The sequence below is a fragment of the Mesorhizobium sp. P2_E10 genome, from assembly GCF_056404235.1.
This window is the reverse complement of the sequence record NZ_JBFUEK010000017.1, coordinates 1-57671: the sequence shown is the minus strand read 5'-3', so window position 1 is coordinate 57671 and position 57671 is coordinate 1. Positions and strand designations below refer to the sequence as shown.

Annotated in this window: 48 protein-coding genes and 3 pseudogenes (1 of these 51 running past the window's edge); 32 read left to right on the top strand and 19 right to left on the bottom strand. The window is 60.7% G+C overall.

Annotated features, from left to right (window positions below):
• From AC1D0N_RS27760 to AC1D0N_RS27740, 5 genes are all read right to left on the bottom strand, one after another.
• Nucleotides 1–2766 carry the 5' portion of a helicase-related protein gene (locus tag AC1D0N_RS27760; protein WP_477249336.1) on the bottom strand. The gene continues 2325 nt to the left of window position 1, outside the view, so only the first 2766 of its 5091 coding nucleotides appear in the window; its start codon is at nucleotides 2764–2766; its stop codon lies off the left edge, out of view.
• 85 nt (nucleotides 2767–2851) lie between these two features.
• Nucleotides 2852–3250, bottom strand: a complete 399-nt coding sequence (locus AC1D0N_RS27755; RefSeq protein WP_477249334.1) for a DUF3085 domain-containing protein — start codon at nucleotides 3248–3250, stop codon at nucleotides 2852–2854.
• Nucleotides 3251–3260: 10 nt separating this feature from the next.
• Nucleotides 3261–3866, bottom strand: coding sequence for a DUF1419 domain-containing protein (locus AC1D0N_RS27750; RefSeq protein WP_258598196.1), 606 nt, complete (start codon nucleotides 3864–3866; stop codon nucleotides 3261–3263).
• Nucleotides 3867–4199: 333 nt separating this feature from the next.
• Nucleotides 4200–5099, bottom strand: a complete 900-nt coding sequence (locus tag AC1D0N_RS27745) for a DUF3991 and toprim domain-containing protein (protein ID WP_477249332.1) — start codon at nucleotides 5097–5099, stop codon at nucleotides 4200–4202.
• Between the two features lie 181 nt (nucleotides 5100–5280).
• Complete coding sequence (locus tag AC1D0N_RS27740) at nucleotides 5281–5469, bottom strand: hypothetical protein (protein ID WP_006205770.1); 189 nt, start codon at nucleotides 5467–5469, stop codon at nucleotides 5281–5283.
• 1025 nt (nucleotides 5470–6494) lie between these two features.
• On the opposite strand from AC1D0N_RS27740, the gene AC1D0N_RS27735 reads away from it, so the two are divergent.
• A complete protein-coding gene (locus AC1D0N_RS27735; RefSeq protein WP_477249330.1) occupies nucleotides 6495–6812 on the top strand; it encodes a hypothetical protein in 318 nt (105 codons plus the stop codon).
• A gap of 130 nt (nucleotides 6813–6942) precedes the next feature.
• Here AC1D0N_RS27735 and AC1D0N_RS27730 read toward each other — a convergent pair whose 3' ends face one another.
• Nucleotides 6943–8889, bottom strand: coding sequence for a putative bifunctional diguanylate cyclase/phosphodiesterase (locus AC1D0N_RS27730; RefSeq protein ID WP_477249328.1), 1947 nt, complete (start codon nucleotides 8887–8889; stop codon nucleotides 6943–6945).
• Between the two features lie 327 nt (nucleotides 8890–9216).
• On the opposite strand from AC1D0N_RS27730, the pseudogene AC1D0N_RS27725 reads away from it, so the two are divergent.
• The 4 genes and pseudogenes from AC1D0N_RS27725 to AC1D0N_RS27710 form a co-directional block, all read left to right on the top strand.
• Nucleotides 9217–9863 (top strand): annotated as a pseudogene (locus AC1D0N_RS27725) (MFS transporter); the annotation flags it as partial.
• Nucleotides 9864–10135: 272 nt separating this feature from the next.
• Nucleotides 10136–11979, top strand: a pseudogene (locus AC1D0N_RS27720) (sensor domain-containing phosphodiesterase).
• Nucleotides 11980–12066: 87 nt separating this feature from the next.
• A complete protein-coding gene (locus tag AC1D0N_RS27715) occupies nucleotides 12067–13101 on the top strand; it encodes a sensor domain-containing diguanylate cyclase (RefSeq protein WP_477249326.1) in 1035 nt (344 codons plus the stop codon).
• Nucleotides 13102–13544: 443 nt separating this feature from the next.
• Nucleotides 13545–13772 (top strand): hypothetical protein, encoded by a 228-nt coding sequence (locus AC1D0N_RS27710; RefSeq protein ID WP_477249324.1) that lies wholly within the window; start codon nucleotides 13545–13547, stop codon nucleotides 13770–13772.
• Nucleotides 13773–14006: 234 nt separating this feature from the next.
• On the opposite strand, the gene AC1D0N_RS27705 is transcribed toward AC1D0N_RS27710, so the two are convergent.
• Nucleotides 14007–14606: a cold-shock protein gene (locus tag AC1D0N_RS27705; RefSeq protein WP_477249322.1), complete on the bottom strand. Its 600-nt coding sequence runs from the start codon at nucleotides 14604–14606 to the stop codon at nucleotides 14007–14009.
• A 507-nt stretch (nucleotides 14607–15113) separates the two neighbouring features.
• On the opposite strand from AC1D0N_RS27705, the gene AC1D0N_RS27700 reads away from it, so the two are divergent.
• The 10 genes from AC1D0N_RS27700 to panD all read left to right on the top strand — a co-directional run bounded on the left by AC1D0N_RS27700 (nucleotide 15114) and on the right by panD (nucleotide 25136).
• Complete coding sequence (locus AC1D0N_RS27700) at nucleotides 15114–16076, top strand: NUDIX hydrolase (RefSeq protein ID WP_477249320.1); 963 nt, start codon at nucleotides 15114–15116, stop codon at nucleotides 16074–16076.
• Between the two features lie 64 nt (nucleotides 16077–16140).
• Nucleotides 16141–17115 (top strand): quinolinate synthase NadA, encoded by a 975-nt coding sequence (gene nadA / locus AC1D0N_RS27695; protein WP_477249318.1) that lies wholly within the window; start codon nucleotides 16141–16143, stop codon nucleotides 17113–17115.
• Nucleotides 17112–18656: an L-aspartate oxidase gene (locus AC1D0N_RS27690; RefSeq protein ID WP_477249316.1), complete on the top strand. Its 1545-nt coding sequence runs from the start codon at nucleotides 17112–17114 to the stop codon at nucleotides 18654–18656. Before nadA ends, AC1D0N_RS27690 begins: the two co-directional genes overlap by 4 nt.
• Nucleotides 18653–19507, top strand: a complete 855-nt coding sequence (gene nadC, locus AC1D0N_RS27685) for a carboxylating nicotinate-nucleotide diphosphorylase (RefSeq protein WP_477249314.1) — start codon at nucleotides 18653–18655, stop codon at nucleotides 19505–19507. The genes AC1D0N_RS27690 and nadC overlap by 4 nt, the downstream gene beginning before the upstream one ends.
• 102 nt (nucleotides 19508–19609) lie before the next feature.
• On the top strand, nucleotides 19610–20608 hold the full coding sequence (gene bioB / locus AC1D0N_RS27680) for a biotin synthase BioB (protein WP_477249312.1): 999 nt from the start codon (nucleotides 19610–19612) through the stop codon (nucleotides 20606–20608).
• Complete coding sequence (locus tag AC1D0N_RS27675) at nucleotides 20605–21744, top strand: 8-amino-7-oxononanoate synthase (protein ID WP_477249310.1); 1140 nt, start codon at nucleotides 20605–20607, stop codon at nucleotides 21742–21744. The genes bioB and AC1D0N_RS27675 overlap by 4 nt, the downstream gene beginning before the upstream one ends.
• Nucleotides 21745–21755: 11 nt before the next feature.
• Complete coding sequence (gene bioD, locus AC1D0N_RS27670; RefSeq protein WP_477249308.1) at nucleotides 21756–22391, top strand: dethiobiotin synthase; 636 nt, start codon at nucleotides 21756–21758, stop codon at nucleotides 22389–22391.
• On the top strand, nucleotides 22391–23650 hold the full coding sequence (locus AC1D0N_RS27665) for an adenosylmethionine--8-amino-7-oxononanoate transaminase (RefSeq protein WP_477249306.1): 1260 nt from the start codon (nucleotides 22391–22393) through the stop codon (nucleotides 23648–23650). The genes bioD and AC1D0N_RS27665 overlap by 1 nt, the downstream gene beginning before the upstream one ends.
• Nucleotides 23647–24630: a beta-ketoacyl-ACP synthase III gene (locus tag AC1D0N_RS27660; RefSeq protein WP_477249304.1), complete on the top strand. Its 984-nt coding sequence runs from the start codon at nucleotides 23647–23649 to the stop codon at nucleotides 24628–24630. Before AC1D0N_RS27665 ends, AC1D0N_RS27660 begins: the two co-directional genes overlap by 4 nt.
• A 53-nt stretch (nucleotides 24631–24683) precedes the next feature.
• A complete protein-coding gene (gene panD / locus AC1D0N_RS27655; protein ID WP_477249302.1) occupies nucleotides 24684–25136 on the top strand; it encodes an aspartate 1-decarboxylase in 453 nt (150 codons plus the stop codon).
• A 222-nt stretch (nucleotides 25137–25358) separates the two neighbouring features.
• On the opposite strand, the gene AC1D0N_RS27650 is transcribed toward panD, so the two are convergent.
• Both AC1D0N_RS27650 and AC1D0N_RS27645 read right to left on the bottom strand, forming a co-directional pair.
• Complete coding sequence (locus tag AC1D0N_RS27650; protein WP_477249300.1) at nucleotides 25359–25514, bottom strand: hypothetical protein; 156 nt, start codon at nucleotides 25512–25514, stop codon at nucleotides 25359–25361.
• A gap of 122 nt (nucleotides 25515–25636) precedes the next feature.
• Nucleotides 25637–25822 carry a hypothetical protein gene (locus AC1D0N_RS27645; protein WP_258597415.1) on the bottom strand — a complete coding sequence of 62 codons (186 nt, stop codon included), beginning with the start codon at nucleotides 25820–25822 and terminating at the stop codon, nucleotides 25637–25639.
• A gap of 350 nt (nucleotides 25823–26172) precedes the next feature.
• Between AC1D0N_RS27645 and AC1D0N_RS27640 the strand changes: the two genes are divergently transcribed.
• The 3 genes from AC1D0N_RS27640 (at nucleotide 26173) to AC1D0N_RS27630 (ending at nucleotide 28828) form a co-directional block, all read left to right on the top strand.
• Nucleotides 26173–26433: a hypothetical protein gene (locus AC1D0N_RS27640; protein ID WP_477249298.1), complete on the top strand. Its 261-nt coding sequence runs from the start codon at nucleotides 26173–26175 to the stop codon at nucleotides 26431–26433.
• A gap of 149 nt (nucleotides 26434–26582) precedes the next feature.
• A complete protein-coding gene (ald, locus tag AC1D0N_RS27635; RefSeq protein WP_477249296.1) occupies nucleotides 26583–27698 on the top strand; it encodes an alanine dehydrogenase in 1116 nt (371 codons plus the stop codon).
• A gap of 665 nt (nucleotides 27699–28363) precedes the next feature.
• Complete coding sequence (locus AC1D0N_RS27630) at nucleotides 28364–28828, top strand: Ros/MucR family transcriptional regulator (protein WP_477249370.1); 465 nt, start codon at nucleotides 28364–28366, stop codon at nucleotides 28826–28828.
• Nucleotides 28829–29078: 250 nt separating this feature from the next.
• Here AC1D0N_RS27630 and AC1D0N_RS27625 read toward each other — a convergent pair whose 3' ends face one another.
• Nucleotides 29079–29291 (bottom strand): cold-shock protein, encoded by a 213-nt coding sequence (locus AC1D0N_RS27625; protein WP_023749661.1) that lies wholly within the window; start codon nucleotides 29289–29291, stop codon nucleotides 29079–29081.
• A 479-nt stretch (nucleotides 29292–29770) separates the two neighbouring features.
• Here AC1D0N_RS27625 and AC1D0N_RS27620 point away from each other — a divergent pair, with 479 nt between their 5' ends.
• Entirely contained in the window at nucleotides 29771–31246 is a 1476-nt protein-coding gene (locus AC1D0N_RS27620; RefSeq protein WP_477249294.1) for an NAD-dependent succinate-semialdehyde dehydrogenase, read from the top strand.
• A gap of 188 nt (nucleotides 31247–31434) precedes the next feature.
• On the opposite strand, the gene AC1D0N_RS27615 is transcribed toward AC1D0N_RS27620, so the two are convergent.
• From AC1D0N_RS27615 to AC1D0N_RS27605, 3 genes are read right to left on the bottom strand one after another with little or no spacing between them, the layout of a single operon-like run.
• A complete protein-coding gene (locus tag AC1D0N_RS27615) occupies nucleotides 31435–32109 on the bottom strand; it encodes an FMN-binding negative transcriptional regulator (RefSeq protein WP_477249292.1) in 675 nt (224 codons plus the stop codon).
• Complete coding sequence (locus tag AC1D0N_RS27610) at nucleotides 32106–33014, bottom strand: dihydrodipicolinate synthase family protein (RefSeq protein ID WP_477249290.1); 909 nt, start codon at nucleotides 33012–33014, stop codon at nucleotides 32106–32108. Before AC1D0N_RS27610 ends, AC1D0N_RS27615 begins: the two co-directional genes overlap by 4 nt.
• A gap of 60 nt (nucleotides 33015–33074) precedes the next feature.
• A complete protein-coding gene (locus AC1D0N_RS27605) occupies nucleotides 33075–34310 on the bottom strand; it encodes a trans-sulfuration enzyme family protein (RefSeq protein WP_477249288.1) in 1236 nt (411 codons plus the stop codon).
• A 72-nt stretch (nucleotides 34311–34382) separates the two neighbouring features.
• Between AC1D0N_RS27605 and pdxR the strand changes: the two genes are divergently transcribed.
• The 4 genes from pdxR (at nucleotide 34383) to AC1D0N_RS27585 (ending at nucleotide 40052) form a co-directional block, all read left to right on the top strand.
• Nucleotides 34383–35867 (top strand): MocR-like pyridoxine biosynthesis transcription factor PdxR, encoded by a 1485-nt coding sequence (gene pdxR / locus AC1D0N_RS27600; RefSeq protein WP_477249368.1) that lies wholly within the window; start codon nucleotides 34383–34385, stop codon nucleotides 35865–35867.
• 286 nt (nucleotides 35868–36153) lie between these two features.
• Nucleotides 36154–36645 (top strand): MOSC domain-containing protein, encoded by a 492-nt coding sequence (locus AC1D0N_RS27595; RefSeq protein WP_477249286.1) that lies wholly within the window; start codon nucleotides 36154–36156, stop codon nucleotides 36643–36645.
• 6 nt (nucleotides 36646–36651) lie between these two features.
• Nucleotides 36652–37602, top strand: coding sequence for a PDR/VanB family oxidoreductase (locus tag AC1D0N_RS27590; RefSeq protein WP_477249284.1), 951 nt, complete (start codon nucleotides 36652–36654; stop codon nucleotides 37600–37602).
• Nucleotides 37603–37655: 53 nt separating this feature from the next.
• Nucleotides 37656–40052 carry a transketolase gene (locus tag AC1D0N_RS27585; protein WP_477249282.1) on the top strand — a complete coding sequence of 799 codons (2397 nt, stop codon included), beginning with the start codon at nucleotides 37656–37658 and terminating at the stop codon, nucleotides 40050–40052.
• Nucleotides 40053–40136: 84 nt separating this feature from the next.
• Here the strand turns inward: AC1D0N_RS27585 and AC1D0N_RS27580 are convergent, their stop codons facing one another.
• Nucleotides 40137–40883, bottom strand: coding sequence for a helix-turn-helix domain-containing protein (locus AC1D0N_RS27580; RefSeq protein WP_477249280.1), 747 nt, complete (start codon nucleotides 40881–40883; stop codon nucleotides 40137–40139).
• Between AC1D0N_RS27580 and AC1D0N_RS27575 the strand changes: the two genes are divergently transcribed.
• From AC1D0N_RS27575 to AC1D0N_RS27565, 3 genes are all read left to right on the top strand, one after another.
• Entirely contained in the window at nucleotides 40882–42015 is a 1134-nt protein-coding gene (locus tag AC1D0N_RS27575; protein WP_477249278.1) for a trans-sulfuration enzyme family protein, read from the top strand. The genes AC1D0N_RS27580 and AC1D0N_RS27575 overlap by 2 nt on opposite strands.
• A 127-nt stretch (nucleotides 42016–42142) precedes the next feature.
• Entirely contained in the window at nucleotides 42143–42865 is a 723-nt protein-coding gene (locus tag AC1D0N_RS27570; RefSeq protein ID WP_477249276.1) for a B3/B4 domain-containing protein, read from the top strand.
• Nucleotides 42866–43489, top strand: coding sequence for an FMN-binding negative transcriptional regulator (locus tag AC1D0N_RS27565; RefSeq protein ID WP_477249274.1), 624 nt, complete (start codon nucleotides 42866–42868; stop codon nucleotides 43487–43489).
• Between the two features lie 4 nt (nucleotides 43490–43493).
• On the opposite strand, the pseudogene AC1D0N_RS27560 reads toward AC1D0N_RS27565, so the two are convergent.
• Nucleotides 43494–43816, bottom strand: a pseudogene (locus AC1D0N_RS27560) (acetate--CoA ligase); the annotation flags it as partial.
• Between the two features lie 294 nt (nucleotides 43817–44110).
• Here AC1D0N_RS27560 and AC1D0N_RS27555 point away from each other — a divergent pair.
• A complete protein-coding gene (locus tag AC1D0N_RS27555; protein WP_477249272.1) occupies nucleotides 44111–45760 on the top strand; it encodes an MFS transporter in 1650 nt (549 codons plus the stop codon).
• A 371-nt stretch (nucleotides 45761–46131) separates the two neighbouring features.
• Entirely contained in the window at nucleotides 46132–46332 is a 201-nt protein-coding gene (locus tag AC1D0N_RS27550) for a hypothetical protein (RefSeq protein WP_477249270.1), read from the top strand.
• 65 nt (nucleotides 46333–46397) lie between these two features.
• On the opposite strand, the gene AC1D0N_RS27545 is transcribed toward AC1D0N_RS27550, so the two are convergent.
• The 4 genes from AC1D0N_RS27545 to panB form a co-directional block, all read right to left on the bottom strand.
• Nucleotides 46398–46601 (bottom strand): hypothetical protein, encoded by a 204-nt coding sequence (locus AC1D0N_RS27545; RefSeq protein WP_258597400.1) that lies wholly within the window; start codon nucleotides 46599–46601, stop codon nucleotides 46398–46400.
• Nucleotides 46602–47413: 812 nt separating this feature from the next.
• Complete coding sequence (pmtA, locus tag AC1D0N_RS27540) at nucleotides 47414–48007, bottom strand: phospholipid N-methyltransferase PmtA (protein ID WP_477249267.1); 594 nt, start codon at nucleotides 48005–48007, stop codon at nucleotides 47414–47416.
• A 75-nt stretch (nucleotides 48008–48082) separates the two neighbouring features.
• The gene (gene panC, locus AC1D0N_RS27535) at nucleotides 48083–48973 is read right to left on the bottom strand and encodes a pantoate--beta-alanine ligase (protein WP_477249265.1); all 891 of its coding nucleotides are present in this window, start codon (nucleotides 48971–48973) and stop codon (nucleotides 48083–48085) included.
• Entirely contained in the window at nucleotides 48970–49815 is an 846-nt protein-coding gene (gene panB / locus AC1D0N_RS27530) for a 3-methyl-2-oxobutanoate hydroxymethyltransferase (protein ID WP_477249263.1), read from the bottom strand. The genes panC and panB overlap by 4 nt, the downstream gene beginning before the upstream one ends.
• Nucleotides 49816–50458: 643 nt before the next feature.
• On the opposite strand from panB, the gene AC1D0N_RS27525 reads away from it, so the two are divergent.
• The 4 genes from AC1D0N_RS27525 (at nucleotide 50459) to AC1D0N_RS27510 (ending at nucleotide 57233) form a co-directional block, all read left to right on the top strand.
• Nucleotides 50459–52141: a hypothetical protein gene (locus AC1D0N_RS27525; RefSeq protein WP_477249261.1), complete on the top strand. Its 1683-nt coding sequence runs from the start codon at nucleotides 50459–50461 to the stop codon at nucleotides 52139–52141.
• A 248-nt stretch (nucleotides 52142–52389) separates the two neighbouring features.
• The gene (locus AC1D0N_RS27520) at nucleotides 52390–54795 is read left to right on the top strand and encodes a DUF4238 domain-containing protein (RefSeq protein WP_477249259.1); all 2406 of its coding nucleotides are present in this window, start codon (nucleotides 52390–52392) and stop codon (nucleotides 54793–54795) included.
• Between the two features lie 369 nt (nucleotides 54796–55164).
• Nucleotides 55165–56238 carry a nucleoid-associated protein gene (locus AC1D0N_RS27515; protein ID WP_477249257.1) on the top strand — a complete coding sequence of 358 codons (1074 nt, stop codon included), beginning with the start codon at nucleotides 55165–55167 and terminating at the stop codon, nucleotides 56236–56238.
• Nucleotides 56235–57233, top strand: coding sequence for a GTP pyrophosphokinase (locus AC1D0N_RS27510; protein WP_477249256.1), 999 nt, complete (start codon nucleotides 56235–56237; stop codon nucleotides 57231–57233). Before AC1D0N_RS27515 ends, AC1D0N_RS27510 begins: the two co-directional genes overlap by 4 nt.
• Nucleotides 57234–57671 lie beyond the last annotated feature (438 nt).

The following is a 57671-nucleotide window of genomic DNA, read 5'->3' as shown; positions in this document are numbered from 1 at the left end:
GCCGGGAACGACCAACATGGCCTTGGCGATCAGGCCAAGCCGGCGCTGCTCCATGACGGCCGCGGCAATCGTCATGGTCTTGCCAGCGCCGACGGCATGGGCGAGATATGTCGACCCTGCCGAGACAATGCGCCAGATGCCGCGCTTCTGGTGCCCATAAAGAGAAAAGGCGCCGGTGGCGCCTGGAAGTTCCAGGTGATCCCCGTTGAATCTTCGGGGGGCGATGTTGTTGAAGCGGTCATTATAGACCCGCGCCAGCCGGTCGGTGCGGTCGGGATCGGACCAGATCCACCTCTGGAAAGCGGTCTTGATCTTCTGCAGCTTTTCCTTGGCGGCTTCCGTATCCACAACATTGAGCACGCGCTTTTCAGCAGGGCCGTCCTTCACCGTATCGAAGATCTGCGGCACCCGGCTGTTCAGCGCGTCGGCTATGAGCTCGCCGGCATGACGGCGATCGGTGCCCCATTCGGACGTGCCGGCCGCCATCCATCCCAATTGCCGCGCCTCGACGGTCCACGATGCCAGCTCCGGCATATGATGGATCGTGATCTCGGCACCCATCGTCTCCTTGACGAAGGCGGCAACATCGGCAGCGGGAATCCATGGGCTCCCAAGACGCGCGGTAATATCGGAAGGCCGAAGATCGGCCGGCTGAACCACGACCAGGGCACGCACATTGCGCTCGAAGACGGGGTCGAGTGCGGCAGCGGCTTTTGCGGCTTTGAGCTTGTCGCGGACCTGACCGGAGAGATAGGCGTCGGCCGTTTGCCAGGAACCGGTCTCGGGATCCCGGTAAATGGCGTCGCCGAGTTCGGTGATGACTGCTTCGGCATCGGCGTGCAGCAGCTCAGCGATGTGATCGACGTCGACATGGCCGCGTTCGTTGAGCACGACGGCAAGCGCATCGGCAGCACTTGTGATGATGGGTGCCGCGGGCGGCGCGACGACGCGCTCGGTGAAAATCGGACCCGGCCGGGCGGTGTTGGTTTCGAGATCGTAGTCCTCGATGGAGGCGACCAGCCAGCAATCGGGATCGTCGAGGAAGGGCTGCAGGTTCGGCCGGCGATGCACTTCGCGGACCTCGCCCGTCTCGGCGTCCTCGCTGGTGGAAACGACGGTCGTGTTGATGGGGCCGAAGGCGCGCACAAAATTCGACCAGGCGATGCGCAGCCTGACCTGGGCCGGCTTCCAGGGCCGGTCGAACTCCTGGGCCTTCAGGACTTCACGCACGGCATCACGGATCGGGATCAATTTGCGGATTATCCGCGCGTGCTTTTCCGGCACGCCTTCGCTCGCGCCGCCCTTGCGCACGGTGATGGTCACAGCAGCGCCATCGATCATCTGGACGAGGGCGGTATTTTTCGCGACGAAGAAACTGCCCTCGCGCACGCCGGTGCCTTCCGGCAGGGCGTCGACGACATCGGCACTGTCCTCGGCGTCATGATCGATCTCGTCCGGCTCGCCGTCATAAATGGCTTCCGGAAGCAGGGAGATCGCTGCGGTGAGCGCCCGCTCCAGATCGACACCGGGATGGGGCAGGCAGGAATAGGCCTCGCCGTAAGGCCCCGAAATAGTGGCATGCGTGCCGAGCACGAAATCCGGGTGGCGCGCGAACCAGCGGTTCACGCGGATCGCGCCTTCATCCTGCGTCGCCTGGCGGACTTCCTCGATGTCGAGCCAGGACAGATCACCTTCGGGCTCGGCGACCTTGCGCTTGCGGAAAAAGAGGATGTCGACCACGACGTCCGTGCCGGCGTCAGTTCGGAAACTGCCCTCGGGCAAGCGCATCGCGGCAATCAGGTCGGCCGACTTCGCAATGTGCTTGCGCGCGGTGCTGTCTGCCTTATCAAAAGTGCCGCAGCTGGTGACGAAGGCGGCAAGAGCCCCCGGCTTCAGCAGGTCGACGGAGCGCGCGATAAAATAGTCATGCAGCCGCAATGCCATCGACCGATACGCCCGATCAGAGCGCACGGTTCGATCGGAAAACGGCGGATTGCCGATGGCGAGGTCGAAGCTCGCCGGCAGGTCGGTGCGGGCGAAATCGCCGGCTATGATCCGCGCTTGCGGCTGCAACAGCCGCGCGATGCGCGCGGTGACGGGATCGAGTTCGATCCCGGTGACATGGGAAACATCGCGCAGGGACTGGGGCATCAGTGCCGGAAACAGGCCGGTACCGACGCCTGGTTCAAGAACCCGACCGCCGCGCCATCCGAGACGCTGGAGGCCCGCCCAGATTGCCCGGACGATGAACTCCGGGGTGAAATGGGCATATTGGGTGCAGCGTGCGAGCGAGGCATAGTCGATCTCGCCGACGGCATCTTCCAGGTCCGAGCCGATCTCGGCCCAGCCTTTGCGAAAATCGATCTCGCCGGGGCGGCGGAAGACACCCTTGGCAAGGTCGGACGCGCCGAAGCCGGTGAACCGGATCAGCCACTCCTGCTCCTCGCGCGTGGCAGGGCGCTCATCGGCCTCGATCTCGGCGGCGAGCCGGATCGAAGCGATGTTGTCGCGGGCCCGATCCTTCCAGCCACGGGCCAGCCCACGATCGCCGGCAAGATGAAAGTTCAGTCCATTAACCCGACGAGGCTTCGGCGTCGGTTGCATGGCTGCAACCGCCGCTGTGACCGGCGAAGGCGCCGAAGAATCGGGATCATCGTCATCGCCCGGCCCGAAGTCAGCCGCGAAGGCCGTGACGCCAAGGCCAAGTCCGGACGAAATGGCCGTGCTGCCGAACAGATCGATGGTAAAGGGGTCGTCATCAGCCATGGAAAATCTCCTTGGATTTGAGGGCGAGCACGATGGCGCGGACGGCGTTGGCGTCCGCGTGAAAGGGCTGGCAGGTTTGCTGGGGTTAGCGGGCGATCAGCGAGAGCGAGACTTCGGTCTCGGTGAGTTGCACGCGCAGATGCGTGCAGCGCAGGTTGCGATCGAACAGCGGGATCAGTTGCTCGGCGTCGATTAATTCGATGCCGTCGTCACCACCGAAATGGCGCTGCTTGTAGTGAAACCAGTCGGGGTTGCCGATCGGGTGGCATTCTTCGGAATAGCAAAGGAGCGCCTTCTGGCCCTCGGCGAGCTTGCCATTCGAAAGCACATACACGCCCTCGTCTCCGACCAACCACAGGCCGGGGATCTCGCCCTGGCCGGGCTTGAGGCCATAGTAGGGATTGCGAAAACCGCCGTTGTTGGCGGCATCGGTTTTTCCGCGCTCGATGACCTTGCGAACTGCAAGAATGGGAAAAGTGAACATCGCATCCCCCTCACGCGGCAACGGCCAGGGGAAGGTGGCGCAGATGCACCGGCAGCTTCGCCGCGATTTCATCATCGGTGAGCTCGTCGAGCAGCTTCAGCATGGCGCCCTGCCGACCGCCATAACAGAGCACCGTGCGCTTGCCGTGATGCTCCGGCAGCCAGCGGTCCCCGGCATAGCCACGGTACTCGTCGTGGGTGGCGCTCCAGATATGCTCCAGCCGCTCTTCGCGCGTCATCGCCTTCACCGGCCAGGACTCGCGCTCGACGATGGCATCGCGCATTTCGGCAGGCGATCGCGCCACATTCAGATCGCAATAGGCATGGAAGTAGCGCGTTTTGCCGTCGATGCGCAGCGTGTAGAAGACGCTGGTGATGCTGTCGGTAAGCAACTCGCGCAACGCGAACATCTCGCCCCGCATCCAGAGCGGTGGCAGGATCTCCAGCATGTAGTCGTGCTCGACGCGGCCGACTCCAAACCACTCGCCGCTATAAAGAGATCCGGCATCGACGTGATCCCGGTTCGGGCGCTGCGCATGGCGGTCGAACAAACGGAACATCTGCCGGCGGTCGGCAATGCCCTGGTAGACTTTACGGATGGGAGAAAAAGGGTTCATCGGCGGGCTCCTTCGGCCTCGTCGGGCTGAGCGCGCAGCATCCTCGTGGATGCCCATCATCTTCAGCCCTTCATGACCCCTTCCCCGCGGCCGCCTCTCCGTCCGGGCGGGTCAAGGGCCGGCGCAGCCGGGCGAAGCTTCACCCTTGCACGCGACCGGCGGGCATGCGGCAGCCGGGTTTCCTTTTCTTTTCTCCCTTCTTGCCCTCCCCAATTTGACGGTGCGAACCGGCTGTCATGGCCGCGTGACGCACCCTTTCAAGTTGACATGACCATGGCAAAGCGCGGGGCGGCGATCTTCAATTCTGCAGCGGCAGTTGAGTGATCGGCACCGTCAGGGGGATGCCGCGTCCTGCAGCATCGCGTTCCAGTCTTCGGCGAGCGGCTTTAACCGCTCAAAGTCGCAGGCGAGCTCGCCGGCAAGCTCACGCAGCCTCGATACGAATGTCTCACCCTGCGGGTTGGCGTCGGTGGCCGCTACAAGCCGCGTGTTCGGCCTTCCTGCCAACAGGCGAAGAGCCGTGTCCGTCGCCGGCGACCAACCGCCGCCGGTGCTGGCATACAGCGTGTCGCGCTGGTTCCGTTCGATCGCGGCCAGGCTCATGGCGTCGATCGCCGCTTCAGTGACGCAGATGCGAGCGGCTGTCACCGTCCCCAACCGGAACAACACCTTGCCGCCTCCGGCCGCAAAACCACGCCATTGCGGGCCGCGCTCCTCCCAGCCAGTGACGATACCAGCCGCGTCGCTGTGGGCAGCCCACATGCTGCCGCGCGGGCCTTCCCTCAGAACGTCCTGAGCGATCGCTGTCGCGATGACCTGTTCGGGAATGTGCCGCTCATCGCGCAGATAGCGCCAGGTCGCCGACCCGCGCCACGGCTTGCGTCGCGCCGCCCATCGTTCCGTGACGGAATAGTCGGGTTCGGTCTCCCGGGACTGCCGTTTCCATTCGGGCTCGCTTGGCACGAATCCCACAAGCGACGCTACCTGCACCAAGGCATCCAGGAAATCGCCGCCATCCAGATGCTGCACCAGCAAATAGACATCGCCCTTTGAATCCGACAACGGGTCGAACCATCCCTTGCCGTCGTGGATGACAATGATGATATCGTCGCCACGACGGTATTTGACCGCTTTGCGCGAGCTTTCCTTGAGGTCGACCGTGAAGCCGCTCGTCTCCAGCACCGCCGCACAGCCGACCCGGCCGCGCAGCGCTTCTATATCCGTCTTTTCCATTTTTTCTCTCCCGGCAGCCTTCCGGTCCGCCTTTCTCCAAGTCTATTTCTTCCACACAATTCGCGGAACACTCCGCGACCGCCGCGAAGAGCAAAGGGCGCAAGGGCGCGGCTTCCGCCGCGGCGCAGCCTCCCTTGCGGCCTGCCGCTCGCAAGCGGCACGCCGTGGCATAGATGCCGGTTCAATGAACCGGCCGGCCTCCTGTGTATGGACAGTATTCGGCGATCGCCTCGACCTCGTCGCCGTCGAGGTCTTCGGCAGGGAGAACGCCGTACTCGTTGTCATTGACCTTGAAGAGGATGACCGGCGTCATCAGGGTGCGAGCGAGGTTCCAGGCGTGGCTCTGAGCGAGGCTGAGTTCGTGCGACATTTGTTTGGCTCCCGTGTTCGCGGGGACCATTCCCCGCTCGACAGGCGCCCGTCGGGTCCAGCCGGGACCGCGATCATCGCGATGGCGAAGCCTTGAGCGACGGCACGCTTGCGTAGTCCGACCCCGAAGCGGGTTGATCGGCAAGGTCCGGGCTGGAACAAGGGAATTAAGCCGAAAGAGCGGGAAATGGGCTCTGCACAGGAACCAAGTCACTCGCCGCGAAACCTCGCGGATTCATGCCTGCAGCACTTGCGGCTGACTCATGCCGGCTTCATCAAGGTTTAGGCGAAAAAACCGTTCTTCCTGTTCCGACGATGCCGCCACGATAGTGGCGTCCGCACAAAGAACTCCATCCGGGCACACCATGGCCGACGAGAATACGAGAGGCACATCAGCCTGATCGGGCTGACCGCCGATAAGTTGTCGCCTGGGATTGGCAGTGAAGGAACTTCAGATGCTGCGTATCCAGGTCGCTGTATCCCGATCAAATCACGCTTCGCTCGGTAGCTGCCCCTCGAGGAGCGCGGAGGCTATCTCGTCCTTAGTCCAGCCGGATTCCGCCGCGTGCTGAACCAATTGCGGAAGGGCCGGCTCCAAGGCGAACTGGCATTGAAGGCCGCGGTCCGGATAGTCGACCGGGCAGCTTGGTTGCACGATAGCAATGTTTGATCGCTTCATTGCAGGCCATGGGCTCTCGCTCCTCTCCTCTAGCCAAACCAGGCGCGCCAGCTCACGCGTTCTTCGTGCGCGGCTCGGCAACCGCCTCATCTTGTCGACCAGCTCCTCCAGCGATCCCGCGCGTTCCAACTCCTTAAAGAAATGACGCGGCGTGATGCTGCCCAGCCCGTGGGAGCCGACAGGCCGGTGCCGTCCGACCTCACGATCACGGTGCCGAGATGTTTTGTCAGTTCCGTCACGTGGCCGCTGCTGTGGTCGCGCACGAAGGATGGAATCACGTCGTGCAATTGTCATTCGTTGCCGCGGCTGGTTATATGGTTGCCGCCGATAGTCAAAAGGGAGCTTCCATGAATCCGATCAGACAGGTTCTCAACGTCCTGCTCCCCATCCGCCGAATTTCCGGCAAGAGCCCGGTCCGCTACAGGACAACCGCCCAAGCTCTTTCGTCGGCAATCCGGATCACACGCCGCCGCAAAGCTGTCGATCTTGCTGCATCATTCGCCACTGGATCTGTAATCGAGCAGATCGAAAACAGTTCTTTGCCTTGGGACTGCCTGAAGGACAGATCCCACGATGCTGCCCCGGAACCGACGCCTGCCATGGCCAAGAAAACTGTCGGAAATTCCGATGAGTTCGCGGAGTGGCATCGTCTGCTATCAAGATGAAAGCAGACCGCATTGCCTCACGAAAAATGTTGCCGGGTGGCGTCCGTTGCCTCACCTCGTCACCGTTGGCATACGAGAAAAAACCAGACCATCGCCGGCAAAGTGCGGGTCGTGCCATTCTTGTATTTAGCTACTGACCAAACGGCTTCGCAGCAATGCAAAGAATGTCGTCTATCCGGACAGGTTTCCCGATTAAATAGCCTTGAGCTTCGTCACATCTGACGCGGCGAAGATAGTCGAGCTGTTCGGGAGTTTCGACGCCTTCGGCCGTTACCTCGATTCGAAGCTCGTGCGCCAGTTCAATCAGTGATCTCACAATCGCGGCGCAGTCCACATCGGTGAGCATATCCTGGACAAAAGATCGGTCGATCTTGAGCCGCGAAAGAGGCAATTTACGAAGATACGTGAGTGATGAAAAGCCAGTGCCAAAATCGTCAAGCGCAACTGTGATGGATAGAAAACTCAACGATTTTAATAATGAAATAGCGTCTTCAAAATCGGAAATCAGCACCGATTCCGTGATCTCGACCTCCAGTCTTTGGGGCTCCAAACCGGCTTCAGCCAAGGCCATTACAATTCCATCCAGCAAGGCCTTGTCCTTAAGCTRCACTGCCGACAAATTGACGGAAACCCGCAAGTCGCGCGGCCATTGTGCCGCGGCCAAGCAAGCCGTCTTGGCGGCCCAATGTCCGATGCCGTGAATCAATCCGGTTTCTTCTGCGATAGGAATGAACTCCGATGGAGGAATCGCGCCGAGGGTCGGATGCTGCCAGCGCAGAAGCGCTTCAAAACCGCGGATGCGATCGCTCCCGAGGTCGAGAAAGGGTTGAAATGCAAGCCAGAGCTGGTCATTGGCGAGCGCAGATGCCAGATCGCGCTCAAGGGCATGGCGCCTTGCAGCAGCTTCATCGTCATTTGCGCTGAAAAACTGGATGGAGCCCGCCCCCCGCGTCTTGGCCCTGTATAGCGCGGTATCGACGCACCGCAGGAGCTGGTTGGCATCCAAACCGTCAGTGGGCGCCAAAGCGATGCCGATAGAGGCCTTACAATATATTTCGCGGCCTTCGATCAATAACGGCGCGCGCATGACATCTATGATCTGTTTAGCCAGGGACCTGATTTGATCTGGCCTGATATCGCGTGGAGCGATTATTGCAAATTCGCCGCCCTCCAACCTAGCAATGTCGTCGCTCTCCCGCGTTGATTTGCGAAGTCTCGCAGCCACTTCGACCAAAAGGGCATCCGCCATTGCTCGACCAAAGTGATCATTCACCTCGTCGAAATTATTCAGATCGAACAACAGTAACGCAAAGTGTCGGTCAAACTGCTTTGCGTCCAGCAACGCGCTCTCGAGCCGCTCATTGAAGCTGAACCGGTTTGGCAGACTCGTTAGAACATCCCTGCGAATGGCATTTTCACTTTCCGCTTGTAGAATGAAGCGTTGGGTAAATTCGGACGCGTGAGCAAGCACTGCACGAAACAGCGTGATGGCGTAGCTCACTATCAGGATTGCGACGGGCAGATTGACGGCGTCTCCCACCCGCACAATGGCAACCGCCGAACCGACGAAGATCGGTAGCGTATACGCGATGGCCGCAATAGGAATCGTGTAAAAGGAAGCGGCACCGCCTGCGATCATCCCTGCGCTCAGGCAGGTGATGACGACCTGGGCGGCACTTGTTGCCCCACTGAAGAACAGAATGGGAAGTGCGCCCCACCAAGTACCGAACAGGAAGGCGTTCCGCACCAGGTTTTGCGTAGTCCGGCGAGACACCGACCTTGGTTTGACTGACCGAAACGATGATCTCGCTCTCAAGCCCACGAAACCAGCGCCGACGATGATCCCACTCGCCCAGACGATGGCTTTCGTCTGGTCGGGCGAGCCCCAAACCGCCATAACAAGAGTGGCTGCATTGAGTATATTCGCAACCATGCCAAGAAGGGTATTGCGAAGCACGATACTGACCTGCTCCGCTCTAATGCGGCCGGCAAGTGGTTCGATCGTCGAGGGCCCGCCAAAAGCCCGCAGGTCGCCCGCCAGAAGGTCACCGAGCCTTGCGGCAGACAGACGCTGCATCACTCTTTCACCCCCCGCGCTAGAGTAGTCGCTGCGTGTTGATCCCCTACCGAACAATTCGGTAAAAGTAAATTTCAACCGCAAATTTTGACAACCCAGTTCGAAAGCCCCGAACGCCCGCCGAACCTTTCGCACCGGCCCGTCCGCGCGCCATCGGGGACCCAAGGCTCCGCCTGCTCCGGCGGTCAAGCCAACCTGGCCTTCGAATTGTATGGTCGAGGCGAGGCTGAATGAGGAGCGAGCCTCGGATGAATTCCCCGGTGATTTTCACGAGCCGCATTCCTCGTGCCTGCCGAGACGGCAGATTACGGATTTTCCAAAGGATATATAAATGCCGCTCAAATTGCGCTCGCCTTAGGCGGCGCGGGCTGGGTCACCGCCTGGTCGGGGGTTGGCGTGAGCGTACAGCTGGCGAGCCCGCGCTGGGTCGTGGGGCGGACCATCTCGATCTATTATGCATTGATAGACGGCGGCATCGCTGCCGGCAGCTGGGTATGGGGCACGGCTTCCCAGAACTATTCCCTGACCTTGGCGCTGGAGGGTTCCGCTGGAGCCCTGTTGCTGGTCGCCGCAGCCGGCGTGCTGTTTCCTCTTCGCGAGAGCCACGAGTCCGAGCCCGATTCTTTGGAGGAATTCGACGCCCCAGCTGTCACTCTCAATCTGAAGCCAAGAAGCGGCCCGATCGTGGTCAAGGTCGAATATCTGATAGCCGAAAGAAATGTCGAGGCCTTCCTCGACCTCATGCGGCAGCGCAGGCATGTCCACAGCCGCGTCGGCGCTCGGAACTGGACGCTCCAGCGTAACCTTCAGAAGCCTATGCAATGGACAGAAACGTTCCGCACGCCGACCTGGACGAGCGTGTCTTCCAGTTGCATGGGGGAGAGGAAGTGCCTCAAATGACGCTTGCGATTGAGCGTCCGACAAGCTCGGCCCGCAAACCCTATCAGTCAATCCTTCACCTTCCCCGTCATTGAAGCCCGACCGGCCCAAATCACCCGTGATCGCTAACGTATGGCGCTCAACCGAAATGGGCTGGATCACATCGCCGTGCCGGTGGTCCCGGAACTAGAGGCCCGGGCTGGCCTCAAGGAAATCACCCCCCGCTCAACGCGGATCCTCACCGAAACGGGTTCGTCCAACTTATAAAGAATTACCCGACATTATCATCTCGTACACTGCATCTGCTCAAAGGGATTTCACCAGGAATGCCAGCAGGGTATTTAGGAACGCGGATTGGCGGGTTAACATGCTGCATCTCCAGAACACTATTCTCGAAATGATCGCCAGGGGCGAGACGCTCGAAGCGACGACGGACCGTCTTTGCCACCGGATCGAGAAACTGTTGCCGGGCGTCAGATGTTCCGTTCTGCGCGTTGACGGTAACGGGTTGTTGCATCCCCTCCCAGGTTCCAGCTTGCCGAATGAATATATGGCTCTTCTCGAAGGCCTGATGATCGGCCCGCTGGTGGGCTCCTGCGGCAGTGCGGCCTATCTCGGAAAAGCCGTGGCTGTGAAGGACATCGCGACCGACCCGCGCTGGATCGGCTTCAAGGAGCCGGTCCTGGCGCTGGGCCTGAAGGCCTGCTGGTCGAGCCCGATCTGCGATGCAGAGGGCGCTGTGCTCGGCACCTTTGCCCTGTACTTTCCGGAGAAACGCGGCCCCACCCCTCGCGAGGAGAAGGTTGTCGCCTCTTGTACCTCTCTGTGCGCCATCGCGCTTGAGCGTCACCGGCGGGTCGTCGAGCGAGAGCACGGCGCCTATATCGATGCCCTCACCAACCTGCCGAACCGGGCGAGTTTGGACGTCGCCCTGGAGCGGCTGTCCTTTGGCCAACCGAGCGCCTGGGCGGTCCTGATCATCGACCTCGACAACCTGAAGACCATCAACGACACCTTCGGCCATGCCGCCGGCGATGCTTTGCTACAGGCGGTGGGGTCACGTCTCGCCGAAAGCGTAGCGCCTGACCGTGTGTTTCGCATGGGCGGCGACGAGTTCGTCGTAATCCTTCAGCGAGCTGGCGCGCGCTCCGGCATCGAGAGCACGGCGCGTCATATTCTCGACACTCTGGCTGTGCCCGCCGATTGCGACGGGCACATGATCCTGGCACAGGCTACCATCGGCGGCGCAGTGCTGTCGGCGGGGGACATCGATGCGAAAAGCGTGCGCCAAAACGCCGATTTCGCGCTCTACCACGCCAAGGAAACTTCGCGAGGTGGCTTCGTGCTGTACTCGCCGGGAATCGGCAGCGCAATCAAGACCCGGATCGAGGTGATCCGCGATGTTGACGTGGCTTTGCGCGAAGGCCGGATCGACGCGTTCTACCAGCCGATCCTGCGGCTCGACACCCGCGCGATCGTCGGCATGGAGGCCCTCTGCCGCCTTCGCAAGCCGGATGGCGAGGTCGTTTCCGCCGCTGCGTTTCACCAGGCGACGTCCGATGTCAGCGTCGCTTCGAATCTGACGGAACGCATGATAGCGATCGTCGCAGCCGACGCGCGCTCGTGGCTGGATCAAGGTATTCCGTTGCAGCATGTCGGCATCAACATTACCTCAGCCGATTTTCATAGCGGCACGCTTTACGCGCGTCTCGAAGCCGCCTTCGGCCGCGAGAACGTTCCGTTGAAGCACATCATTTTGGAGGTCACGGAGTCGGTCTATCTCGGCCAGCGCGATCCGGTCGTCGCTCGGGAGATCAAGGCGTTGCGGGCCCATGGCCTGCGCGTCGCGCTCGATGATTTCGGAACCGGCTTCGCTTCGCTCACGCATTTGCTGACGGTGCCGGTCGATATCGTCAAGATCGACAAATCCTTCATTGATCGCCTTGTCCAGGGAGATCCGAGCCTGGCCATCGTCGAGGGCTTGGTTGGCATCGCTCGCAAGCTCGACATCCAATCGCCGAAGGCATCGAGAACGAAGCCCAGGCCGTTTTACTTGCAGAGATCGGGTGTCAGCTCGGTCAGGGATATCTGTTTTCGCAAGCGGTACCACGTCAGATCGCGAAAGGCCTTTTGAAGCGGTTCGGACGACCGCCTGCTGAGGAAACTTGGATGGCGGGCGCGATAGCGAACCCAATCGATCGGATCGCCTGACAGAAACCCTCCCTGGGGGTGGCTTGAACAACCGATAAAGAATGCTGCGGCGCGCCCCGCAGAAAAGTGTCCGAAGAGGAGACAAATATGCGCCTGCCATCCGCGTCACAGCTTATTCGCAAGGCTTTTGGTCGCACCGGGTCGGGGCAGTCATCGGCAGGCCAGGCTATCCGTTCGGACATTCTTCCGGAGGAAACGAATTTCCGGATGCTCACTGAGAACAGCGGTGACGTCATCATGCAACTCGGGCCGGACACGAAGGCACGCTACGTTTCACCGTCATGCACCCGACTTCTGGGATGGCTGCCGGAGGAAATGGTGGGGCATGGTCCGGAGGAGTTCGTCCCGCCCGAGCATCTTCAAAACATCGCTGCGGCAGCCGCGCTCTTGCTTGCCGGAGCAGATGAAGGCGAGCCGCTTGCGATCGAGATCCGGCGCAAAGATGGGAAAACCGTCTGGGTGGAGAGCAAGGCGCGCATCGTCCGTGATCCCCTAACCGGCGTTCCAGGCGACTTCGTGCTGATCATGAGAGATATAACAGAACGCAAACGGCTCGAAGAGCAACTCCGCTTACTTGCGATGACGGACGGGCTGACCGGCCTGGGCAACCGCCGCGCCTTCGACGAGACCTTGGAGAGGGAATGGCGGCGCACCGTTGGTAGCGCTGGACAGATGTCCTTACTGTTGCTCGACATCGATCGGTTCAAAGGCTTTAACGACAAATATGGTCATCAGGTAGGCGATGATTGTCTTCGTGCCGTCGCTGCCGCAATAAGAGACGTGCTTAATCGTCCTGGGGATCTGGCGTCCCGATATGGCGGGGAAGAACTCGCCGTCATCTTGCCTGATACCGATGGCGAAGGAGCGCTCGAAATAGCAGAACGGCTGAGGCTCGCAATCGAAAACCTCGGCCTGCCTCATGGCGACAATCCGGAAGGCGGCGGACGCGTCACCGTCAGCATTGGTTCTGCGACCGCACTGTCACGATCGGGCGGGACGATCAGGATGCCGGAAGGCCTGCTTCTCGCCGCCGACACCGCACTTTACAAGGCCAAGCACAAAGGCCGGAACCGCGTCGAAGTTGCACTGCTCCTCGCATCGGAAGGTGCCGACGCGGCCTGATCAAAGGGCGCTCCAGCCCCGCGCACCGACTCAGCCAGAAGGTCCGATTTCGTTGGCCTGGGCCAGAAGCAAACCTTGAGCGCGGCTGGGTGTCGCGGCAGATATGCCCTCTGCCTCTGCACTCTGCACTCTGCGGTCGCCCGGTTGCCATTGACGCAGCCCGGCTGTGGGCGGGTTTGTAGGCCGTCTCGCAACAGCGGCGTAATAGGGCCAAAAGCGGTCCAGATAGGCATCGGTTTGGATGCGTTTGCGGCTGGCAGGCATTGCTGTCTCCGGCCCAAAACATGATAGGAATATGGTCCTGCCTCGTTGTCAAGAATGTGCCGAGCCGTCAGTAACTTTTTTGATGACAAGCACTTTCGGCGGAGTCATCTTCGCCTGTCGGCGGGTCTCTGCGCCGCCGCCTTTGTGTCGTTCAAGATCTCAGCTCGCAGGAGGCCCGGATGATTGATCGTCTCAACCTTGACCCAGCCCTCTATCCAAGTGATTTGGAAAGCCTGAAGTCGGTTTTCGACCAGCTTTGCCAAGAGAGCCATATCCAGCCGGGTTCACCAGAAGCCGAAAATGTTGCCTCTGACCTCGTGCGCCTTTTCCAGACCGGACTAAGCGACCAGACTTGCCTGCTCATAGCAGCTAGGGCGCGACAGCGGGATTTGAGGCGGGCAGGCTAACCGTTCCCTCATGGACCCGCACTGAATGCTAGCCGGCGCGATGGCCGAGCCCGTGCACCCCTGCAACTTCGTCGAACATGCTCGACAAGTGTCGGATTTTTCTGAGACAGAAGTTGAGGGCCAACCCGTCCGACTGATCTCGGGCATATCGGTCAAATCCTGTACTTATATTGCGACCGGCCCGTAAATTGTACCACTGCAATATCTTCGTACGGGCCGTGGGCGATGCGCCGTCTAGGCGAGGCGAATGCTCCGGACTTCCAAGCCTTTCTTGCCTTGCCCGCATTCGACAAACACCTTCTGTCCCTCCACCAGCACGCTGAGCCCTGAGCGGGCCAGGGTGCTGGCATGAACGAAGACGTCCTTCTCACCGTTGTCAGGAGCAATGAAGCCAAAACCCTTTTCGGGTTTGTACCACTTGACCGTGCCCGCGCTCTCCAGCTCCGCACCCGTCTCGGCGATGGTCCCTCCAGCGGCGAGCTTATGTGACGGAGTTTTCGCGATCTGATCGCCGATCTCCAGCACCTGCGCGACTTGATGACCTTTTGGGCTTTTTTCGACCGTGACCCTCAGAAGCGTCCCCTCGGCAACATCTCGGCTTCCGGCCGCCTCTAACACTCGGACGTGCAGATAGGCCTCCCTGCCGTCCGACAGTTTGACGAAGCCAAAACCCTTGCTGACTGTGAACCACAACACCTCGGCGTCGACGGGGTGCGCGGTAACGGTCGCCGGCCGCTGAAAATAGCTTGGCTCGGAGGTCCGTTCCGAAACGGAAACGGGGTCGTCGACATGGCGATGCCCGCGTGGCTCGCGATGGTCTCGATATTTGCCCATGGTCATCTCGACTGGCTTGGATGGCGAACTACGCTACCGTCAAGATAATCTCAATCGGGCGACGCGTTTATGTCAAATGGCCGTGATGGCCGCAGCTGTGCCCGGCCTATCGGTCGAACCCTTTGAAACTAGATTCATTTCACCTGAAACAATAGTGCCGGCGCGTCGATTTATTGACTCGCATTAGGCTGTGCTGGAGTTCGAGTGCGATGATGGCGACGCGGGCGAACTGGAGAAGAATGTCGCAATGTCGATCGACGAGCTTTGCAATCGGCGTGTACATCCGGCGGTGTGATCGCCTTGGAGTTGGCAACCGCGCTCAATGGACGCCTCGTTCCCCACCGTTACCACCCACGGGTGTCGCGTTTGGCATATTTTCGTGCAGCTGCGACCAGCTAAAATCGCGACGACGCGTGGTGTTGACGCGCCGACAATTATCAGACAAAACCAAATTAAATCGATTCAGCCGCCTACGCGGCAAAGCTCTGCCCAACCACTTCGGGGACCATGGACGATCGCGCAAAAGGCATCAGGAAAGGCAAGGCCGCGGTTAAGGCCAACGACGTCAAAGCCGACCTGATCGCCGTCGTTGTGGCAATGAACGGTGGTGGACCTTGCGTTCTCACCGTTGGACAGGAAGCCGCGCTGCCCTCGGGGCCATTCGAGCTTGCACATCGTTCGCTGCAGTCGGGCCTCAGGGGATGGGTGGAACAACAGACAGGCCAGCCGCTCGGCTATATCGAACAGCTCTACACCTTCGCCGATCGCGACCGGATCGGCGCCGAAGAGCGCGTAATCTCGATCAGCTATCTCGCACTTACGCAGATCGAAGATGCGGGCGCCGCAGCCAGGCGATCCTGGGCAAGCTGGTACGACTATTTTCCATGGGAGGATCACCGCTCTGGCGCGCCGGCGGCAGTGCTGGAAGATTTGCGACCGCGCCTGAGGGAATGGGCGGATAGCGCTGGCGACACAGCCGTACGGCTTGATCGCCGGCGGCGCGCGGCTGTTGCCTTCGGCTTCGACGACCGGTCATGGAACGAAGAGTTCGCGCTGCAGCGTTATGAACTACTCTATGAGGCGGCGCTTGTGGAGGAAGCGATGCGCGGTAGACCTTCAGCCGCACCTACTCCGGTAGTGGGCAAATCGATGATCGCCGATCACCGCCGCATCCTGGCAACGGCTATTGCGCGGCTGCGCTCCAAGATCAAATATCGGCCCGTCGTGTTCGAGCTTATGCCGCCGCTCTTTACGCTTTTGCAGTTGCAGCGAACCGTGGAAGCGCTCTCCGGGAGGCTCATCAACAAGCCGAACTTTCGCCGGCTCATAGAGCAGCAAGAGCTGGTGGAGAAAACCGGGGAGACGACCACCGAAACCGGCGGCCGACCGGCGCAACTCTACCGCTTCCGCCACGACATTCTCGATGAGAGGCCGGTGGCCGGGACAAAATTGCCGCTTACGAGGGCTTGACATCCCTTATAGTCACAACGGATATATAGGTCTTATATTCTTGTAGACTATAACTGGAGGCTCGATGAGCGCCATCCTGCCTTCAGGCGCGTCGCTGTACGAGCGCGTTCGCCGCTTTATCCCCTCGATCGAATGGCCGGTCTTTGCTGAGGACATCGAGGCCATTCTCGACCTCAAGAAGCAGCGCAACGCCGTCATCCTGGCGCACAACTATCAAACGCCCGAGATCTTCCACTGCGTCGCCGACATCGTTGGCGACAGCCTGGCGCTGGCCCGCAAGGCGATGACGGTCGAAGCCGACGTCATCGTTCTCGCCGGTGTACATTTCATGGCCGAGACGGCAAAGCTGCTCAATCCGCAAAAGACGGTGCTCATTCCCGATCTGCGCGCCGGCTGTTCGCTGGCGGATTCGATTACTGCCGAGGACGTTCGCCTGCTGCGGCAACGCTATCCCGGCGTGCCAGTCGTGACCTACGTCAACACGTCGTCCGAAGTGAAAGCCGAGTCCGACATCTGCTGTACCTCGGGCAATGCGAAAGCCGTCGTGGAATCCCTGGGTGTTCCTCGGGTGATCATGCTGCCGGACGAGTATCTGGCTCAGAATATCGCCGCCCAGACCGACGTGAAGATCATCGCCTGGAAAGGCCACTGCGAAGTCCATGAACGTTTCACGCCGGCCGACATCCGCGAGTTGCGCGAAAGCCATCCCGGTGTGATCGTGCTGGCGCATCCCGAATGCCCGCCAGACGTGGTGTCTGAAGCCGATTTTTCCGGTTCGACCGCTGCCATGTCTGAGTATGTCGAAAGGCAAAAGCCGCCACGCGTCGTGCTGATGACGGAATGTTCGATGAGCGACAATGTCGCGCTCCAGCATCCCGAGCTCGAGTTCATCCGGCCCTGCAATTTGTGCCCACATATGAAGCGCATCACACTCGCCAACATCCGCGAGGCCCTCGAGCAAAACCGGCATGTCGTGAGCATCGATCCCGAGATCGCCGGCCGGGCGCGGCTGGCCGTCGAGCGGATGCTCGCCGTATGAGCGCGGATGTCCGCAGCTTCTTTGGCCGGCCCATCATAATTGGCGGCGGCATTGCCGGATTATTGACCGCGCTGCATCTGGCGCCAGAACCGGTGCTACTTCTGTCCAGGACACCGCTTGGAACCGACGCATCGAGCACCTGGGCACAGGGCGGCCTGGCTGCCAGCCTTGGCGTCGACGATGATCCGGCACTGCATCTCGCCGACACGCTCGCCGCCGGCGACGGGCTGTGCGACGCGGAAATCGCCAGCCGCATCCTCCATGCGGCTCCTGGCGCGATTGAGACCCTGGCGACCTTTGGGGTCCGCTTCGATCGGAGGCCAGAAGGAACACTGCGCCTGGGATTGGAGGCCGCGCACGGCCGCCGGCGGATCGTTCATGCCGGCGGCGACGGCAGCGGACAGGAAATCATGCGCGCGCTGGTCGAAGCCGTGCGTTCCACTGCGTCGATTGTGGTCGTCGAGGGCGTTGAGGCGCGGCGGCTGGCGGTAGAGGACAATACGATCCGGGGCGTTTGGGCAAGCTGTTCGATGAGCCCTGTGTTCCTGGGTACCGGACGGGTCGTCCTCGCGACCGGTGGGATCGGCGGCCTGTTTTTCGATACCACCAATCCTTTGGGCAGTTGCGGACAGGGCCTGGCACTTGCGGCGCGTGCCGGTGCTGTCCTTGCCGATATCGAGTTCATCCAGTTCCACCCGACCGCTCTCGACGGGCCGGCTCGCCCGATGCCGCTGATCAGCGAAGCGGTTCGCGGCGAAGGCGCGACGATTGTCGACGAAACAGGCAGGCGCTTCCTCGAAGACGTGCATGACGCGGAACTTGCATCGCGCGACGTCGTGGCGCGCGCCATCTGGACGCATCTTTCGAGGGGCCACCGCGTCTTTCTCGATGGACGCGAAAAGCCTGGCCCGACATTCGCGCGGCAGTTTCCGACGATCGCATCAGCCTGCCGGGGCTCAGGCATCGACCCCGCGCGCGATCTCATCCCTATACGGCCGGCCCAGCACTATCACATGGGCGGCATAGCGGTGGATCGGGAGGGACGCTCCTCCGTTGCCGGACTGTGGGCTTGCGGCGAAGTCGCCGCGACTGGACTGCACGGCGCCAACAGGCTTGCCAGTAACTCGCTGACCGAAGCTGTGGTGTGCGCGCGCTGGGTCGCCGAAAGCCTGGCGGGATCTGCGATCGGCGTCAGAACACGATCGACGGCACGGGAAATTCCGGCGCCAAATCCACTCTCCTTGCGCCCTCTCCTGTCACGCGCCCTTGGCGTGAAGCGGGATGGTGAGAGCTTGCGCGAGACCATAAGCACATTGCTTCCGCTGGCCAAGCGCCAGGATGCGGCGTCCGATCCCGCGACAGTGGGACTGATGATCGCGATTGCCGCCTTGCTGCGCGAAGAAAGCCGTGGCGCTCACTACCGGACAGACTTTCCCGATCGTGCTGCCATCGTCCAACGGTCCAAGCTCACGCTCGATAAAGCCTTAGCAACAGCCCGGGAATTCGCATGTTCGGGAACGCTCGAAGAGGTCGAGCAATGAACGTCTCGCCGCCTCCCGCAATCATGCTCGAGCCTCTGGCACGGGCAGCACTTCTGGAAGATCTCGGCCGGGCCGGTGATTTGACGACCGATGCCATCGTGCCAAAGAACCATCACGCGACGACCGTGCTGTCGGCTCGCCAGAAGGGAATTGTCGCCGGGCTCGATCTGGCGATGCTCACCTTCCGGCTGATTGATCCGAATGTCGTGGTGGCCGTGGAGCGGACGGACGGCAGCGAAGTCGTGCCAGGAGAGGTCATTGCAACGGTGAGCGGTCCCGCCCGGGCTATTCTCACCGCCGAACGGACGGCGCTCAATTTTCTCTGCCATCTGAGCGGTATCGCCACGGCAACGGCATCGATCGTCGCCGCGGTTCGCGGACATCGCGCAAGAATCGTCTGCACCCGCAAGACGACGCCTGGATTGCGAGCGCTGGAGAAATACGCAGTGCGGGCTGGTGGCGGATCCAATCACCGCTTCGGCCTCGACGACGCCATCCTGATCAAGGACAACCACATCGCCATCGCCGGCGGAATTCGACCGGCCATCGAGCGGGCGCGCATGAGCGTCGGCCACCTCGTCAAGATTGAAGTCGAGGTCGATACGCTGGCCCAGCTGGAAGAGGCCCTGGCGCTTACCCCTGACGCCATCCTGCTCGACAACATGTCGGTCGACGAATTGCGGCAAGCAGTGGCGATGGTCGCCGGTCGGGCGATCACCGAAGCATCGGGCAAGATCACCGCCGCAACCGCGCCAGCCATCGCCGCCACCGGCGTCGATCTGATCTCCATCGGCTGGCTGACCCACAGCGCGCCGATCTTGGATATCGGACTTGATTATCGGGACTCATGATCGACTGATGAATGGACGGCAGCCGGCGGATCAACTTCCGGTCGCCGTCAATCGGCCAGCTAAGAAGCCGCAAAGGCCGGAACCCCAGGGAATAGGATAGAGATGCACGCATCGAACTCGACGAAGACAATGCCACCGGCTCAATCCGTTGACGACGGGATGTGGACCCGGGAAGAGGCTCGGGCACTTCACGATGCACCCTTCAACAATCTCCTGTTCCTGGCGCAAACCGTTCACCGCGAGAATTTCGATCCCAACAAGGTCCAGCTCAGCCGGCTCCTCAGCATCAAGACGGGTGGCTGCCCTGAAGATTGCGGCTATTGCAGCCAGTCTGCGCATCACGAAACCGGTCTGAAGGCGTCCAAGCTGATGGAGGTCAGGCGCGTCATCGCCGAGGCCACCAAGGCGCGTGATGCTGGCGCGACCCGCTATTGCATGGGCGCGGCCTGGCGAAATCCCAAGGCGCGCGACATGGATGCGGTCGTGGCGGTGGTCGAAGGCGTGAAGGCGCTCGGCATGGAAACCTGCATGACGCTCGGCATGCTCGATCTTGAGCAGACCGCTCGTCTGAAACAGGCGGGTCTCGACTATTACAACCACAACATCGATACGTCGGAACGCTACTACAGCGAGATCATCAGCACGCGCAGCTTTGCTGACCGGCTCGAAACGCTCGAGATTGTCCGCCAATCCGGCATCAAGGTCTGCTGCGGCGGTATTGTCGGCATGGGCGAAGAGCCGATGGACCGGATCGACATGCTGGTTACGCTGGCCAATCTGCCGGAACATCCGCAAAGCGTTCCGATCAACATGCTTATCCCGGTCGCCGGCACCCCGCTTGCGGAAGCCAGGCCCATCGAGCCGATCGAATTCGTGCGTGTGATCGCGCTGGCGCGCATCATGATGCCGAAATCGCATGTGCGTCTTTCCGCCGGCCGCACCGCCATGACCGACGAGATGCAGGCGCTGTGCTTCTTTGCCGGCGCCAATTCGATCTTCGTCGGCGACACGCTGCTGACGGCGGACAATCCCGGCGAAGACAAGGATATTCTGCTGTTCCGGCGCCTCGGTATCGAGCCTATGGAACTCGAGGCGCAATGAACAGGGCACCGCTTGCCCGCTATGACGCGACCTTGCAGGGGCTGGCGCGCAAGGACCGGCTGCGCACGCTTTCGCCGCGCGCCGGTCTCGACTTCTCGTCGAACGACTATCTCGGACTTGCCGCCTCCAGGAGACTTGGCGACGCGGTTGCGGCAGCGATTGCGCGGGGCACTCCGGTCGGCGCCACCGGATCGCGGCTGTTGCGCGGCAATGCACCGGAGCATGAGCAACTGGAGGCAGACGCGGCGGCGTTCTTCGGGGCCGACCGCGCACTGTTCTTCGGCAGCGGTTACATCGCCAACTTCGCTCTGCTGACCGCTCTGCCGCAGAGGGGCGACCTTTTGATCCTGGACGAGCTCGCCCACGCCAGCATGCATGAGGGCGCGCGGGCAGGACGTGCTGAGTTCAAGCTCGCCGCGCATAACGACGTCGATGCTTTCGAGGATGCTATCACGCGCTGGCGCGCCGAAGGCGGCACGGGGCGCGTCTGGATCGCGGTCGAAAGCCTTTACAGCATGGATGGTGACCGCGCGCCGATGGAGAGCCTCGTCGCGCTTGCCGATCGGCACGAGGCATTCCTCGTCGTCGACGAAGCGCATGCCACAGGCGTCTGGGGACCGGACGGCCGGGGGCTGGCCGCCGTATTCGAGGGTCGCGACAACATCATTGCGCTCCATACTTGCGGCAAGGCGCTCGGCGCGTCCGGCGCACTGGTCACCGGGCCGGGACTGCTGTGCGACTATCTCGTCAACCGTTGCCGGCCATTCATCTACGCCACCGCGCCATCGCCGCTGATGGCGGTGGCAGTGGGCGAAGCGCTCGCCATGCTGTCCGACGAGCCCCTGCGCCGCGTTCAGCTGCATGAACGTGTTGCCTTCGCCGGCCGTCAATTGGCTGAGCGGTGCGGCGTGACGCCCAGCGGCTCGCAGATCCAGCCCTTCGTCATCGGCGATGTCGGGCGCACCATGGCGGTGGCGGCGGCATTGCAGGCGCGCGGCTTCGACATCCGCGGCATTCGTCCGCCGACCGTGCCAGAGGGCACATCACGCCTGCGCATTTCGCTGACGCTCAACGTCAACGAGGCCGAGATTTCGGCCATGGTCGAGACGCTCGTCGAGGTGTTGGCAAAGGCATGACCGGAGGCGCCATGACCCAACGCATCGTCATCACCGGCACAGACACCGGAATTGGCAAGACCGTATTCTCGGCCGGGTTAGCCGGGCTGCTCGACGGCTTCTATTGGAAGCCGGTTCAATCGGGTCTCGACGGCGAGACCGACAGCGAGGTGGTTGCGCGGCTTGCCGGCCTGCCGTCGGGGCGCGTGCTGCCGGAAGCCTACCGCTTGAACAGCCCACTTTCGCCGCACCGTTCGGCCGAGATCGATGGCATATCGATCGAGGCTGCCGATCTTTCATTTCCGGTCCTGCCGGCGCCGCTGGTGATCGAGGGCGCGGGCGGCCTGATGGTGCCGCTCAACCGGAAGACAAGGTTCATCGACATATTCGCTGAATGGCGGCTGCCGGTCATTCTGTGCGCCCGCACCACGCTCGGCACCATCAACCACACGCTGCTGTCGATCGAGGCGCTGCGCGCCCGCTCCATCCCGCTGGCTGGCATTGCCTTCATCGGCGATGAAATGGCCGATACGCAACGGACCATCGTGGAATTCAGCGGTGCGCCGCAGCTCGGCAGGCTACCGCACCTCGATCCGCTAACGGGCAAAACGCTGAGGGATGCAATGATTGCCGGCTTCGCCTTCGCCTCGATTGCGGGAGGCGAATGATGTCCCGTGTGTGGCATCCCTTTACCCAGCACGCCCTCGAGCCGACGATCCCTGAAATCGTCCTGACCGAGGGCGCCTATCTCCAAAAGGCCGACGGCACGCGCATCCTGGATGCGATTTCCTCCTGGTGGGTCGTTACCCACGGTCACCGCCATCCCCGCATCATGAAGGCCATCGAGACGACCGCGGCGAGCCTCGACCAGATCATCTTCGCAGGCTTCACGCACGAGCCAGCGGAGCGCCTGGCCAAGGCGCTTGTCGGCCTCGCTCCGTCCGGACTCGACCGGGTATTCTATTCCGATAGCGGCTCGACCTCCGTCGAAGTCGCGCTGAAGATGGCGCTCGGGTATTTCCGCAACATCGCCGCGCCGCGCTCGCGCATTGTCGTCATGGAGCACAGCTATCATGGCGACACCATTGGCACGATGAGCGTCGGCGCCCGCGGCGTGTTCAACGCCGCCTACGAGCCCTTGCTGTTCGAGGTCGACACCATCCCCTTCCCAGCCGCCGGGCGAGAGCAGGAGACGCTGGACCGGTTTGAGGCAGTCTCCCGCGACAGGCACGCCGCCGCGCTGATCGTCGAGCCGCTGGTGCTTGGCGCCGGCGGCATGCTGATGTATCCGGCCTGGGTTCTGACCGAGTTGAAGAAGATCGCCGAGGCCTCCGCCACGCTGCTGATCGCCGACGAGGTGATGACCGGCTGGGGCCGCACCGGGACCATGTTCGCCTGCGAGCAGGCGTCCATCTCTCCCGATATCCTGTGCACCTCGAAAGGGCTGACCGGTGGCACCATCCCGCTGGCGGCCACGCTCGCCACAGATGCCATCTTCCAGGCTCACTATTCGACAGACCGGCAGAAGACGTTTTTCCATTCGAGTTCCTACACCGCCAATCCGATTGCCTGCGCGGCGGCACTTGCCAATGTCGAGATCTGGCGCGACGAGCCGGTGGCCGAGCGGGTGGCGGCCTTGAGCGCGATGCAGGCCGCCGGGCTTCGGCGCCTCCGGGACAATCCATATTTCGCGGACAGCCGGGCGACCGGCACGATCGCGGCCCTCGACCTGCGCACCGGATCTGCCGGCTACCTGGCCGAGATCGGGCCGAAGCTGCGTGCGTTCTTCCTCGAGCTCGGCCTGCTCGTGCGTCCGCTCGGCAACGTCCTTTATCTTCTGCCGCCCTATTGCATCACCGGCGGCGAAATTGACGGGCTCTATGACGCCATCGAGGAGGCCGGCGAACGCTTCGGCTCGCGGCCATGAGCCGATCGTCGCGCCTTCTCGGGTTTGGCCATCACGCGCCGTCGCGCAAGATCGAGAACCCGGAAATCGAAGACCGTCTCGGGCTTGAACCCGGCTGGATCGAGCGGCGCACCGGGATACGGTCACGCTTCTGGGCAACCGACGAAGACACGCTGTCTGGCCTTGCCGCCTCTGCCGGCGACATGGCGCTGGCGAATGCCGGCATCGACCGCAGCGACATCGGCCTGTTGTTGCTCGCCACCTCGACGCCTGATCACCTCCTGCCGCCGAGCGCACCCCTAGTCGCACATCGGCTCGGGCTCAGCCGCGCCGGCGCGATCGACCTGACCGGCGCCTGCGCCGGCTTCATCTATGCGCTGATGTTCGCGGACGGATTCACCCGCCTGCATGGCAAAGCGAGCCTAGTCATTGCCGCCAACATCCTCAGCCGCCGTATCAACCCGGCCGAGCGCGCCAGCGCCGTGCTGTTTGCCGACGCCGCCGGCGCCGTGGTGATCGGTCCGTGCGAGGACCCGCATCGCGGCATTCTCGGTGCCTCGGTGGATTCGGACGGCTCGCGCTACGGGCTGATCCAGATTCCGGCGGGCGGTAGCAACATGCCGTTCCATGGCGGCCTCGACCTCGGGCAAACCCGGATGACGATGACGGACGGCCGTGAAGTGTTCGCCAAGGCAGTCGAGATGATGACTGCTTCCTCGATAAGCGCGCTCGCCGCGGCCGGAGTGCGGCCACAGGATGTCGGTCGGTTCGTGCCTCATCAGGCGAATGCCCGCATTTTTGATGCGGTCGGGCGAAACCTCGGCATAGCGGATCAAGCAATCGTCAAGACGATCGCCGAATACGGCAACTCTTCCGCCGCGACGATCCCGCTGTCGCTCTCGCTTGCCAATCAAACAGAGCCGTTTCGACCGGGCGAGAAAATCCTGCTCGCCGCAGCAGGTGCAGGTCTCAGCGGCGGCGCACTCGTCGTCGGAATTTAGCGGGAAACCCGGCTGCCAAGGTCGACCTTGTATGATGAATAGGGACAGCAGAAATGCGAAAAATAATCGCCGGCAAACTGCACGGCATTTACGTCACCGAAGCAAACCTCAACTACCATGGTTCGATAACGCTCGACCCCGACCACTGCGAAGCAGCGGGGATCCTGCCCATGGAATTCGTGGAGATATGGAACAAGAATTCCGGTGCGCGGATTTCGACCTATGTCATTCTCGGCGAACGCGGCTCACGATGCTGTATCCTCAATGGTGCTGCCGCCCGCACCTGCCAGCCCGACGACCAGATTATTGTCTGCAACTCGATCTATCTGGACGAAGCGCACATAACCTCGCTGAAACCGCGGATCGTTACGTTCGACCAGGATAACAACATACTCGACCGCCTGAGCTACTCCGTCGATCTTGACGCGGATGGCCGCTACAGCTTCTCGATCCTTGACGAGGCGAATGAGGCTTTGGCCATTCCTGCCCTTGTCTCCGGAGCGTGACTTCAACTCCAGATGTGCGAGCCTCTCTGCCCCGTTGCAACTCGCCCAGCACTGAAGAGAGGTCCTAAGCCTCGCGGTGCTGTGACATTCCAGCTTCGAAAGGAGGAGGCCCGCTCGCCTTTCGCCACAGCGGGTTTTCGTGAGATGGCGCAATGTCCCGCGTCTCCATGGTGCGCGAATAGCTGGGTGACTCTAATGTGATTTTGCGTGTTTGACCCCGTCTCAGGTTACTTGCGGTGGCGGCTTGCAAATTCTTGCTGCTTTTTCCAGCGCCGCGGCCGGATCCTTGACGACCTGGCTTTTCATGATCTTTGCGGCCGTGTCGATCAAGCAGGCCACATAGTCGTCTTCCGCGTCGGCAGCGGTGCCGACCATCATCGCCAATATGGCCAGCCGAACGGCCGCAAGCAGCATTGAAATGGCCCTTCGGCGATGTGTTTCTCCCGCCGGCGCCAAAGGCTCACCAGCCATCCAACGTCTCCCTCAATCCGGTGTAGATATCAGCGTTCGTCAATCGGCGGCTTGCCAGCAAGGCCGAGCCTGGCTCGTTGGTCATCGGCGGAATTTTCGGCGGGAGACTGTGTCTTGAACCGAAGAACTGTCAGTTTGCCGTCCTCAACAATATGAACGACCCATCCCCCACCGGCGCGTTTGACGCGCACGTCGTTTGGTTCGCCAGCCACCATTGCTGCCCCTCATTTCGTCGCCCTGGACCGAGACTTTAAGTCGTTCCCCGCACAGCGAAAAACACGGGACCTTACGTAACGTCAAGCGCGGATTTTCTGATAGCTGGCGCCTTACGGATTTGACGGCGACAGCGATTTGGGCCCGGACCCTCCGAGCCCGCCATATGTTGCATTCGGATCGATTTAGATGGCCCGATTTTGCACGTTAATGCTGCCTTAATTATCCACAGCTAATGTCAGTGGGAACGCGTATTCAGTTCGAGTAGCTCTGCAAAAAGCCCGCCGCTCTTGCCCCTAGGAGTGGCGGGTTTTTCGGTTGTGAAACGCTGGCGCGGAGAAGCTGCAGATGGATGCAGCCGGCCAACAGTGGCGGTGCTTCAGTCAATCTAATGGCTGCGCTGCAAACAGGTCGCGACCGGTGGACAGCAGGACATCGTCGGCAAGCCGTGGTTTTTGCAGCAGCGCGTCACGATCGCCCCACTCGTTTTGTCAAGCCGTCATGCAGAGCACTGGTTCAAGCCGGACTGAATCCGGCGAGCATGGTTCTTTCCCCCATCGTCTGTAAAGCCGAGAATGGCGATATCAATCCTGTCGAGTGGCATTTTTCGTGATTCCTGCGACTAATTGGCCATTTTGCGCAACGATTATCGAAGCGCACCCTCTCGCGCAAGCGTATTCGCAAACACCTGCGCGCCGATTCATGGTTCACTGGGTTTAGACAGGGAACGAGCCCAAAAGGGCCGGATCAGGAGATAAAAAGATGCGCGTCGGCTGCCCCCGAGAAATCAAGAATCACGAATACCGTGTTGGCCTCACGCCAGGCTCGGTTCGCGAATATGTCGCCCATGGCCATGAAGTGCTGGTCGAGACCGGAGCGGGCGTTGGCATTGGCGCCGACGACAACGCCTACCGCGCCGCCGGCGCCACCATTGCCAAGACGGCCGCCGACGTGTTTGCCAAGTCCGACATGATCGTCAAGGTCAAGGAGCCGCAGCCCAACGAATGGGTGCAGCTGCGTGATGGTCAAATCCTCTACACCTATCTGCATCTCGCTCCGGATCCGGAACAGACCAAGGGCCTGCTGGCCTCCGGCGTCACGGCGATTGCCTACGAGACCGTGACCGACGACCGTGGCGGCCTGCCGCTGCTGGCGCCGATGTCGGAAGTCGCCGGCCGCCTGTCGATCCAGGCCGGCGCCACCGCGTTGCAGAAAGCCAATGGCGGCCGCGGCGTGTTGCTCGGCGGCGTGCCCGGCGTGCTGCCCGGCAAGGTCACTGTGCTCGGTGGCGGCGTCGTTGGCCTGCATGCAGCCAGGATGGCGGCAGGCCTTGGCGCCGACGTCACCATCATCGACCGTTCGATCCCGCGCCTGCGCCAGCTCGACGACATTTTTGCCGGCCGCGTCCACACCCGCTACTCAACCGTCGAAGCGCTGGAAGAAGAATGTTTTTCGGCCGATATCGTGGTCGGCGCCGTGCTCATCCCGGGTGCCGCTGCACCCAAGCTCGTTTCGCGCGAAATGCTGTCCGGTATGAAGAAGGGCGCCGTGCTGGTCGACGTCGCCATCGACCAGGGTGGCTGTTTTGAGACCTCGCATGCCACCACCCATGCCGATCCGACTTACGAAGTCGACGGTGTCATCCACTACTGCGTCGCCAACATGCCGGGCGCCGTGCCGGTCACCTCGGCGCATGCGCTCAACAACGCGACGCTTCATTATGGGCTACAGCTCGCCGACAAGGGCCTGAAGGCGATAATCGACGATCATCATCTGCGCAACGGCCTCAATGTCCACAGGGGCAAAATCACCAACCGCGCTGTGGCCGAAGCACTCGGCTACGAACTGGTCGAGCCGAAAGCCGTTCTCGCGGCCTGATTTCACCAAAAAGAGTTTCCTCCCGTCTCGCCCGCCGGTTCGTTCCGGCGGGCTTTTTTTGGCGAGGATTGGCCAGAGGCGTCTTCCCCTCCCATTCCGGCAATGTCGCGGTGCAGCTCGTCGGGGCGAAACGCTGGTCGACGATGAAGCTGAACGCGCAGCTGAAGTCCCCCGGCTTTTCCCGATCCGACTGAGTACCAGGAGCCTCTCCCCGTGAGCCCGCGCTTTGGCGCCCCCGGGTGCCCGGTGCAATCGTTCCTGGTCTCGACCAGATCGTCGCAGAGGAATAGGAGTACACCCGCCCCACAGGCAAGTCCGATTCTACTGGATTACATGCGGCCAGCTCTGCTGGCAGGGGGAGCTATCGTCGAGCGTGCCGGACCGGAATTCTCCGAATGATCGATTCCGATCTTCAGAATAGAGAGATCGAGAACAGGCTTGGCAGCGTTTCAGGTCAGGATCGCTTCCTCATGCCACATCCAGCATGGATGCGCCAACCGCGGTCGGATCAATACGACGCAAGACGGTCCGGATACGTCGCTATTGACCGCGGTGTAGGACGACCATCGCAACAGTCTTGCCAGGGGCTTTATTGCTTTCAGCGGCAACCGCCATTATGTAGCGAACACTTCGCCGACTGTCTTTCAAGCCACCCGGAGTTTTTCGTGACAGAAGAAGCCGACAACAACATCAACGTCCTCATCGAGCTCACCGCCGATGTCGTCTCAGCCTATGTCTCGAATAATCCGGTCCCGGTAGGTGATCTCCCTGCCCTGATTGGCCAGGTTCACGCGGCACTGAAAGGTACGGCTGGCAGCGTTTCCCCGGCAGAGCCGGAAGCGTTCAAGCCTGCAGTCCCTATCAAGAAGTCGCTAACACCGGACTACATCATCTGCCTTGAGGACGGGAAGAAATTCAAATCGCTAAAGCGCCATCTGTCGACCCACTATGGGCTGACGCCGGACGAATATCGCGCCAAATGGGGTCTGCCGGCGGATTATCCCATGGTCGCGCCGAATTACGCCGCTACGCGCTCGGCATTGGCCAAGACGATGGGGCTCGGCCGCAAACCGAAAGAGCCGGAAACGCCCGCGCCGGCAAAGCGGACCCGCAAGAACGTCGCAGCTTGATTTCAGCAATCGAGCTTTGTTCCGAGCCGCGCAGCTGCCTTTGGCATAATCTGCGTATGTCCGGAATATGAAAAGGCGGGGTCTATCCCGCCCTCCCTTTCAGGCCGCTTGGCTTCCCCAGGAATTCGACCGGTGCAGCCTGCCGCTCAAGCCGACCGGTCGAGCCCTGTTCTCCCCTTATATCGCCGACCGTCAGTATATCCGAGCGGACCGCGTCTGTCCGCTGTTGACAGGAGCCAGGGGAAAAAATTCAGCCAGCTTTGCTGAGGCTGCCAGCCGAGGACTTGCCGGTGCGGCGGTCCTGTTCGATTTCATAGTTGATCTTCTGGCCATCAGCGAGGGTCGAAAGTCCCGCCCGTTCAACGGCGGAAATGTGGACAAAAACATCCTGACCGCCATTGTCGGGCTGGATAAATCCAAATCCCTTGGTGCTGTTGAACCATTTTACCGTTCCAGTCGCCATATGCGTTTTCCTTTGTAACAATTGCAATGTGGGCAGGCCCTCAGGCCAGTTCCGATTCATAACCGAAACTTCTGCGTTCGGCCCAGCAAAAACGAGAAATTTGCATGCCTCGGTTTGACCGGCGGCTGCAACCCCTCATGTATCGTCCAGAACCCCGTTGGGGCTTCACGTTACGACACGCCTTACGGCCCCGATGCGATACCCGAGACGGACGGGGCTATAAGGCAAGCGCTACGAGCCAAGGCGACGAGAAGTCGATCGTTTGGAGCAAGTGGGGGCTGCGGCCGCCGCCGCCGCGGGCGGACGGTTTGGGCCTCGCCGGCATCGTCGGACGCTGGCCGTAACCCTTCCCCGCAACTGGTTCACCCGGCGCAAGGGACGCACGACTTTTCGTGAGCGGTGGTCCTATGCAAAAGCCACACGTGCGCAGTAGATGTCCACCCGGCCGGACAGGCCAAGAGCCTTTTGGGGAATCGACATTGCCGCTGCTCCCGCCTTTGATCCGCCACCTCAAATCTCCTGACCTGTTTGGCAGCCTTGACCGCCTGCCGGCGCTTGGCAAACCAGTCAGTGAGCGGACATTTGAGGTCCTCAACCCATCGACGGGCGAAGTGCTGGCGGAGCTTCCCGACATGGGTGTCGAGGAGACGCGCGCCGCGATCGACAAAGCCTATAAAGCGCAGCCTGGATGGGCGGCATTGACGGCCCGTGAGCGCAGCGACGTTCTGTGGCGCTGGCATCAGCTCATCATCGACCACGCCGATGACCTTGCCGCGATATTGACCGCTGAAATGGGCAAGCCCCTTATCGAGGCCAAATCGGAAGTGTCGCATGCGGCGGCGTATCTGCAATGGTACGCCGAAGAGGCCAACCGCATCTATGGCGAGACCATCTCAGCGCCGTCGACCGACCGTCGCTTGCTGGTGATCAAGCAGCCGATCGGCGTCGTCGGCACGATCACGCCTTGGAATTTCCCGGCCTCCATGGTGGCGCGCAAGATCTCGCCGGCCTTGGCGGCAGGCTGCACGATCGTGTTGAAACCCGCTGAACAGACACCGCTCGTTGCCGGTGCAATGTTCGCCCTTGCGCATCGGGCAGGCTTTCCCGAAGGCGTGGTCAACCTCATCTACGCTTCCGAAGGCGATGCCGTCGGCCGCGAACTCTGTACAAACCCCAAGGTCCGCAAGATCAGCTTCACCGGCTCGACCGAAGTTGGCCGGCTGCTCATGCGCCAGTGCTCGGGCCAGATCAAGAAGGTCAGTCTCGAGCTCGGCGGCAATGCGCCTTTCATCGTCTTCGACGATGCTGACGTCGATGCGGCTGTCGACGGTGCGATCCAGGCGAAATTCCGCAACGCCGGCCAGACCTGCGTTTCCGCAAATCGCCTTTACGTCCAGTCGGGCGTTCACGATGAATTTGTCGACAAATTCGTGGAACGGGTTCGCCAGCTCCAGGTTGGTGACGGTTTCGATTCTGGTGTCGCCGTCGGCCCGCTGATCGACAGGCAGGCGCTCACCAAGATCGAATCGCATATCGCCGATGCCGTCGCTAAAGGCGGCACAATTCGCTGCGGGGGCAAACGCGTTGGCAAGGACGGCACATTCTTCCAACCAACAGTCCTCACCGAAATCTCCAGCGAGATGACGATTGCGCAAGAAGAGACATTCGGGCCGCTGGCCCCGACCATTCGCTTCGACGATGCGGATCAGGTCGTGCACGAGGCAAATGACACGATCTACGGCCTGGCCGCCTACTTCTATGCCTCGAACCTGCAGCGCGTCTGGCGTGTGGCCGAAGCCCTGGAATATGGCATGGTGGGCATCAACACGGGACGCATGTCATCGGAAGCGGCACCCTTCGGCGGGGTGAAGCAATCCGGCATCGGGCGGGAGGGTTCCCGCCACGGGCTCGAGGACTACCTCGAAATGAAATACCTCTGCATGGGCGGCATCTGATGTTTGCAGGGGGCTCCATTCCCTCGTGGACATGGCCGCCGGGTATTGATGCTGACAGAACTCGCAGGTAGGCCGTTCTGCTCTCCGTACCGATGTTCCTGCTCTCGTACCGGCGCTCGGTCAGCGCGCTGGCCGGCTTGCATCATTGGGTCTGCGCGTCCAGGAGGGGAAGCTTCCCTTACCCGTCCTCAGCCCTGTTCGGACTTCCAGGCAGCGGCCGCAAGCATCGCTTCGCCTAGGCGCCGGTCGCCTTGGGCGTTCAGCATTTCGCCGGCATTGCGAATGTCGCGGGCCTCCTTGTTCTGGCTGAGCTTGGTTTTGCCGACAAGGCGGGTGATTTCGATCTCCAGCCCGACGATCGCCTTGACCATTGTGTCGATAAAGTCCTTGGGCGCGTCACCCATCTTCCATGGGACGGGGTGGGTCGCCTCGTGCCTGCGAGTCAGTCTGGAGACATTGTGACGGACATAGCTTTCGTCGTCGCGGACCGTGATCCGTCCGTATGCATGTGCAACGAGGTAGTTCCAGGTCGGCACCTGTCGGTGGAACTCCTGCTTGCTCGGATACCATTGCGGCGAGATATAGGCGTCCGCCGCTCGGAACACGACGAGTACCTCATCGCCGGTCGACACGTCCTGCCAGACCGGGTTGTTACGTGCGACGTGGCAGTGAAGGGTGCCGTTTTTACCCTGCGACCTATTGAGGTCAAAGGGAATGTGATTGGCATCGAGGCCGCTCCTGCCATGGGTGATCAATACGCCCAGCGCGCTCGTCTCGATCAGATCGTGGAGAGCCTCTTGGCTGGGTTCGTCGAAATGTGGAGGTACATACATGAAGGTTCCTTCACTGTCGGTCGGTTTCACGGTTTATCGAAAGTGCCCGCCGGCAGGCGTTCCAGCGCCTCGACGATCTGACGCTTTGCTACAGCAGAGAGCGGCAGGATCGGGCGCGGAGGCTCAGTGCGGCAAATGTCGAGCAATTCGGCGAGCACATAGACAACGCGAAGGCTGGAGAACTGTTTGAAGAGATCCCAGATTGGCGTCAATGCGGCGTCGAGGCGGCGTGCTCCAGCCGCATCGCCCGCCTGCGACGCCTTGACAATCTTCATGCAGACCTCGGGCAGGATGCCGGCCAGCACGCTGTACCAGGTGTCAGCTCCGGCGATCATGGCTTCGGTGGCGTTCCAGTCGCCGCTGTAGCCGATCGAAAAACCTTCCGGCGCGATGCTCCTCTGTCCAGCCAGATGGCTCTCGATCGCATTGCTTCTGTCGGTTGGATTCTTAATGCCGACGATCCCCGGCACCTTGGCCAAGCGGCCGACAAGCGTCGGAGTGAATTGGAAATGCGTCGTTCCGGGATTGTCGTAGATGACAATCGGAAGGCCACCTTCGCGCGCCACGGTCGAGAAATGTTCGAACACCTCGTCCTCGGTGAGCGGGGTGTATGAGACAGCCGCGAGCAACCCCGCGGCAGCGCCGAGGGCCTTGGCGTCCTGCGCAAGCCTTACCGCCTCGTCGGTGCGCAGCGCGCCCACGCCTACCACGACCGGCGTCTGCCCACCGGCTTCGTCCAAAGCGTCGGCCAGGGCAGCTCGCCGCTCCTCGCGCGTGAGGTAAATGTAGGTGCCGGTGCTGCCGAGCAGGCCGATGGAATCGACCTTGGCAGTGCAAAGCCGTGTAATCAGCTTGCGCAGGGCCTTGGTATCGACGCGGCCGTCACGGTCACTCGGCGTGATGGGGAATGCGGAAAGACCGCTCAGGAATGTCATTGCGTTGCTCCAGGTTTCTGCTTGAGCGCCAGTGTTGGAAGCGAGATGGGAACCGGCTTATCAGAGCAGGTCTAGCGCCTGCCTCAGATCGGCGATCAAGTCGCCGGCGTCTTCCAGACCGACAGAAAGACGCATGAGGTCCTCGCCGACGCCATCGGCAAGATGAGCATCCTTGCGGATGCTTTTACGGGCACGTGTCAAACTGGCCGGATGGTAGATGAGGCTGTCAGCGTCACCGAGGCTGACCGCTCGAGTTATCAGGTTGAGCCGGTCCATCATGCGGCGCGCGCCCTCGAACCCGGCGTGGAGGCCGAAAGCCAACATGCCTGATCCCTGGCACATCTGCTTTCGGGCAATCGCCTGATCGGGATGCGTACCGAGGAACGGGTAGCTTACCCATGCCACCGCAGGATGCGCCTCGAGCGCTTGCGCGGTCGAAAGAGCCGTCGCGCTGTGTCGCTCCATGCGGAGCGCGAGCGTCTTCAGCCCGCGCAGGATCAGGAACGCCGAGAGCGGTGACAGCGCCGCCCCGGTGATGTAGCGCAGGCCGGTTTCGTGCAGCGTATTGAGTGTCTGTGCGTCACCAAGGATTGCCCCGCCGAGGGCATCGCCATGGCCATTGATGTATTTGGTCAGCGAGTGCAGCACGATGTCAGCACCGTGTTCCAGCGGCCGCTGGAGCGCGGGCGAGGCGAAGGTGCTGTCCACGGCCACCTTTACTCCGCGCGCGTGTGCGCGTTCGGCGATTTCCGCGATGTCGAGGATGCGGCTCAGCGGGTTGACCGGGGTCTCGAAGAACACAAGCCGGGTCCGGTCAGTGATCGCGCCATCGAGATTGTTTGGCTCGGACAGATCGACCGCGACGACCTTGATGCCAAAACGCGGGACCGCCTGTTCGACCATGGCGAGCGTGTTCGCGTAAAGCGTCTTGTGGACGATGAGTTCGTCGCCCTGGGACAGCAGCGACAGGATCAGCGTGCCGAAAGCCGCCATCCCCGAGGCGACGACCAGCCCTGCTTCGGCTCCTTCGAGATTGGCGAGCCGTTTCTCGAGGATTTCCGTCGTTGGATTGTATTCGCGTGCATAAAGCCTGCCGCCGAGCGCGGCTGCAGCCTCATTGGCCGCCACGCTCTCGAAGCCGTATGTGGAGGTCAGGAAGACCGGAGGCTGGACTGCGTTCGAAAATCCGACCGGATCGTAGCCAAAATGGATTGCGCGGGTGGCGAAGCCGAGATCTGCGTCGCTCTGCGACTGCTCCGGAGCATGCATTTTAGTTTGATAGGTCGTGCGGGTCATCAGTCTCTGGTGTCCTCTTGGATTTTCGGCAGAATGCGCTCAAACTGGTTTATATGAAATGTCCAGTTGGCGATGATTGAAATGGTCCAGTCTCAAGATCCCGGCTCTGCGGGCCGTGAGCACGCGATGGGTGCGCGCCAGATTTACAGGGCGCTTCGAGGCCAGATTCTTGGCGGTGTTTATGAAGCCGGCAGTCACTTGCCGTCCTCCCGGAGTTTGGCGAATGAGCTCGGCGTTTCGCGAACCACGGTCACTGTCGCTTACGAGCAGCTGGCTGTGGAAGGCTTCATCGAAGTTCGACAAGGCGCACGACCCCGCGTTGCATCATCGCTGCTCGAACACAGCCCGAGCAGCGCGCGCTTGAAACGAGCCGGCCCGGTTAGACTGTCCGCATACGGCGGGCGCCTGCGCGCCAGTCCGCCCTGGCCGGATTACTTGCCGAACGCGCTGAAGATTGATTTCCGCTATGGTGATCTGGCGCCGTCCGATTTCCCGGCGCTGATCTGGAAGCGCGCCATGAACGTGGCGATGGCGCAACGTCCCGTGCGGCTGGCCTATGATGATCCTCGCGGATCGCGTCGCCTGCGCCAGGCGCTGCAGAGCTATCTCTGGCGCGCCAGAACGTTGAACTGCGACGTCGAGCAGATCATCATCGTCAGCGGCTCGCAGCAGGGTCTCGATCTGTGCGCGCGCCTGATGCTGGATCCCGTCGACCGCTTCGTAATCGAAGACCCATGCTACAGGATGGCTCGCCAGGTCTTTGCCAGCACAGGTGCCTCGCCTGTCTCGGTCGCTGTCGACGAGGATGGGATGAAGACGGAGTTACTTAAAGGAGTCGAGGCGCGGCTGGCCTATGTCACGCCCTCGCACCAGTTCCCGCTGGGCGGCGTCATGCCGATCTCGCGCCGGCATCAGCTCCTGGAATGGGCGCGGCGCAACGACGCCTATGTGATCGAAGATGACTACGACAGCGAGTACCGTTACGACATCAATCCGGTGCCTCCGCTGCACAAGCTGGAAGACCGCGGTTCTGTAATTTATCTCGGCACAATTTCCAAGACGCTCTCGCCGATGCTGCGCATTGGCTATCTCGTGGTCCCCCCGGAATTACAGGACGTCTTCGCGAGGGCCAAACAACTTCTGGACAGGCACTCTCCGGTGGCCGAGCAGGAGGCTTTAGCCATGCTCATCGAGAGCGGCGCCTATGAAAGCCATGTGCGCCGCGTGCGCCGGCTGAACGGTGAGCGCCGGGGGACCCTGTTGAATGCCCTGCGACACCGATTCGGAGATCGGATCGCCATCGAGGGCGCCGATGCCGGGCTGCACGTTGTCGTCTGGTTCAAGGAGCTGTCACGGGCCCTGGAAGCACCGCTGATTGAAAAGGCGCGACGCTCAGGTGTGGGCATACACTCCATTTCCCCCCTATACGATTGCGAAACGGGCGAAGGCCGTGCTGACCAGGTCGGGCTGGTCATGGGCTATTCCGCCTTGAGCATACAGCAGATCGAGAAGGGTGTTCGAATTCTGCTGGAGGCTGTCGAACAGGTGAAAGCATAATTCTCCGAGACCGATGGCCGCGACAGTGGCTTTGGCGCCAGGCGATGACCAAGCCGGTCTTGTGACCATGAGCATCCAGCCATGTTCAGCCGTACTGGACTGGGAAAATACCAAGAAACTGGCACTGTTGATCAGACCAGTTCCCCGGCAAAGCTTTCGGGCAACAGCCCCAATCCAGCGTGACTCCCTCGCCGAAGGGCCGGAGGCAGAGATGCAACAGAGAGCCCGTGGAGATCCTAAATCCAGGCTCTCACCAGGCTGCGGCCATGGTTTCGGAGGACAATGCATGACTTGGCAGGGCACGCTGCTTCACATCCACGTTGCACCTGCGGCGTCCTACGAGATGGAAGAGTTGACGGAGGCACAACTCGTTGCCGGGCGCGGCATTGTCGGAGATCGGTACTATCTGGGAACGGGGACCTACTCTCCGAAACCCGACGTTCGCGAAGTGACGCTGATCGAGGTCGAAGTCCTTGAAGCCATGGCACAGGGCGAGCCCAGGATTCCGGGTTTCAAGGCCAAGCTCGCGCCCGAAGATCATCGGCGGAACCTGACCACGCGCGGCGTACCCTTGGGGCACCTGGTCGGCACGCGCTTTCGCATCGGGGAAACCGTCCTGCGGGCGGCGCGGATGAATTTTCCCTGCAAGTATATCGAGCAACTGCTCGGCATTCCCGGTCTCTACGAGGGGCTTCTGAACCGCTCTGGCCTGAACTGCGCGATCGAGGTTGGCGGCGTGATCCGCCCCGGTGATCCGATTCTTCCAATTGAGGGGTAAATCGATATGGCCTCGCCCCGCATCATCATGAAACTGACCGTGACCGCCGCCCGCAAAGAGCCAGGCGAGGTCCTGGTCATCGACCTGAAGCATGCGCGCAAACCTCTGCTGCCGCCCTTCGAACCGGGCTCTCACGTCGATGTTCATCTGCCTGATGGGAAAGTGCGCCAGTATTCGCTCTGCGGCGATCCGACAGATCTGAGCCGCTACACAATCGCGGTGAAGCGCGAAGACGTTGGTCGCGGCGGCTCGGCCTGGATCCATGAGGCAGTGGCCGCCGGATGCACACTCCCGGTTTCTGCTCCTCGCAATCATTTTCCGCTTGCCCATCGCGAAGGGCCAACCATGCTGCTGGCGGGAGGCATCGGGATCACCCCGATCCTGGCAATGGCGCGCGCCCTGGAGCGGCAGGGCAAGCCGTACGAGCTGCACTACTTCACCCGCAGCCGAGCACTCGCGCCTCTGTTGTCGGTCATCGAGCGGGAGCTCGACCCCAGCACCGTGTGGCTGCATGTCGACGACGAGCCGGAGACCAGGCAGGATCTTGAATCCCTGCTGTCGACGCGTTCCTCCGACGCACAGCTCTATTATTGCGGTCCGCCTGGTTTCATGGCGGCCGTGGACCGGGCGAGCCCCCACTGGCCGGAGGGGACCGTGCATTTCGAGGCTTTTCAGCCGCCGGAACACGACGATGGGCCACCCGAACCTTTCACGATCACCCTTCGCGACGGGACAGCGGTTTCTGTCGCGGCCGATACCTCGGCATTGGCAGCGTTGCGCGCCGCTGGCGTACTGCTCATGGCGTCGTGCGAGAACGGGGTTTGCGGGACCTGCGAATGCGGAATTCTGGAAGGGCAGCCGATCCATCGGGATGCTGTCCTGTCCAAGGACGCTCGGACACATCGGTTCATTCCGTGCATATCGCGCGCAACCGGCGTGCTGAGGTTAGATCTGTGACGACAGCCCTAACAGAAAGCACCGATACGACGCATCAATTGCGGGGGAATTGGATGGCATCGAAAATTGTCTATTTGAACCAAATCGAACGGTGTGTCTCCTGGCTTGCGGCCTGGACGATCCATCACGCCAACCATGTCCGCGAGGGCGATGAGATCAAGGTCGGCGGTCATCAGGCCTCCTCCGCCTCGCTGAGCACGATCATGACCGCGCTTTACGGTGCGGCTCTGCGCCCGCAGGACCGTGTAGCGGTCAAGCCCCATGCCGCACCGATCTTCCATGCGCTCCAGTACCTCGCCGGCAATCAGACCCGCGAGAAGCTGATGAATTTTCGCGGCTACAAGGGCGCGCAGAGTTACCCCTCGCGGAGCAAGGACGTGGACGATGTCGATTTTTCGACCGGCTCTGTAGGGCTTGGCGTCGCGCAGACGCTGTTTTCCTCGCTGGTGCAGGACTATGTCTCGGCACATGGCTGGATGAAGGACCGTCCCGAGGGCCGTATGGTGAGTCTGATCGGCGATGCCGAGATGGATGAGGGCAATATCTATGAGGCGCTGATCGAAGGTTGGAAGCACGGGCTCCGGAACTGCTGGTGGATCGTGGATTATAACCGCCAGTCGCTTGATGCCGTGATCCGCGAGGGCCTTTGGCAGCGGCTCGAGCAGATATTCCACAGCTTTGGATGGGATGTGGTGATCCTGCGCCACGGCGCTTTGCAGGAGGCCGCCTTCTCAGAGCCGGGCGGCGCGACACTGCGAGACTGGATCGAACGCTGTCCGAACCAGCTCTACTCGGCACTGACCTTTCAGGGCGGCGCTGCCTGGCGCAAGCGGCTGCTCGACGAGGTCGGCGATCAGGGGGCCGTCACGGCCCTGATCGAACGCCGCTCCGACGACGCTTTGCACGCGTTGATGACCAATCTTGGCGGCCATGACATACCGAGCCTGCTGGATGCATTCGAGGCCGCGTCACAGCATGATCGCCCGGTCTGCTTCATCTGCTACACGATCAAGGGCTACGGCTTGCCGCTTGCGGGGCACAAGGACAATCATGCGGGCCAGATGACAACGGCCCAACTGCAGGGCTTCCGCCAACAGATGGGCGTCCAGCCTGGCCACGAGTGGGACAAATGGGCGGCCGCAACCCTGCCGGAAGCCGAACTTGACGCCTTTTTCGCGAAGGTGCCGTTCTTCAGCGAGGGGCGCAGGCGGCTTTCGGCGCCCACTGTGCCCGTTCCCGACACTCTTCCGTCACCGGGCCAGCCGGGCAAGCCACTTTCGACCCAGATGGGCTTTGGCCAGATCCTGAATGACATCGCCCGCGAGCAGACGCCGCTGGCCGAACGGATCGTCACCACCTCGCCCGATGTGACGGTTTCGACCAACCTCGGCGGCTGGGTCAACCGGCGGGGCCTGTTCGCCCGGGAGACGATGGCGGACACGTTCAAGGCCGAACGTATCCCTTCGACCTTTGCCTGGGAGTTCGGGCCGAAGGGGCAGCATCTGGAACTCGGTATCGCCGAGGCCAATCTCATGACCATGCTCGGGGCGCTCGGCCTCTCGCATTCGATCAATGGCGCTCGGCTGCTGCCGATCGGGACGGTCTATGATCCCTTCATCTACCGGTCGGCCGATCAATTGAACTACGCCTGCTACCAGGACGCGCGCTTTATGCTGGTCGCCACGCCCTCCGGCGTGACACTAGCCCCTGAAGGCGGCGCACACCAGTCGATCGGTACACCGCTGATCGGCATGGCGCAGGACGGTCTTTGCGCCTTCGAGCCGGCCTTCGTCGACGAGTTGTCTGCGATCATGCGTTTTGCCTTTGACTACATGCAGCGTGATGGCGAGGGGGACCCGGACGAGACAAGCTGGCTGCGCGATCAGACCGGAGGATCGGTCTATCTTCGCCTGTCCTCCCGCCCCTTGGAACAACCCTTGCGCGCGATGAACGCGGATCTGGCCAGCGACATCGTCAATGGCGCCTACTGGCTGCGCCCGCCTGGACCGAACGCCAGCGTTATCATCGCCTACCAGGGCGTCGTCGCGCCGGAAGCGATTGCCGCGACGGGTCTTCTCGCGGAAGACCGGCGCGATGTCGGGCTGTTGGCGATTACATCCGCGGACCGTCTCAATGCGGGCTGGCAGGCCGCGGAACGTGCCCGGCAGCGCGGAACGGTCGACGCGACGAGCCACATCGAGCGTCTGCTGGCGCCGCTGTCGCGCGATTGCGGGATCGTCACCGTGATCGATGGTCACCCCGCGACGCTCGCCTGGATCGGTGGCGTCTATGGACATCGCGTCAAGGCTCTGGGAGTCGAGCATTTTGGCCAGACCGGCACGATTTCAGACCTCTATCGTCACCACGGGCTCGATGCGAATGCCATCGCGCATGCAGCGCAGGCGGTGAGTGCCGGACGCAGCATTCGCTATTTGAAGTCGCTCCCTTGAGCCGCCGCCGGATGTCTTGCGCGGTTCCCACGATGTCGGTTGCGCAAGAGCCAGATCCATCCGAAGCTGATCACGACGGATGGGTCATGCCTCCTCCCCGCGTTCGAGCACAGCCATTGAAAACGAAACAGGCTGATCGTCCGCGGCAGCATAGGAGTGCGGCTGATCGGTCACCAGCCGCGCGGCTTCACCGGCCTGCAATGTCATCGTCTCTGACCCGACGGTGATGTTGAGACTTCCTCGCACGACCGAAAGAAGCTCACGAGTGCCCCGGCTGTGAGCGTCTGAGCGATGAACGTCGCCGGGTACAATCGTCCAGGACCAGATTTCGAACATCGTCCGGCCTGAGGTCGAGGCCTCCAATTTCGCCTCGCTTCCTTGCAGTGTTTTCCAAAGTGTTGCGGGGTTGGTGCGCTCAATCGGACCACCCGAGACCTCCTCTGATGACGCGCTCAACAGATCGGTAACTGACAGAGAGAAGGCGACAGCCAGGCGGCACAACACGCCGATGCTCGGATTGGCCTTTCCCTGTTCGATGGCGACGACTGTGCCTTTCGACAGGCCGGAGAGCGCAGCAAGTCCATCCAGGCTCAAATTCTGGGCCCGGCGCAGATGTTGCACCCTCAACGATAGTGCCGTCCCAAGTTGCTTCTCCGTTGCCGCTGCTGTTTCATCATCGGTCATTATATTGACTTCCACTGACGGATCCCATACGGTCACTATAATGACCGGCGCGGACAGTTCAACCGCGCTGTCTCGAAACGCCAGGATCGATGTTCCTGGTCCTTCCAGCCCTATTCTGTCTGAAATCAAGCTGAGGAAGCGCACCATGTACCTCGAGACCAAGGCGATTCACGCGGGCCGGAAGGTCGATCCGTCCACCGGGGCCATCACCCTTCCGTTCCATCCCAGCACGACCTTCGAGCGAAGCGCGGACGGCTCCTTCCCGTCGGGCTACGAATATATCCGGGATGACAACCCGACGCGGCACGCGTTCGAGACGGCGATGGCTGCGCTCGAAGGCGGCCAGGCCGCTGTTGCCTTTTCGTCCGGCATGGCCGCGATCACCGCGGTGTTCGAGGGGCATGCTAGCAAGGGCAATCGCATCGTCGTACCGGACGACATGTATTTCGGCATCCGGTCGCTGATTGATGAAACCGACATCGGGCACAGGTTCGACTTCGTCGCCGTTGACATGCGCGACATGGACGCCTTGCGGGCGGCCGTCGGTGCCGCGCCCACCGGCCTCGTCTGGATTGAGACCCCCTCCAACCCGCTTATCCGTGTCGTGGACATCCGGGCGACTTGTGACCTCGCGCACGAGGCTGGTGCGCTCGCGGTGGTGGACAATACCTGGGCGACACCGATCCTGCAGCGCCCGTTCGAACTTGGGGCTGATGCCGTCATGCATTCGGCAACGAAATACATCGGCGGCCATTCCGACCTGATGGCAGGGATCGTCGTCCTGCCGGAGGCCTCGCCGCTCGAACGCCCCTTGCGCATGATTCAACGTCACAAGGGAAGCGTTGCGGCCCCCTTCGACTGCTGGCTGGCGCTGCGCGGGCTGCAGACCTTGCCGGTTCGTATGCGAGCCCATTGCGAGGGCGCTCAAAAGGTCGCCGAAGCCTTGCGAAAGCACTCCGCTGTTGAAGCCGTCCTCTTTCCTGGCCTACCGGGCGACCCGGGGCATGCGTTGGCCGCGCGGCAGATGTCGGGCTATGGTGCCATGCTTTCCTTCATCGTCGGCGGTGGTGCCGAGGCCGCTACGGCGGTTGCTGGCCGGCTCAAGCTCGTGGTGCGGGCCACGAGCCTCGGCGGCACGCACTCGCTGATAGAACACCGGGCCTCCGTCGAAGGGCCGAAGTCGATGGCTCCGTCGGGGCTCTTGCGACTCTCCGTCGGGCTTGAGCACCCACAGGACATCATTGACGATCTCGAGCAGGCTTTGTCGGTGGCCGGATGACCAGGCGGCCTTGTGCGACATGCGCGACCGGATTCCCACAAGTCCGAGGAGTTCGCCTTGCCCGCGATGTTCGATATTGCCCTGAATGAACCGTAACGCAGAGCCTTCCCGCAGGACGGAGCAGCCCATGTCTTTCACGCCCATGATCGCCCCCGAGATTTACGCCCGGCACCCGAGCTTTCACTTGCTGAGCATCGTCGTGCGAAACGCGGAAGTCGGCGCGCCTCAGGCCCCGGCGCTCGCTGACGTGATCGCGGCCGCGGAGCGGGCCGCGCTAGGCGGCGATGCCCAACGGGATGCGCATCTTGCGGCTTGGGCCGAAGTCTACAGAGCCTTCGGTGCCAACGCTAATCGAACACCCTGCTCGGCTGCCGCACTTCTCAAGCGGATACGCAAGGATGGCTCATTGCCACGGATTTCCCCGCTGGTGGATGCCTACAACGCCGTCAGCGTGCTCTATGGCGTTCCGGTTGGGGGTGAAGATCTCGATCACTATCAGGGTCTTCCAAGACTTCTGATCGCTACGGGGGCCGAGCCGTTCGACACCGTCCAGCAAGGTGAACCTGTCACCGAGCATCCAGAGCCGGGCGAAGTCGTCTGGTGCGATGACGCCGGAGTCACCTGCCGCCGCTGGAACTGGCGCCAGGGGCGTCGGACCATGGTGACGGCCGAATCGCGTTCCCTTTGGCTTGTACTCGAGGCGCTCGAGCCCATGCCTTCGGAGCGGCTGAGGGCCGCTGGGGCGCATCTGACCGAAGTGATTGAGGCACTGTGCCCAAATGCCCAGATCGAAATCGCTGGGTTGAATACGTCAACCGGGTGCTTGAGCCACACAATCGAGAGGAACTAAATGTACCGGCCCCGTCGATCTGTTGAAGACCGCCCCGATGTGCTTTTGGCCGCGATCCGCGAGATCGGCTTCGCCACGATCGTGACGCCGACGCCTGCAGGCATCGAGGCCACGCATGTGCCGACCATCGCGCGGCAGGCCCCGGATGGAGGCCTGATCCTGGCGGCCCACGTCGCGCGTGCCAACGCGCATTGGCGGGTACCGAAGGGCAGCGCCAGTCTCGCGATTTTTCAGGGCCCTCACACCTACATGTCGCCGCAGTGGTATCCGACCAAGCGCGAGACGGGAAAGGTCGTTCCCACATGGCTCTATATCGCCATACACGCGCACGGAAGCTTGACGGCGATTGAGGATAGGGACTGGCTGCGACGCCAGATTGGAGACCTGACAGACCGGCACGAGGCGACTCGCACAGCGCCCTGGAGCGTGTCGGATGCCCCGCAAAAATATATAGACAGCATGATGCGAGGCATTGTCGGTCTGGAGTTTCGCGTCGAGCGCCTCGAGGGAGCATGGAAACTGAATGAGGAAGAGAACGCCGCTGATTTGGACGGCACCTGCCGCGGGCTTGAAGCCGCCGGTCACGCGGGCGAGCTCTTGGCACGAGCCCTCGCCGAGCGTTGAAGGTCGTAGAGAAGTGCCCCCCGCGGCAGATCTGGATGAAGCGCTCATGATCGCCATAGACGTTGCGCATCTGGCCCGGCCATGAATCGGTGATGCAGAGATTGCCGTCGGCGGCCCCTTCCAGCACCTTGGCGTCCCCGTCGACCAGGGCCGCGTCGCCGATCCCGTATTGAGGTAGGTAGCGCCGGGGAGCGGCGTGATCAGGATGCCGCCAGTCTCGGTCTGCCACCAGGTGTCGACGATCGGCACCACGCGCGATTTGCGTGACGTCTTGGTAACATGGCTGTCGCCGGCGCCCATCAGCGCGCGCAGCGCCGGAGGGGACGACCTTTTCCCGAGGAGATGGAGTCTCGCCTGGCCGATGAAGGCCTCCCGACGACAACAACATCGACGTCCTCATCGAGCTCACCGGCGATGTCGTCTCAGCCTATTGTCCCAGCAATCACGAAGGCGCGTTGGTGGCAATTCCAGATGAAGCAATCGCTTGCGCCAGAGCGCCAGCGGTAAAAAATATCTTGCGCTGCGCCGACAAAATGCGCTCATGGTGCCATTCCTCCATGGGCACGTGCGCCGGGAGGGCACCTCTAACACGACCGATAGACCGAGGGAGGGCTCAACCCAATGAGCAGGGTGGCGCGCGAAGATGCGAGTCCGGCTTCGTCGGGGACATTTGCGCCGCTCGAGAATGCGACCTTTCGTTCGATCTGGCTTGCCACGCAGGTCGCCAGCCTTGGCTGGCTAATTCAGACTGTCGCCATCAGCTGGCTGATGGCGACCATCTCGACCTCCGACGTGATGGTCGCCCTGGTGCAGGCTTCGACCACACTGCCCGTCTTCGTCCTGTCGATCTTCGCCGGGGCCCTGGCTGACAATTACAGCCGCCGCAATCTCATGTTCGCCGGCTGGTGCGCGATATCGTTGTCCTCGGCAATGCTCACTGTTCTTGCGGCGCTGGGGATTTTCAATCCATGGATGGTTCTCGCCTTCAGCTGTTTGGCCGGAGCGGGCGCCGCTTTCACCGATCCTGCCTGGCACGCGTCGGTGGGCGATATCTTGCGAAAACGCGAAGTCCCGGCCGCAGTTACGCTCATCTCGGTTGGATACAACGCCATTCGAAGCGTCGGCCCGGCGCTCGGTGGCATCGTCGTAGCCTCCTTTGGACCTCTGACAGCTTTCGCTGTGGCGACACTTACCTATCTGGCCCTGCTCTGGACCATAGGGCGCCGCAAATGGGATGTTCGCGCTTCACCTCTCCCGCGCGAGCCATTGACCACTGCCATTCATGACGGCGCGCGCTTCACGGCCCTGTCGGCGGAGATCAAGGCGGCAATCGCGCGTGGAGCGCTTTTTGGCCTGACCAGCATCTCCATACTCGCGCTCCTGCCTCTCGTCGCCCGCGATCAGCTGGGGGGAGGACCAATCGTCTATGGTGTCCTGATGGCTGGCTTCGGGACGGGCGCCTTGTGCGTCGGCATTTGCAACAATGTCTTGAGGCGGTCGCTGTCCCAGGAGCGACTGACAACACTGGCGTGCATCGCCTGTGCAGCGTGTTGCCTGTCTCTTGCTCTCACGTCTTCCGTGGTGGTGGCGGCTATTGCGCTGGCGCTCGGCGGCGCGGGCTGGGTCGTCACCTGGACGGGGCTCGACGTGAGTGTCCAGTTGGCAAGCCCAAGGTGGGTCGTCGGCCGCACGCTCTCGATCCACTATGCCCTTTCGTCTGGCGGCATCGCGGCCGGCAGTTGGCTGTGGGGCACGGTGGCTGAGAACTATTCGCTCGCCTTGGCGCTGGAGGTTTCCGCTGGCGCGCTAATACTGGTCGCGGCCACCGGCTTCCTGATGCCTATCCGTCAATGGCAAGAGTCTGACCAGGATCCTTTTGGCTTCGAGACGCCGCAGCTCGCCCTCGACCTGAAAGCGAGAAGCGGGCCGATCGTCGTCAAGATCGAGTACGCAATACCGGAGGCAAACGTCGAAGCTTTCCTGGACCGGATGCAGGAACGGCGACGCGTGCAAAGCCGCGTCGGTGCGCGGCACTGGAACCTCCAGCGCGATCTTCAGGATCCTTTGCTTTGGACAGAGACCTTTCGCACGCCGACTTGGATGGACTATCTGCGGCTGAATCATCGGCTGACGACCGCGGACAAGGAGTTGGATCAATATCTGCTCGAATTGAACATGGGAACTCCGCCTCGTTCCAAGCTTTCGATTGAGCGACCGACCGGGGCAACCCGCAAGCGGGATCAATCGACGGGATTTTTCTTCCGGCTGTGATCGCAGGGTTGCACTGGCAAGGCTGGAATGGCGAGGCGACATGACCGGCTTGTGGTCCGGGAACGGTTGGAAACCAACGCCTACAAGCATGAGACCGTGAAGCATTCCAATCGCGCACATACGAAGCGCTCGCGCTATGAACTGCAGTTGGAAGCGACGATCCCGGACGCCGAAGAAATGGCTCTTTCCGAGTGCCATCAGCGCAACCGCCGGTCTTGCGAAGTGACGCGCCAGGTTTGCGTCCAGTAAGACGCATCCTTCGAAAACTCGGCGTTTGCGAGTTTGACAGACAGGGTGTCGTTGCTCGGTTCCCTCACGGAAGTGTCACGAATGACGGCTAACGTGCTCTTCCTTGGGGGAGCGATTCATCGTTGGTGGACGAACAGCAAGCGCATAGCGACGCCTACCGCCTTGAGCGCATGGACAATGGTCGCGCCATACCTCTTGCGATTTTCTATTCGGCGGCCGAGGCATTAGCCGTCTTAGGCTGTATGGTCGATGGCTACCGCTTGATGCTTGGCGACAGACAAGTATGGCCTGCATCCGGCGGTCATGACGGCATCGCAAGTTAGGCACGCCGACCGCTGGACGTTCGGTGTTGCCAAGACGTCTCTACTCCGCCTCGGCCGGACTGAATCTAGCTCCCCCTGGGGTCCAGTTTTGAGCGGATTGTCCCGATTGCCTTCATGATGGTGTCGGCGGCTTGCCGGTCCAGCGCGATGTCTAGCAGGCCTTCAGTTGTCCGGATCGAGAGAATGCCAAAGGTGCCTTTCTCGTCCATGACCGTGCCGACATGGATTTCCGTCGGCACGAAAGGCCGTGCTCTTTCCACACGTTTCATGGTTACTCGCGTCGCTTTGGGCGGCTTCCGACAATCACGCGCGAGCTCAAGCTTATGGTTAGACAGGCCCCGTTTCTTGTCTGGGAACGTCATCTCATGGCCGTAAATTGCCGCCCGATCTGAACGACACGGCGCGACAATGCTCTCGCTGAGGCAAACCGGAATGCGCCTGTAGGCTGCATTTTCTGCCACTTCCATAATTTCCGTGTGACCGTTACGGCGGTTTGCCGATGACACGGGAACGGCTGACAAGCGACCTCCGTTCTCCAAAGCAAGGCGGTTCAAGGAGCCTCACAATGACTATTGTGGTTCGCCTGTCGTATTTCCCAAGGCCATCGCAGGGTAGAGTGACAACGCTTCGCCGCTCGCGGCAGGGAATGGCAGATTCATGCCAAGTACGGCAAGACGGCGCAGACCGTCACGGTCCAAAGAAGACGTCACTTTCCAGAGGGAATCTTCATCAGGGGTCCGGCGATCGGGAGGTTCGGCCGGTGAATGGACGACGGCTAATGATGCGCTCCAAAGATAAATGGCACGATCCAGGCCAGACACCTGCGCGAATCGCCTCCCAAAAATGGCGGGCCGGTCCCGGTATCGAGACGCCGTCGCGAGATTTTCGCGGCCGTGGTGGCTTCTTTGTCTGTTGTCCGCAGGGCGAAGTGCGTAGCAGATGAGTGAGCGCTAGAAGGCATAGCCGCCTCCGCAAAGCGGTGGCGGCAACAAAAGCGCAATCGATGCGAATTTCGTGACGGCCACCGTCCTATGCTTCAGCACGATTTTGCGAACTGCCCGCCGTCTCCGCGCACACGCCGTCAGACTGCTCGTCGATATGTCCAGAGCTGTGCGGGCGGGATGTTGCGGACGACGAAATCATAGTGAGACACGACATAGCGGTCGGGCATTTTGATCACCGGCGACAAAGGTCCGTAAGTGATCTGAATCACCGGTCTCCCAGCAGGAAGGGCCAGCAAATCCTCGAGCAAGGCAACACGCTGTTCCATTGGAAAGCTCAACAGCGGCACCGCACTTATCACACAGTCGAATTGCTCCCCGCTGCGCTCGGCAAGCACTTCCTCCAGCGCGAACGCATCACCCAATCGAAAATCCACGCCCTGAAAGGCTCGCGTCAGGCGCTGATAGAAATCCTTGGAATATTCGACCGAAACCAGCTGATGCGGCTTGATGCCTCTTTCCAGGATTGCCTTGGTGATGACGCCAGTTCCCGCGCCAAGTTCAAGAACCGGCAATCCGGATGCCGGGTTAATGACGCTTGCCATGCGACGCGCAGCATGAACGGACGTTGGCATCAGCGCGCCCACTCGTTTCCTGTCCTTCTGCCAGCCCTTGAAGAATTGCACTTCTTCTTCAAACTTTCTGGCGAGGCGCTCCTTCAATCGAAAGACCATATCCACTCCCTGCTACGGCTATTTGTCTGGGTCATGGTGACGACGCACGTTTGTCCATGCCTTGCGGCTGCTCAATCATGCGGCATTGGCTGCCGCGAGCAGCTCGCCTTTGCGCCGCCCGGGCAGAACTCCGACGTTATCGATAAGCCGCGTCCCGCCGAGCCAGGCGGCGACGATCAGGCGGGCCGGTCGGTCCGCGGCGGATAGTGGCGACAAGTCATGGTCTGCTCGTAGCTCGAGATACTCGACTTCGTCGTAACCGGCAGCGAGGATCGCTTGCCTGGCCTCGGCGAGCACAAGCTCGGCTGGCAATCCCGCCGATAAACGCCCGGCCGAAGCCGATAGGACTTCGGCGAGCTTTGGCGCTGCCAGACGCTGTGCGGCCGAGAGCCTGACATTGCGCGACGACATCGCCAGGCCGTCGGCTTCACGTATCGTTGGACAGGCTACAATCTCGATCGGAATGTCGAGATCGCGCACGAGCCGGCGAACGACGTGCAGTTGCTGGAAATCCTTCTCGCCGAAGAAGGCGAGATCTGCACGCGTCTGGAGAAAGAGCTTGGCGACGACGGTTGCCACGCCGTCGAAATGGCCGCGACGGAATGCGCCGCACAGGCCATCGCTCACCCCACCCACCGACACCGTGGTGGCGAAACCTTCCGGATACACGTCCGCTGCATTTGGCGCGTAGAGCAGATGAGCGCCGAGCGGCGCAAGCTTGGCGGCATCGTCATGCTCAGTGCGCGGGTAGGCCGCGAGATCGGCCGCGCTGTTAAACTGTTTCGGGTTGACGAACAGCGTCACGATAACCCGGTCGGCCTTGGCGAGCGCGGCACGCACCAGGCTCAGGTGGCCTTCATGCAAGGCACCCATGGTCGGCACGACAGCGACCTTCAGGCCATTCTGACGCCATCCGGCCACAGCCATGCGCAACTCGGCGACGGTTCGTGCGATCGGAACGCTCATGCGCCTTCTCCACCATTGACCGTCCTTGGCGCATCGCCGAACAGATGCTCGGCCGCTGGAAAGCGGCGGTCGCGCACTTCCTGCGCATAGACCGCAATCGCCCCCTCGGCGACCTCACCAAGTTCGGCGTAGCGCTTGACGAATTTCGGCCGGAAGTCGCCGAAGATGCCCAACATGTCGTCGACGACGAGAATCTGCCCGTCACAGGCCGCCGAGGCGCCGATACCGATCGTCGGGATCGCTATCTCTGCGGTGATCCGGCCGGCGAGCGCCTCGGGGATCTTCTCCAGCACCACCGCGAATGCTCCGGCCTCAGCCACCGCACGGGCATCGCACAGGATGCGCTCGCCGTCCTCGCCCCTGCCCTGCACGCGATAGCCGCCAAAGGTATTGACCGCCTGCGGCATCAAGCCGACATGGCCCATCACCGGCACACCGCGTGAGGTCAGGAAGCGGATCGTCTCCGCCATTGGCTCGCCACCTTCGAGCTTGACCGCCGCGCAGCCGGTTTCCGCCACGACACGTGCAGCATTGCGAAAGCCCTGCTCGGGGCTTTCCTCGTAGGAGCCGAACGGCATGTCGACGATCATCAGCGCCTGCTCGAGGCCGCGTCGCACGGCCTGGCCGTGCATGATCATCATCTCAAGAGTCACGCCCAGCGTCGACGGCAAGCCGTGGAGCACCATGCCGACGCTGTCGCCGACGAGAACAATGTCACAATGCCGATCAACCAGCTTTGCGATCGGCGTGGTATAGGCCGTCAGGCAAACGAGCGGCGTTCCACCCTTCCGGGAACGGATATCAGGCGGTGTGATCGCCTTGATGTTAGCAACCGCGCTCAACAAGGGCTCCTTCCCCAACGTTACCAACCATTAGGGGCTGCGTTTGACACATTTTTGTGCAGGTGCGAAGAGCTAATAATGGCGGTGGCGCGTGACGTTGACGAGCCGACACTCACGTCAGAATCAATTAAATCGGTTAAGCTGCTTCAGCGTGCCCATCGAGGGATCATGGCTATCAGGCAAGGTCGAGCAACGCCGTCATTTCGACGGCGCCAAGGTGAGACATTGAGGCTCCCATCGGTTCGAACCCAATGGCAACGACCCATATTCCACACTCCCTTTTTATGCGACATGCGAAGCACAAATCATCAACATGGGATGACGGGGTATGGGGTTCAAATTCGCCGCCAGGCGTCAGCTTCGCGCCTAATGTCAGCCATTGTGACCAACCGGGCAGCATCCTAAATCCAGACATCGTTGGCGGCGGGCGTCAACTCTGAGACCGAGCGACTTGCGCACCCAATTGTATCGTTTCGAGAAGCTGGACCCTATTGGCTTCTTCCGTCTACCTAGGCACTAGTCACGTTTGAGACGCCCGTTTCCAACAGCGCGCGCCGCTACATAGCCGCCAAACGAGATGGATCTCATTGAGTTCTACGCCGATCTAATTCATTGTCCGCTCGGTGATTTGCGGGGAGCATGAGTGTCGGACGCCTCTGAAGAATTCTTAAAGTTTGAAGTGCATTCGGACGCCGCCGTCGCCAAACTATCACTTTGGCAACAACCGATACGAAGCATCCTTTCTTCCCTATACTTGTCGGCCGATTCCAAGTTCGTCGGTGGACGCTTCAACCGCAAAGTGCAGCGCGACGACGAAGTCGGAACAGCAATGATCAGCCGCATGTCCTATGTCAGCGGCTTTTTCGATAAATCCCCGCGACTGATCGGAGCCGATATAGATGACGCGCTGAGCGTTATCGACAAGGTGTTTCTGGCTGACATGGAGGAACTGCTCGGTTACGCTCATTTCTGTGAGATCATGCCCTTGGTGCGCCGGGAATTCTTCTCTGTCGAACGCCGGGCGTCCGGGTTCCATCTCGACCACCCAAGTCTGGAATTCAGGGAGCATGAGGAAACCGACATCCTGATGTCGGAGATGGTTTTGCCGCATGATGTGGCGCCGCCACCTTACCCGATCGAGCACTGTTTGCGGATGGTGAAGGCGTGGCCAAAAATTCCGGCAGACGAGTTCATCGGGGTCCTCAGGCCAGCTTACAACCACTATATCAAAAACATTTTTGAGCTTCCGCTGCTCGACGACGATGCGTTCGCTAAGAGCTTCGGGTTCGCGCGGCAAGAATTCTTAGGGATGCGTGCCGCACTTATGGGTTATGCGGACTTTTGCCTCGGAATGGCCGACGCGGCGGAATCGTTGTCCATGCGCGCACTTCCACGTTATCGGCGTGCAGCTCTCGAGAAAGAGGCGAGAGAATGGGCATCTCCGCTCCTTGACAGGAACCATGTAATCGGAGTTGCCGCCGGGGTGGCTGGCGTGGAGCCATCAGTAGCCGAAAAGATCGTCGATCTTTTCACGATCATTTTGGGCGATATCAAGAAGTCCGGCGGCGGTGAAGGCTTCTTCCCACCCTTCCTTAGGATCGACAACGCGTTGCTGTTTTCTCCTCATGCAGTCAAACGCATGATGCCCGAAAGAAATCTGCTCTACAGGCTGGTCCGAACCGACCAGAAGACCTTCGACAATATCGTATCGAACCATCTCGAACCCTCTCTCCTGAAAGATGCGATCGAGTGCCTTTCTAGTATGGACGGAGTTGAGGTCCGGCAGGGTGTCCACTGGCAACATGGCGAGATTGATCTCCTCGCCTTTCATGAACCGACGAACACCGCGCTGCAAATCCAGGCAAAGGCTGCCGTGCCTCCGCAAGGCGCGCGAATGGTCGCTCAGATAGAGTCTCGTACCCTTGAAGCGGCAAAACAGATCAAGCGCTTTCTCGATCTCAACGGAGACGAAAAAGACAAAATCTGTTCTTTGGCCTTTGGGAGAAAACTAGAGAAAGTGACCTGGAGTAGCGGGGTAATGGTTCGCACCTGTTTTGGGACCGAAAAAGCCTGGAAGGGAATCGCTGGATACGTGCCGTTGAACCCGGTATTGCTCAAGGCAGCGATCAAGAGAATGACGGGTGAGAATGGATCGTTTGCTCAGATCGAAGCCGTCGTCGAAGATGAGTTGAAAGAGCTTCGGACGAGGGCTCTGATGGGCTGGCACCACAAGAGCTTCAAGCTATTCGGTGAGACAATTGAACTGCCTCTGCTGAATTTGGACTACGATGCGATTTCGGCCTTTCGCAAGGCGGCGCTGAGTTGAGGTAAAGTTACAGATTCAAGAAGCAAAGAGCCTGGCTTGGATTGCTGTCCGCATGAGCATGTTGTTGGCCGAAAACTGGCTGTCCGCAATGGCGCCTTCGTTTCCGGCAGCCGACATCATTGGGTGGCACGAACGAGGTTGATCAAGTGCGGGAAAGGACCTTGCCCTTTGCATCTATCGACACGATCTTGGACCAATGTCAGGGCAATTTGCCCCGGAACCCCAGAATTTTGTTCCGATGAGGGTTCATGTCGGTAACGAGAAAGAACCATTTCGTTCCTCAATGGCATCAGGAACGGTTTTTCGCAGACGGGAAGAACACTCTCTTCTACCTAAACCTCGCCCCGCCCATGCACAACAGGCGGGATGGAAGCCCCAAGCCTGGCAATTCATTGTTCAGATCGCCGACGTCACGCGCATTCGTACAGCAGGATCTCTATTCTACCTTCTTCGGAACTGACGTGGACGATCAGATCGAACGCAAGCTGTTCGGCGATATCGATGGCCGAGGGGCAGAGGCGGTTCGAGCTTTCACTGGCACCGATCAGGCAGCGTGGCATTCTAATTTCGAGAACTTCTTCGAGTACCTTGATATCCAGAAGCTGCGAACGCCGAAGGGATTAGCTTGGTTACGCAAGCAATATCCCGAGCTATCGCAGAATGAGTTAATGCAGGAGATGCAAAGCATCCAAATGCTGAACATCACAACGTGGATGACGGGGGTTCGGGAGATCGTATCGGCTGAGAAATCGCCCACGAAATTCATCGTTACCGATCATCCGGTCACGATCTACAACCATGGCGTAGCACCGACGGATTCCAGAAATCAATATCCTGATGATCCCTCCATCGCATTGAAGGGATCGCAGACCGTCTACCCGCTCGGCGCCGACCATTGCCTGATCCTGACCAACCTAGAATACGCGCAAGAGCCGGGCGTCGACCCATTGGTTAAGAGGACGTTCGCCCGGCGCTTCCACCCGGCGATGGTGTCAACAATCAATTTCATCCGAACCCGGCACCTAACGCAACAGCAGGTGGTTGAAGTCAACTTCATCATGAAGGCCCGTGCCGAGAAGCACATCGCGGCCGGTCGCGAAGAATGGCTCTACCCGGAGAAGACAGTCACGAAGTCATGGTGTGATCTGCGTGCGACCCTTCTGCCACCCCAAAATGGGCTCTTCCACTTCGGTGGCGAAATGTACGTTGGCTACGAAGATGGTCGGGTCGACTACCAGGATCAGTTTGGAAGGTCGGAAAAGCCGCGTCCCTGGTTGATAAAGCCCGCCCGGGCTCAACCTCTAAAACCGCGTGACATTTGCGGCTGCGGCTCCGGTTTCTCCTTCGGGGATTGCTGCAAGTCTAAGCCAGCGCACCTACGAGTCATTTGGTCGGAGAAGAGCATCAGAGAGCGAAATTTGATGCTGCTGACCGGCGTAGCCAACCTGTTTGAGATGGCAGGTAAGGACTGGAATACCGTTCGTAAGGAGATGACCGACGAAAGGATATCGAAGGTCTACAGCATGTACGAATCTCTCTGGCCTCGCGAGACAGATTTGCTCTCCCTGCTGCCCAAGCCCGATGGAACGCTGCGTTCGGTTTACACCGGGTCGCTGCACCCTAAGCTCATCACTGAATTCGCTTTGGGGTCATCGCTCTATTTCGGTGAAATTATAATTCAGCACCCGTTCATCAACCCCAATTCGCTAGCAAAAAAAATGCGTCCAACCGAGGATCCGCACGCCTTTCGCGGCGAGATCCTGAAGTCGCTGATGACGTTCCTAAACATTATGCCATTGGTCGAAATTGGTCTTGTTCACCTTATCCCGGACCCTTGTGATTTCGACCTGCACCTGCGCGACCAGATGATGCACATGGCGAGCGCGCGCCGAAAAATGCCGAGGTTCGATCCCAAAGATGACCCCAGAATGGAAAAAGTCATCCAGGAAGATATGCATCGAACGATGCTTGGAATACCTGAAAAGGCACTGCGCTCACTGCTGGCAAAGATGCCGCAACCGGACACGACCTTAGACGTCGACGAGATGATGCCGTTCATTGAACAGATAAGGTTGGACGATCCTCTGGCCGTTCTGCAGGAAAACTCTCTTGGATCAGGCGGCCAGTTGGAAATCATGAAGATGGCGCCGAACTTCGAGATGGCAATGTATCTCGCTCAGGCGACGGGCGCGCAGATACTCACCGATAGCCCTTTCAGGTGGCGGGAGTTGCAAGCGGCGCTCAACCGCCGCTACATCGGTACCGAACCTGCGCTTCAAAATTTGCAGGTTGCCATCCAAGCGGCGCCTTTTCGGTTTCCGGTTGACCACCAAGCGATCGAGGCGCTGGGGGCAAGCGGGGCGTCTGCCGAGATCACGTCGGTGTTTCGCTCGGCCTTCAACTACATTAGAGATCGAAAGGTGGGAGGAACAAAACCCAATTTCGAAAAGCACCTTGCCGCACGTTTCTTGCGAGGCAAGCGAGCTGCAGATGCCGCTATGGACAGAGCGGAAATCCAATACAGTACCGGAAAAGTAACCAGTCTATTTCGGGTCAAAGGCTTCCAGGACAATACGGTCAACAGGTTGCTGCTGATGTCCAGTTCGGAACACCATCTTCCTTGGGTGCCGATGGCGACCTATATCAGCCGCTAGACCATGGCCGGTCCTCATGGTGCCCGAGTAGTGCAGGCAGTGCTGCGCATTCTCTGACGTTGATCTTAATGCGATCATCTGGCCCTGGCCCCACCGTATCCACTCAGAACGGCAGAATTCGGCGTTTTCTATCCGAAAGCTGCTAGGCCGCTTCCGGCCCAATAACTACCGCCAGCCCTTGGCAGCTAACCCAAATGGCTCCGCTATGTTCGGCGGTCGGTGTTCTGCTCGTCGAACTGCGCGGGAAAAGTTTGCGGGCCATTACGGAAGGGGGCTGTAAGGCGAAGGCCTGTCGCCAATCAGAGAAATCTTTACCTCATCCAGGATATCGTGCAACTACTTACTCTATTGGGGTGGGAGGGGACAGCGATGTTGTTTGAGAATCTAAAGGTGAATCGCATTGCGGTTCACGAGGTTTTTCGTCGCAACGATGACAAATCTATTCAGCCACCAGCGTATGCTAATAGTCTGGAAGTCCTGAGCGCTGAGGCGATCGGCGCCTTCAGACTCCGCATGACGGATGCACTATCGGGTCAAACCCAAAGCCTGCAGATGCGAATTGTGAAGGTTGGTGCCGGCAGCTTCTTGGAGACAGCAGAAGGACTAGTCGGTTCCGACGACACAGCGTTCCTGTCGGGCTCCAAGGAAATCGCCACCAAACTTGCTGAGTCACAGTTAGCCCGGCGCATACCGGGCGGCATGGTCATTGTGTTCGATGGGACGGTAGGCGCAGAATCCGTTCCCTTTGTAGGCGTCATTAAGGCTGAAATCCAACAAGGCTTCCGGCGCTCCATCGCGGGCGCCAAGGCTATCATCGAGTTTCTCAATAATATCTTCCTCACCCCTGCGACACGTCTCTACAAGATTGGCGTGATGGCATTTGATGACACGACAAAAGCGAAGCCTGACGGCCGGCGCGCCTTCATCTTCGACAGCAACATCTCAGCCAGCAATCGAGAGGCTGCAGCGACGTATTTTTATGATGGCTTTCTTGGCTGCGCGTTGCCCAGCGATGGCCCCTACGAAACCATGAGGTTCTTCGACCTGACAAAGGAGTTCATTCGTGGCTCTGACATGCAGCCTGAGAAGAAGCGCGATATGGTCGACAGCCTCTATGTGTTCGTTCGGGACGAGCAAGACCCGACGTTCACTGCTGACCAGTTTGGCAGTAGATTTCTACCGGTGGAACTCAAAGACCCCTATGCTGATTTCATGACCACCAAGAGGTTCACTCCGAATGCGGTCGTGAGAGATACGTCGCAGATGGGCAATCGACTTCGCAGGCGCCGGCTAAAGTTTGGCGGCGACATTGAGCTGTCCGCTTCACCCGAGGCACTGAAGACCAAGGTGCATATGGAAGCGATTCCGGCTGACGGGGTCCTCGGCGATAGTGATGGCTGGACGCGCGTAATCATCCGCGAGCGGCTAACAGGCGAGCAATGACCGACCGCGAAACTAGGCTCGTCGAACGGTGGCGCGCCGAGCGCCCGATGTATGCTGCATGGGGAAACTTTGTCGCAGCGACCTTGACTGATGCCGTAGCCAAGGAAATCCACCCAGCTGCTGTGGAACTATTCCTGCGTATTCCCATCAGCCCGCGGACGAAGGAAGAGCCATCGCTCTTGGCGAAGGCTTTCAGGCGAGGAAAGCCCTATACGGACCCGTACAACGATATCGAAGACAAGGTCGGTCTGCGTTTCGTTGTCCTGGTCTCGGCCGACATCAAGATTGTAGAGCGGGCAATCATTACCTGCCCGAACTGGACGGCGGTGCTCGCGAGGGACTACGAAGAGGAGAGAAGGCAGCGGCCATACGAATTCGACTATCAGTCGGTTCATTACATCGTTCGGTCCAAGGACCAGTTGACGTCTGACGGCGTGACCATCCAAGCGGGCACCCCCTGCGAAATTCAGGTCCGCACGATACTCCAGCACGCCTACAGCGAACTAACCCACGACACGATATACAAGCCTAGCGTCCAGGCCTCGCCTGAAGTGAAGCGCTCAGCTGCTAAGAGCATGGCCTTGATGGAGGCCACGGACGACTACTTCATGAGGGTAAGGGAATGGTTGGACGCGGCACTTGCTCCAAGTCGCGAGGTCTCGGCAGCCGTCGACCGCTTGTATCGTTCCCTTACCGGGTTGAAGCCTGAACCGTCGCCGCTCGATACATTGCTAATTGACCACTTTGGACAATGGGCAAAGGAGGGGTTCGAGGTAGACCTAAAGAAGTTCCTTGATGATAAGGCGTTTCTCGCGGACCGCATTAGAGACCGCGCCCCGGCAGACCTGCTATTCCGTCAGCCCGCCGTCCTCATGGTATACTGGGCCATCAAAGTTGCACCTCGCAGCGCGGCCGAGAATGGTCCGCTTACTGACGAAGAGCTTGCCCCAATATACAGCGACCTCGGCTTGGCTCGGCCCGCAGCGCAAGGGTAGTCGCTTCGCGGAGGTCACCGAACAGGTCAGGTAGAATGCTGGATCATATGTTGGTGCCATATACTGCTCCTAGCCGCCGCTCCCACTACATCTGGATCAGCCCGTGGACCCGATGATCTCATTCATACGGGAAGTCGCCCGACCAAGAGACTCAGAGCTCAAAGACGTGGAGGGCTCGAACTGGACCAGAATGTCTTCTGTGGATGGCTCCCGCATTGCAAGGGGTGATTTGACGTTTTTGACGATTGGGTCAGGTGCAGTCTTCTGTCCGGCCTGTTGATGCAGTCGTTCATGTTGACCGCTGGCCTTGATGGTATCCGCGAGTCAGGTCCCACTCTGCTTTGCGGGCAATGACGCCCACGACATTCGCACGGGTTATCCCAGCTCCCGGTATGACCGGTTCGCCATCACATCTCATCGCCCTTGCAACTGGTGAAC

Bases quoted from the DNA above. Each gene is read 5' to 3' on its own strand.
- pdxR (WP_477249368.1), top strand. From the start codon at position 34,383: ATGATTGAAATGGTCCAGTCTCAAGATCCCGGCTCTGCGGGCCGTGAG.
- panC (WP_477249265.1), bottom strand. From the start codon at position 48,973: ATGAGCGTTCCGATCGCACGAACCGTCGCCGAGTTGCGCATGGCTGTG.
- AC1D0N_RS27690 (WP_477249316.1), top strand. From the start codon at position 17,112: ATGAGCGCGGATGTCCGCAGCTTCTTTGGCCGGCCCATCATAATTGGC.
- AC1D0N_RS27735 (WP_477249330.1), top strand. From the start codon at position 6,495: ATGAATCCGATCAGACAGGTTCTCAACGTCCTGCTCCCCATCCGCCGA.
- AC1D0N_RS27715 (WP_477249326.1), top strand. From the start codon at position 12,067: ATGCGCCTGCCATCCGCGTCACAGCTTATTCGCAAGGCTTTTGGTCGC.
- bioD (WP_477249308.1), top strand. From the start codon at position 21,756: ATGACCCAACGCATCGTCATCACCGGCACAGACACCGGAATTGGCAAG.
- AC1D0N_RS27700 (WP_477249320.1), top strand. From the start codon at position 15,114: ATGGACGATCGCGCAAAAGGCATCAGGAAAGGCAAGGCCGCGGTTAAG.
- AC1D0N_RS27585 (WP_477249282.1), top strand. From the start codon at position 37,656: ATGGCATCGAAAATTGTCTATTTGAACCAAATCGAACGGTGTGTCTCC.
- AC1D0N_RS27650 (WP_477249300.1), bottom strand. From the start codon at position 25,514: ATGATGGTCGGCACCGCTGCCGACGCGGAAGACGACTATGTGGCCTGC.
- AC1D0N_RS27515 (WP_477249257.1), top strand. From the start codon at position 55,165: ATGTTGTTTGAGAATCTAAAGGTGAATCGCATTGCGGTTCACGAGGTT.
- AC1D0N_RS27745 (WP_477249332.1), bottom strand. From the start codon at position 5,099: ATGGAAAAGACGGATATAGAAGCGCTGCGCGGCCGGGTCGGCTGTGCG.
- AC1D0N_RS27750 (WP_258598196.1), bottom strand. From the start codon at position 3,866: ATGAACCCTTTTTCTCCCATCCGTAAAGTCTACCAGGGCATTGCCGAC.
- AC1D0N_RS27565 (WP_477249274.1), top strand. From the start codon at position 42,866: ATGTACCGGCCCCGTCGATCTGTTGAAGACCGCCCCGATGTGCTTTTG.
- AC1D0N_RS27665 (WP_477249306.1), top strand. From the start codon at position 22,391: ATGTCCCGTGTGTGGCATCCCTTTACCCAGCACGCCCTCGAGCCGACG.
- AC1D0N_RS27740 (WP_006205770.1), bottom strand. From the start codon at position 5,469: ATGTCGCACGAACTCAGCCTCGCTCAGAGCCACGCCTGGAACCTCGCT.
- nadA (WP_477249318.1), top strand. From the start codon at position 16,141: ATGAGCGCCATCCTGCCTTCAGGCGCGTCGCTGTACGAGCGCGTTCGC.
- AC1D0N_RS27510 (WP_477249256.1), top strand. From the start codon at position 56,235: ATGACCGACCGCGAAACTAGGCTCGTCGAACGGTGGCGCGCCGAGCGC.
- AC1D0N_RS27755 (WP_477249334.1), bottom strand. From the start codon at position 3,250: ATGTTCACTTTTCCCATTCTTGCAGTTCGCAAGGTCATCGAGCGCGGA.
- AC1D0N_RS27545 (WP_258597400.1), bottom strand. From the start codon at position 46,601: ATGAAACGTGTGGAAAGAGCACGGCCTTTCGTGCCGACGGAAATCCAT.
- panD (WP_477249302.1), top strand. From the start codon at position 24,684: ATGCGAAAAATAATCGCCGGCAAACTGCACGGCATTTACGTCACCGAA.
- AC1D0N_RS27625 (WP_023749661.1), bottom strand. From the start codon at position 29,291: ATGGCGACTGGAACGGTAAAATGGTTCAACAGCACCAAGGGATTTGGA.
- AC1D0N_RS27605 (WP_477249288.1), bottom strand. From the start codon at position 34,310: ATGACCCGCACGACCTATCAAACTAAAATGCATGCTCCGGAGCAGTCG.
- AC1D0N_RS27710 (WP_477249324.1), top strand. From the start codon at position 13,545: ATGATTGATCGTCTCAACCTTGACCCAGCCCTCTATCCAAGTGATTTG.
- ald (WP_477249296.1), top strand. From the start codon at position 26,583: ATGCGCGTCGGCTGCCCCCGAGAAATCAAGAATCACGAATACCGTGTT.
- AC1D0N_RS27645 (WP_258597415.1), bottom strand. From the start codon at position 25,822: ATGGTGGCTGGCGAACCAAACGACGTGCGCGTCAAACGCGCCGGTGGG.
- nadC (WP_477249314.1), top strand. From the start codon at position 18,653: ATGAACGTCTCGCCGCCTCCCGCAATCATGCTCGAGCCTCTGGCACGG.
- AC1D0N_RS27610 (WP_477249290.1), bottom strand. From the start codon at position 33,014: ATGACATTCCTGAGCGGTCTTTCCGCATTCCCCATCACGCCGAGTGAC.
- AC1D0N_RS27705 (WP_477249322.1), bottom strand. From the start codon at position 14,606: ATGGGCAAATATCGAGACCATCGCGAGCCACGCGGGCATCGCCATGTC.
- AC1D0N_RS27570 (WP_477249276.1), top strand. From the start codon at position 42,143: ATGTCTTTCACGCCCATGATCGCCCCCGAGATTTACGCCCGGCACCCG.
- AC1D0N_RS27575 (WP_477249278.1), top strand. From the start codon at position 40,882: ATGTACCTCGAGACCAAGGCGATTCACGCGGGCCGGAAGGTCGATCCG.
- AC1D0N_RS27555 (WP_477249272.1), top strand. From the start codon at position 44,111: ATGAGCAGGGTGGCGCGCGAAGATGCGAGTCCGGCTTCGTCGGGGACA.
- AC1D0N_RS27595 (WP_477249286.1), top strand. From the start codon at position 36,154: ATGACTTGGCAGGGCACGCTGCTTCACATCCACGTTGCACCTGCGGCG.
- AC1D0N_RS27590 (WP_477249284.1), top strand. From the start codon at position 36,652: ATGGCCTCGCCCCGCATCATCATGAAACTGACCGTGACCGCCGCCCGC.
- bioB (WP_477249312.1), top strand. From the start codon at position 19,610: ATGCACGCATCGAACTCGACGAAGACAATGCCACCGGCTCAATCCGTT.
- AC1D0N_RS27660 (WP_477249304.1), top strand. From the start codon at position 23,647: ATGAGCCGATCGTCGCGCCTTCTCGGGTTTGGCCATCACGCGCCGTCG.
- AC1D0N_RS27675 (WP_477249310.1), top strand. From the start codon at position 20,605: ATGAACAGGGCACCGCTTGCCCGCTATGACGCGACCTTGCAGGGGCTG.
- AC1D0N_RS27640 (WP_477249298.1), top strand. From the start codon at position 26,173: ATGCAGCCGGCCAACAGTGGCGGTGCTTCAGTCAATCTAATGGCTGCG.
- AC1D0N_RS27520 (WP_477249259.1), top strand. From the start codon at position 52,390: ATGTCGGTAACGAGAAAGAACCATTTCGTTCCTCAATGGCATCAGGAA.
- pmtA (WP_477249267.1), bottom strand. From the start codon at position 48,007: ATGGTCTTTCGATTGAAGGAGCGCCTCGCCAGAAAGTTTGAAGAAGAA.
- AC1D0N_RS27580 (WP_477249280.1), bottom strand. From the start codon at position 40,883: ATGGTGCGCTTCCTCAGCTTGATTTCAGACAGAATAGGGCTGGAAGGA.